Below are 57,671 nucleotides of genomic sequence, written 5' to 3' on the forward strand. Positions count from 1 at the left end.
GATTTCTGATAATCATGAAGTAATTTAAGCTTTTCAATAGTTGAATAACTTACAATGCAAAACACCCCCTAGGATTCACACTTTTATTATTTAAAGTGTCAACCCTAAGGGGTATTGTACGGATGACAAAGCAAATCGAAAAATCTTGTTTACAAATAAATGGAATATGATAAACTAGACAAGAAACCGATGATTGAGGAGTAGTAATAAGGTGTGGTTGATTAGCGATCCTGTGATGGTGGAAGTCAGGAAGCCTAACCTTACGAAAGCGTGCCTCATAGGTAAAACTTAATAAATGAGTGGAATTCTAATTCAATTAGAGTGGTACCGCGGGTAAATCTCGTCTCTAGTAAATCCTTGTTATTTACTAGAGACTTTTTGTATAGGAGGAATTAATTTATGGATGAAAAGTTACAAGTAGCGAATGCTCTAGCTGTTGCATTGCCAGATTTAGAGTTAAACAAAATTGAAGAAAAGATTGAACGGCCAAAAGATTCAAGCAATGGTGATTACGCCTTTCCAACATTCTTCTTAGCTAAGAGCCTACATAAAGCTCCACAAATGATTGCTAGTGAATTAATTGAAATGATTGACCAAACTGGTTTTGATAAGGTTGTTGTAGCTGGTCCATACATTAACTTTTTCCTTGATAAAGCCAATGTTGGTGCTGGCGTGTTAGAGACCATTTTAAATGATCCAGAACACTATGGTGAAAGTGATCTTGGTCACAAAGCTAATGTAACAATCGATTATTCATCACCTAATATTGCTAAGCCAATGGGGATGGGGCACCTTCGTTCGACTATGATCGGTGAAGCAATTGCCCGGATTCTTGAAAAGGTTAACTACAACTTAATTCGGATTGACTACCTTGGTGATTGGGGAACTCAATTCGGTAAGATGATGGCTGCCTACAAAATGTGGGGCGATAGTCAAGAAGTTCAAGACGGCCTGAAGAGTGATCCGATTAATACGCTGCTTCAACTTTACGTTCGGATTAACACTGAAGCAGATGAACATCCAGAATATACTGATGCAGGTCGGGAATGGTTTGCTAAGCTAGAACACGGTGATGAAGAAGCTTGGCGTCTCTGGCACTGGTTCCGGGAAATCTCTTTGGAACGGTTCCAACGGGTTTACGACATGTTAGATGTCAAGTTTGATTCATTTAATGGTGAAGCATTCTCAGCACAAAAGATGGAAGAACCAATTCAACTCCTTCGTGATAAGGGATTGTTAAAGAAGAGCCGTGGTGCCGAGATTGTTGATCTTGAACAATTCAACTTGCCACCATTGCTGATTATTAAGAGTAACGGAACTACCACCTACATTACCCGTGATTTAGCCACTGCTTTATTCCGGAAGCGGATGTATGGTCATGCTAAGTCCCTTTACGTTGTCGGTGCTGAACAAGAAGTTTACTTTAAGCAATTGCGGATGGCATTAAAGGAACTTGGCTTTAACTGGTGGGATCAAATTGAACATATTTCCTTTGGCTTAATGAACTTAAATGGTCAAAAGATGTCAACGCGGAAGGGAAATGTTGTTTCTCTTGAAGATGTTCTTAACGATTCCGTTGATCTTGCCCGGAAGCAAATCGCAGAAAAGAACCCTGATCTAAAGAATGCTGACGAGGTTGCAAAGCAAGTTGGTATCGGGGCCGTAATTTTCCACGATTTGAAGAATTACCGGCGAAATGCAGTTAACTTTAAGCTTGAAGATGTTGTTAAGTTTGAAGGAGAAACTGGTCCTTACGTTCAATACGCACGGGCACGGGCTGAGAGTATTTTGCGGAAGGGCGGCATTCGTGACTTTAGCGATGTTGACTTAACTCAAGTTGGTGATGGTGCTTGGGAATTAATTAGCTTCTTGGGTCAATATGGTGAGGCTGTCAAGCGGGCCGCACTTAACTATGATCCATCAGTAGTTGCAAAGTATGCATTGGAACTTGCTAAGAAGTTTAATCAATACTATGCTCATAATCGGATCCTGAATGATGATCCACAACAACCAGCACGGTTAGCGTTGACTCAAGCTGTTAGTCATGTTTTAAAGTCCGCATTGGCTCTTCTTGATGTTAAGGCTCCAGACGAAATGTAAGAGAAAAATTTCTAACTAAAAGGAAATCGAGAATATCTCGGCTTCCTTTTATTATTTTAAATTTTAGTTATGCTGATCGAAAATTGACTATGGAAAAATTCTCCTATGGTAAAATGATTGAGACTTAATGTTACTAAATATGGGGATTAATAAATGAGAAGAGAACCAGAAAGAAAGCCACCTTTTCGGGAACGGATGCTTGCCTGGCTAAAACAGCTTTGGCAACGGGTAAAAGAGGTTGTTAATGAACTTTGGCAACAGTTTACTCGTTGGTTAAAGCAGTTTTGGCATCGGTATCAACTGACACGATGGCTAATTGCAATTTTTTTAGGATTATTTTTGGTAACTAGTACTTACCTGACATTTGTTGCCAAGACAGCAGATGTTAAGAACTTGGAACATCGTTTACAGCGGCCAACAATGATCTATGATCATGATAATCAGTCTGCTGGAAGTTTATATTCGCAAAAAGGGACATATGTACCACTTAGTAAGATTTCAGCAAATGTTCCGGCAGCGGTAATTTCGACTGAAGACCGGAACTTCTACCATGAACACGGCTTTTCAGTTAAGGGGCTTGGACGTGCCGGCTTTTTGCTGGTTAAGAATAAGTTGCTACACCGTGACTATATTTCTGGCGGGGGAAGTACCTTGACTCAACAGTTAGTTAAGAATGCCTTTTTAACCCAACAGCAAACATTTTCACGGAAGGCACGAGAAATTTTTATCGCGGTAGAAGTTGAAAATCAATACAGTAAAAAGCAAATTCTGACAATGTATCTCAATAACGCCTATTTTGGTAATGGGGTCTGGGGAGTTCAGGATGCTGCCAAAAGGTATTTTGATTGTAAGGCAGCTGAATTAACTGTTCCTCAGGCTGCAACGTTGGCAGGAATGTTAACATCACCAGGAATTTATGATCCGGTTACTCATCCAGACGCAACTAGGCAACGTCGTAACTTAGTCCTCCAGCTAATGGTTGAAAATCATCAATTAAGTCAAACTGCCGCTGATCAATATAAAAAGGTGCCGTTAGAAGTTACTAACGGGTATGTTGCACCGGATACTTATCGTTATCCATACTATTTTGATGCCGTAATTTCTGAGGCAATTAATAAATACCACCTTTCGGAAAAGGAAATCATGAATAATGGTTATAAAATTTACACGACCTTGGATCAGGATCAGCAACGCTCAATGCAGCAAACTTACGAAGACGATGATAACTTCCCTAGTAATTCAGTTGATGGGACTAAGGTGCAGTCAGCTTCAGTTGCGATGAATCCGAAAACGGGTGGTGTTACCGCAATTGTTGGTGGTCGGGGGAAACATGTTTTCCGGGGCTTTAATCGGGGAACGCAGATGCGTCGGCAACCAGGCTCAACGATTAAACCACTGGTTGTTTATGCTCCAGCCTTAGAACATGGTTATTTCTATGACTCCACGCTACAGGATAAGAAACAATCGTATGGGACCAACGACTATACACCAAAAAACTATGATGATACTTATGCTGGAAGTGTTCCGATGTATAAGGCAGTCTATGAAAGTCTAAATGCACCAGCAGTATGGTTATTGAATAAGATTGGGGTTAATACTGGGTATAAGATGGCCCAGAAATTTGGCTTGCCAGTGGAAAAGGGAGATAAGAATCTTGCCCTTGCTTTAGGTGGAATGACTAAGGGCGTTTCTCCTGAACAGATTGCTCGTGCTTATGCTACCTTTGCTAATGAAGGAAAGATGCCTGATACCCACTACATTACAAAGATTAAGGATGCTTCTGGAAAGACGATTGTTACCGCCAAGACGGCTAAACCTAAACGAGTCGTCACTGCCAATACTGCTAAAAATATGACGAGTATGCTGATCGGTGTCTTTGAACACGGTACTGGTCAATCTGCTCGGCCTGCTGGTTACACGTTAGCCGGAAAAACAGGAACAACGGAATCAGCGGTTAAAAGCGATAATGCTGATGATCGTGATAAGTGGATTGTTGGTTATACTCCTGATGTGGTGGTTGCTACTTGGGAAGGTTACGATGATACTAATTCATCCCATGCCTTGCAGGATATTTCAATGAAAAATGTTAATAGCCTTTATAAAGCTGAGATGAGCGGAATCTTGAAGAATACGCCAAATACGAAATTTAACGTTCAAGATGCCCAAACCCGAGCAACCGCAAATAGCGGGAAGAGTAATAAGGGCTGGGGCTCATTGCTGAAAAATGGTGGTGACCTGATGAACCGGTTTAATCAATCGGTAAATGACTTTGGTAATCGTGCTGGTCAGTTATGGAATAATGTTCGCTCTTTATTCTGAAAGAATGATGATTAACTGATAGTATGATACAATCGAATTGTTGAATAAATGAAAAGAGGTTACAAAAAATGGTTAATATTTACGACACCGCTAATGAACTTAGTAATCAATTAAAAGAAACCCAAGAATATCAAGGATTAAAGAAGGCTTTTGATAGTTTGAAGGCCCAAAAGGATACTTTTGAAACTTTTAAGAAGTTCCAACAAATGCAGGCTGATGCTCAACAAAAGCAAATGACTGGTCAGAAGCTTACTCAAGACGAAATTAATGCAATTCAGACCGTTGCTAAGGAAATGAGCTCAAAGCCCGAAGTACAAACCTTAATGAACCAAGAACGTGCCGTTGATAACATGCTTCAACAACTTAACCGGACAATTACTAGTCCTATTCAAGATATCTACAAGGATGTTATGCCACAAGGTCCACAACCAACTGACAAGTAACTGTTAATTTAGTTATAAAGATGATGACGGGAAGAAGAATGATGACAGTCGTGTCTGAGTGCTCTTCCCGTTTTTCCATTCAAAGGGTGAAAAAATGAAGTTTATTCATACTGCAGATTTACATTTAGATAGCCCGTTTCGGGGATTAGATGAGATGCCAACACAAATTTGGCAACGGGTTCACCAATCAACATTTACGGCATTTGAACGAATTGTTGATGCTGCAATTAATCAGCAAGTTGATTTTGTCTTAATTGTTGGGGATATTTATGATCGTGACCATCATAGTGCTGAAGCGGAAGATTTCTTTATCCGTCAATGTCAACGGTTAGCAAAACAACAGATTCCTGTTTATCTGAGTTATGGTAATCACGACTATCAGCCAGTAACGGAACAATTAGATTCATTGCCGAACAATGTTCATGTATTTGGTAACCAGGTTGAAACAAAAACATTAACGCTTGCCGATGACCAGACAGTAGCAATTACAGGATTTAGTTACGGTAAACGTTGGTTAGTTGAAGATCAGGTTAGAGAATTTCCTGAAAAAGGGACAGTTGATTGGCAGATCGGAATGCTTCATGGCGCCATCTCACAAAATAACCCCGATCAAGATCACTACGCGCCCTTCACACTTCCTGAACTGCTACAGAAAAAATATGATTATTGGGCGTTAGGACATATTCATAAGCACCAGGTTCTGAACGAGAAACCGCTAGTTGTTTATCCGGGTAATCCGCAGGGACGCCATAAAAACGAGGATGGTCACCATGGCTATTATCTTGTTCAAAGTGATTCTGATAAGTTAACGGCAGAGTTTAAGCCAGTTGCACCAATTGAGTGGTGTGAAATTGATGTTCAATTAAAAAACGATCAAACGATTGATTCATTAATTGAAATGCTTCTTCGTAAAGGAGAGGCAGAAGATGGGTTTAAGATGATTGCGTTTAATGTCCATTTGACTGATCAGGACAATGTTTTAACCAAAAAATTGCTAGCTAATGGGACAATTTTGGAGCGACTTCAGGAAAATTTAAGTGAAAAGGGCAATTATCAATGGTGGCCATATCAGCTTAATCTCTTAAAAGATGCTACCTTACCGAAAATGACCGATTTAGACCAGGAATATTGGGACCAGTCTGCTAAGGATGTCTTTAGCCAAGCTGTCGTTATTGATTTAGCTGAAAAGTTGGCTAAGTATGGTTTTATTGCGGATCAACTTGCCGATCCTTCCCTGGTTGAACAATTACGTTATGAGGCAAGTCAGAAATTAGGTGAGGGGGATCACGATGAAAATTAAACAGGTTCACATTGACGGCTTTGGAAAATGGCATGATCAGGATTTTAGCTTTTCTAATAATCCGGTACTAATTTATGGGGCCAATGAAGCTGGAAAGACCACTTTGGCTGCGTTTATTCTGAGCATTCTTTTTGGATTTGCGGATGGTCGAGGAAAAAATAAATACCAGCAATATATCCCTAAAGATGGTTCGGGTTATGGTGGCTCCCTAACAGTAATTGCTGATCAACACCAGTATGTTATTAAGCGTGTAAAAGGAAAAAATGGTGGGAAGGTCACAATTACCAATGAAAAGGGGAAAAGGGAAAAGCAGGATTTCCTTACTAAATTGCTTGGCCCCTTAGATCGTGAACTTTATCAAACCATCTACAGCTTTAACCAAAATAATATTCTAAATGATGAATTGGATCGGAAACAATTAGAACAGCATTTACAGCGATTAGGAGCGGTTGGCAGTCAGGAATGGCTCCAACAAATTGCTCACTTAGAAAAAGCAGCAGATTCCCTATATAAACCTCGTGGGCGGAAGTTAAGTTTAAATCGTCATTTGAAGGAATATGATGAACTTCGTGAACGGGTTAATCAAGCCCAATCGCAGAGTAGTGATTACCACCGTTTAGTTGAGGAACAAGTTGAAAAACAATCCGAGTTAGAACAGCTAAAGCAGGAACAGCCAAAACTCAAACATCAGGTTGAAAAAGAAGAACGACTGCAACGATTATGGCCAATTTACGAACAGTGGCAAAAACATCAAAGGGAACCCCTTACAGAGCGGTTAACGGATGATGAGATTATTAAGATTCAAGAACTGCAAAGTAGGGAACGGGAACTTAATACTCAATTAAAGTCATTTAACCAACAGCAGCTTGAACAACAAGCAATCGTCAAAAAACTGAGTGATCCTGAAGTAAATGATTATCGATTACGCAAAGCACATTATCAGCAATTAAAAGATCAGTTGTTGGCCTTACAAATTCAGAAAAATAGTCAAACAGTTAATCAGCAGGAACAATGGCATACCGAACTTAAGCAGCTAGCAGAACGTTACGGAAGTGTTAATTTACCAGAGCCACTTTCTGAACGAGCAGTGAGCGAACTGGAGGGACTGCTTAGGGCTAGCTCTCAAACTAACAATAGCCAAAATCTATTTATTCCTGGAATTGGAATTGTCCTTTTCATATTGGGATTGATTCTTCGCCAGCCCCTGGTTTGGATTTGTGGAATTATTGCTCTTGGTGGTGCAGGGGTATTATGGTTTAAACAGCAACAACGCGAAAAACAGTTGACTGAGGAACAAAACTCCGCGCTTCAATCATTTGGGAAGCAACATAATTTAACGGCTTTTCCAACAAGTAAATGGTTAATGATGCAGGGGGATCTTCATCGTTATCATGATTTAAGAGCTCAATTAGAGCAAGCAGATAAGCGCAAAACTAGTTTTGAACACCAGCTAGAATTAATTAAGCAACAATTACCGGTTAGCTTAACAGCTGATTCTCTCAATGAATTAATTAATAGTTATCAGCGATGGCTTGTTGAGATGCAGGATCAGGTACAACAATTGGATAGTGTAGAGCAGGAGTTAACCCGAATTCAAAGACGGAATGATCAATTAACGCAACGGTTGACCGAGTATCGTCAAGCTAAGGAGACCGAATATAAGTCGCTTGGAATTAAAAATGATAATGAGTTCAAACAACTTCTGGCACAAAAAGTAGCTGACCAAACTAGGAAGGTCACGGTTTCAGCTTATGGTCAGCAACTAACGACTAGTGATCGTCAACAGTTAGCTCACTACGATAGCAAGCATTCACTTGATGCTAAGGTTTCCCTTGTCCATCAGAACTTAGCAGCTAATGAACAAAAACAAACGGAGCTTGAAACGGTATTGGCCCAAATCAATGTCCAAATTAATGTCTTAGTACAGGATGGCTCATTTAGTGAATTAAACCAGAAATTAACAAATCTGCAGACAGTAATTTGGAATGAAACTAAGCAATGGCTAAGTAGTCAACTTGCTATTCGGTGGATTAATGGGGCGTTAAAATTAGCATCTCAAGATCGTTACCCCAAGATCCTTCAACAAGCAGAAAAATTCTTTGCAATTTTAACTGCTGATCATTATCAGAAAATTATCGTCGATGATAGCGGAATTAGTGTATTAAATCATGAACAGCAAATTTTCCAGGTTGCTGAATTATCGCTTGGAACAGCAGAACAATTATTTATCTCTCTCCGCTTGGGATTTATTACCGTAATTAGTGATCAAATTAAGTTGCCGGTTATGGTGGATGATGGTTTTGTTAATTTTGATAATGTTCGTCGGGGACGGATGTTAAAATTATTGAACCAGCTGGCTGAAGAAAATCAGGTGATTTACTTTACTGCTAACGATCAAATCAAGAAGCTGGGGTTACCAGTTGTCGATCTTGATCAGCTAAATAAGAATAAAGTTTGAAAATCGTTTAAACATTCTGGATCAAGGCGTGGGATCACTTTTTGAGTGTGGTATATTAGATTGGTAAGTTTTTGTGAAAATTAAATTTAATTGAGGAAGTGTTTTTGTGAAATCTAAGAAGTTAATTGCTATGATTGCCTGTGCAACGCTGGCCTTGCCATTAGCAGCTTGTGGGAGTAAGGCCGTTGCAACTACTAGTGGAGGAAAGATTACTCAAGAAGAGTACTATAATGAAATGAAAACCACCACTAACGGGAAGCAAGTTCTTCAACAAATGATCTTGGATAAGGTCTTGGAGAAGGAGTACGGGAAGCAAGTTTCTGATAAGCAGGTTAATGCTCAATACAACACGTACAAGAATCAATATGGTTCACAATTTAGTGCGGTGTTGCAACAGCAAGGATTAACTGAGAAAAAGTTAAAGCAACAAATTCGTTCTAATCTTTGCTTGGAAGCTGCGGTACGGAGTTATACTCATATTACCAATGCACAAATTGATAAGCAGTGGAAGAAGTACGAGCCAAAGGTACAAACTGCTGAAATTCTTGTTGGAAGTAAGGACGATGCTCAAGGGATCATTGATCAGTTAAATAACTCAGATCATCCTTACAAGACCTTTAAGAAGTTAGTTAAGTCAAAGTCAACTGACGCATCAACCAAGAATACTGGTGGTAAGGTAGCAGCATTTGATAATACTTCCACTTCGGTTGACTCAGCTTATAAGAAGGCTGCATTTAAGTTGAAGACTGGTGAATATACTACTGAGCCGGTTAAGACAGATGACGGCTATGTTGTGATCTACATGATTGAACACCCGGCAAAGGGAAAGAAGAGTCAACACATTAATGACTTGAAGACACAAATCGTTCAAGAGAAGATGAATGATTCTAAGTTCTTACATAAGGTTGTTTCAAATGTCCTTAAGAAGGGAAACGTTTCAATTAAGGATAACGATCTAAAGAATATTATGGATGACTACTTGAATAGTAATGCAAGCACCACTAAATCAAACAGTGGCTCATCCCTCGCTAATAACTAAAATTATTTTGGCTAAAGTAAAAGGAAGCTCTTGGCATCCGGTTAATCCGAATACGATGAGCTTCCTTTGCTATTCTTTTAGTTTATCAGTAATTTGCTGAATCTTTTCAAGGTGGGGCTGACTCTCAAATTGCCACTGCTTATGAAGACGGTCAACCTCATCAGCGTACTTTTCAAGCCCTTTAGCAGCATCTTTTAATTTTTTGGTACTTGTGGATAGTTGTTTAAGTGAGCGGAGAAGAAACTTAATATTCGTTAAGTCTTCTTGAAAATGATTAGTTATTGGTGTTATCAAATTGTCGCTTAATTGATTCTTGAATTTCTTTGTATTTAGCGTCATTGTATTCACCTGAATTATCCTTAAAAATCATCTTAAAATCGTCTTGATTGGAGTAACGAGGAATTAAGTGAATGTGTGAGTGGAAAACAGATTGGTAGGCAACTTTACCGTTATTATTCAAGACATTTAGGCCCTTAATTTTCGGGTTTGATGCCTTAACTGCTCGTGCAATTTTCGGCAGGCGAGAGAATACAGCAGCAGCTAATTCTTCGTCATATGCGAAGAGATCTGGGACATGCTTCTTGGGAATGACCAAGGTATGCCCAGGTGTTCCTTGAGAAATATCAAGGAACGCTTTTACTACGTCATCTTCGTATACCGTATAACTAGGGATTTCACCCTTTACTATTTTACAGAAAATACAGTCATCCATTGGTGATCGCTCCTTTGAAAAAATTTATTGTTATTATAAGTATACCAAAAGTGTTCTGAAAAAGAGCTGTCAATAAGTGACCTATGATATAATCAACGCTAGATAAGTCAATAAAAAGAGGGAAAATAATGGCACTTGAAATAAAAAATTTGATTGGGGGATATTCCCGAATCCCGGTATTAAAAGGAATTAGTTTTCAGGTTAAGTCTGGCGAGTTGGTCGGTTTAATTGGCCTTAATGGTGCCGGTAAATCAACGACAATTAATCATGTCATTGGATTACTAAGACCATTTTCAGGCGAAATTGCCTTAAACGGGGTTAATATTCAACGGGATCCCGTCGACTATAAAAAACAAATTGCCTATGTCCCAGAAACGCCAATCTTGTACGATGAACTAACTCTTCGGGAGCATATTGAGCTAACGATTAAGGCATACTCTTTGAATAGCGAAGAGGCATGGACGCGGGCTCGGAAATTATTAAAAACATTCCGGTTGGATAATAAGCTTGACTGGTTCCCAGCAAATTTTTCAAAAGGGATGAAGCAAAAAGTTATGATTTGCTGTGCCCTAATGACTAATGCTAAATTATTAATTGTCGATGAGCCTTTCTATGGCCTTGATCCATTAGCGGTTCATGATTTATTGGAATTGATTGAAGAACGGAAGAAGGCCGGCACTGCAGTTTTGATGTCAACCCACGTTCTCGATACTGCCCAACGCTACTGTGATCGTTTTGTCCTATTAGCTAACGGTAAGGTTCGCGCTCGGGGAACATTAGACGAATTACGGCAAAAAGCGGATAAGCCTGATGAATCACTTGATGATATTTATCTCAGCCTAGCAAGGGATGATCAAAATGAATAATTTATTTAGTCAACGTCGGCAAAGGCATTTTATGGAGTTACTAAAGTATTGGCGGTTGGTATTTAATGATCACTTTGTCATTGCTTTATTCTTCCTCTTTGGTGCACTGGCCTATGGTTATTCCCAGTGGTTGCCACAATTAAATGATCATCTCTGGTGGTCGCGGTGGTTGTTAGTTCTTTGGTTTGTGTTAATTACTCAAGTTGGGCGGCTAGCAACACTGCTTAAACGCCCTGATCCTATCTTTCTTCTTCCCCAGGTAAGATCCATTAGTCGTTATCTAAAACAAGCAACTATTTATAGTATGATTTTGGGCGTGCTCATGGTGCTTACCCTCTCGGTAATTGCACTACCGTTTGCTTTAACGACAGAACGCTTAACAACGTTTGACATTAGTCTAATCTTAATCACCGCGTTGATTACTAAGGTGACGTGGCTTTGGACGGCCAGAAAAGCGATCAGTATTCGCTGGGGAGCACAACGTAGTAGAACGATTGCTGAATATTGGATAAACCCATTAATCGTTTGGCTAGTGACGTGGTTTGTGGGACCTATTTGGGGCCTGCTAGTATCGGCAATCTTGTTAGTTGCAATGACTACTTATTACAGAAACGTTGCGATTGATTGGCGACTGGCCGTTCGCGCAGAACAAGATCGGATGTTTAGTATTTACCGGTTCTTTAACCTCTTTACTGATGTTCCAAGTGTTCAGGGAAGTGTTAAACGACGGAAATGGGCAACTGGTTTAATTAAATTGCTAGAAAATGATAATCATGCTTGGGCATACTTATATGCGCATGGTTTTGTGCGAAATACTGAGGTAAGTGGGTTAGTAACGCGGTTAACGATTGTTGGGATGCTAGTTGTCTTCTTTATCCCGGTCAATTGGCTGAATACCGTTATTGCTCTGCTATTTATCTATCTTGTTGCTACCCAGCTAATGCCATTTTACGAGCAGTACCAGAATAATGTTTTTACTCATATTTATCCGATTGACCATGAAGTTCGGGTTAAGGACTTTCAGCGGTTATTGAATAGGGTAATTATCATTGAAATGCTACTAATAGTGATCGCAAGTATTGGTAGAGATCTTAACTGGCAACGGTTAGGGTTGAACTTGGTTTTAGGGATTGCAGAAAGTTATCTTTTAACTAAATTTTATTTTCAACGTCGAATTAAAAAAATGACAAAGTGAGGAATATTATGCGTGTAAAACATAAGAAGTGGGCGGACCCATTAATGGCGGAACACCCTGAGTTATTGGTTGACGATGCAGCAAAGTTTAAGGGAAAGTGGCAATCGCGCTTTTCGAAGAAACAGCCTCTTCATCTTGAAGTGGGAATGGGGAAAGGGCAATTTATTATTGGAATGGCAAAAGCACATCCGGAGATAAACTTTATTGGTTTGGAAATTCAGCGGACTGTTGCCGCAATTGCTTTAAAAAAGGCCCTTCCTGAAAACTTACCTAACCTGCAGTTGATTTGTGGTGAAGGTGAGGAGTTAACTGAATATTTTGAACCTGGTGAAGTTGAGAAACTTTACCTGAATTTCTCAGATCCATGGCCGAAGAAACGACATGCAAAACGGCGATTAACTTATCATACTTTTTTGAGTGAGTATCAACTCATTTTGCAGTCACAAGGACAAGTTGAACTGAAAACTGATAATATGGGATTCTTTGAATTTTCCGTTGTTAGTATGAATAATTTTGGAATGAAGTTTGCTGGGCTTTGGCTTGATCTTCATAATAGTGATGAGAATGAGCATAATGTTGAAACTGAATATGAGCATAAGTTTGCTTCAAAGGGCCAGCCAATTTATAAGCTAACCGCAACAATGCCGAAAAAGGATAGCCTATAGGGATGATTAAATGAAATTAATTATTACAGATAGCGCCAATAAATGGTTTCAGGATAATTATGGCCTCAAATCTGGGGATGGAGTCAGAATTTACGGCAAAACCGTTCAACCACGGGATGTTCATCATGGTCCTTGGCAAGGATTTGCTCCAGAAAATGATTTATCAAATGCAACGATAGTCGAGAAAAAAGATGGAATTAACTATCATATTAATTTTAACGATAGCTGGTTCTTTTCGGGACTAGTAACGTTAATCAACTATCAGAATAATGATCAGTATCCAGCCTTCTTCTTTCAACGAGAAGAAAATGGGCAAACAGTAACTGCAGATAATTTTATTGGCGAAAATGTTGACGCTACTACCGGAGCTTCAAGTAAATTTGAAGATTACTGGGAATGATAAAGAGTATAAATATAGGGTCCCAACGCTCGGTAATGCCGAACTCTGGAACCCTATATTTTTCTATTCTAAAGTAGTTTTTAGTTATTTAATGATCGCTCAACCCGCTTCAATGAAAGAAGACTCCCTGTTTTTGCGTCAGCAATAAATTGATAATCAACTGGCTGGTCATCTTCTAAACGGGTAACACCGCCTTCGTAGGCTTCAGTTTTAACTGCGAAACGTTGATAGGGGATCCGGTGTTGGTTAATCCAACTACCAGTAACCTCTCCTTCGCGTTTGAAATCGTCGCGAATCATTTTGAGAATTTGGTCAGCTGAAATTCGTCGTTGACCAAACAACTTTCCAGCAAGGAACCCAACTACCCCAGATGCACCGAGTGTCACTGGTAATAACCAAGGATTGAGTGAATTATTAGAATCATTCATTTGATTAATTGCTTCCTTTGTCAGTTAGTATCAAAATTAATAATGTTAATTTTAACATTAACGGATAGAAAAAGCTAATTAAGAGCTAATGTGATAGCATAATGATATAATTACTTCAAATTTATCATGGAGGTAAGAAAATGGAAAAATTACCGCAAATGCAAGAGGATCAACTATTAGAAAAGATTAGTAAAGGAAAATACGTATTGTTCTTTGATGCTGGGTGGTGTCCCGATTGTCACTTTATTAAGCCAGCAATGCCAGAAATTGAACAAGATTTTCCAGAATACACCTTCATTGAGGTAGATCGCGATGAAAACATTGACCTTGCTGCTGAATTAAATATTTTTGGTATTCCAAGCTTTGTTGTTTACAGTGATGGCAAAGAAATTGGTCGCTTTGTAAACAAAGATCGAAAAACTAAGCAACAAGTAGAAGATTTTTTAAATGATTTGAAGTAAAATGGTAAACGGTAAAAAGAATGAAGGGGTCGGCGTATTGTTAATCACGATTCCCTTCATTGTTATTTTGATGGAGAAAGGAAAATCTGATGTTAATTTCTAGTTATAACCCTCAAGAGATGGGTGATGTTTTAGTTGTTATTACTGGTCCAGATACAACTGACCAAACTGTAAGCTCCAAGAAAAACGTTACACAAATTACTGCTGCTAAAGATGGACGCCTCCTTGGTTACAACTTCTTTAATGCCAGTGAAATTTTGCCGGAGTTAAAGGCCGAACGGGGACAAGTATTCTTAAGTGATGAGCAAGTTGCTAAATTGAATAAGGCTTTGAAAGAAGCTGGCTTTACTGACGAATTAATTGCTGATCATACTCCTAAATTCGTTGTCGGTTATGTTGAAAAAATTGAAGATCATCCTAAGTCAGATCACCTTAAAGTTACGCAAACACGAGTAGAAGATGGCAAGACAGTTCAAATTGTGTGTGGCTCTCCAAATGTTAAGGAACATATTAAAGTAGTTGCAGCGCGTCCTGGTGCAATGATGCCGAGCGGTAAGATTATCTGGCCTGGTGAATTGATGGGAGTTGAAAGTGAAGGAATGCTATGTGGCTTCCGTGAACTTCGCTTGAAAAATGCTCCTGACAAGAAGGGACTATGGATCATCCCTGACGATTGGCAAGAAACTGGCGAGGCGGTTGACTTTGAACGGGCCAATACTTACTTCCCTGCCGAAAACTAAACTGTTAATTTAACGATTGTTTGTGAAAGGAACCAGACTAATGGATAAGAAAACTTATTATTTTATTGGGATTAAAGGAACAGGGATGGCATCACTTGCGCGAATTCTTCACGACAAGGGAAATGAAGTCTTGGGATCAGACATTGAAAAGGAAACCTTTACGCAAGAACCATTACTAAAAAATGGGATTAAGATCTTGCCATTTGATCCTGCTAACTTAAAGCCAGGAATGATTGTTATTCAGGGAAATGCCTTTGGTGATGATCATCCAGAAGTAAAGAAGGCCCACGAACTTGGACTAACAGTCATGAGTTACCCTGAAGCAGTTGAGCATGAAGTGACTAGTCATACTAGTATCGGGATCGCCGGAGCGCACGGTAAGACTAGTACGACTGCCCTCCTAGCTCATGTTCTTGATGGCGTTGAACCTACTAGCTACTTGATTGGTGATGGTGTTGGTAAGGGAAATGCCAAGGACCGCTTCTTTGTATTTGAGGCAGATGAGTACCGTGATCACTTCTTAGCATATCACCCAGACTATGCTATTATGACAAACATTGATTTTGATCACCCTGACTTTTTTAAGGATATTGATGATGTTCGCAGTTCCTTTGAAACATACGGAAAGCAAGTTAAGAAGGCGATCTTTGCTTGGGGTGATGATGATAATCTGCGGAAACTCGATGTTGATGTTCCTGTATACTACTATGGAACAAATGAAAAGGACGATTTCCGTGCAGAAAATATCCAACGAACACCAGCTGGTTCGACCTATGATGCCTACTTTAAGGACCAAAAGTTAGGAACATTTACCATTCATCTTTATGGTGAGCACAGTGTTCTTAACAGCTTAGCGGTAATTGCCGTTGCTTACATGGAACATGTTGATATGGCAGATATTAAACGTGAGTTGGCAAACTTTACTGGAGTTAAGCGGCGATTTAGCGAGACCGATATTGCCGATGAAACACTGATTGATGATTATGCTCACCACCCAAGCGAAATTAAGGCAACCATTGATGCGGCTCGGCAAAAGTACCCGGATCGTCAAGTGATCGCCGTTTTCCAACCACATACTTATTCGCGATTAGCAGCTTATATTGATGGCTTTGCAGAATCATTAAGGAAAGCAGATAAGGTTTTTGTTACGCCAATCTTTGGTTCTATTCGTGAACAAGCTGGTCATGTTTCAAGTGAAGATCTTGAAGCAAAGATTCCTGACAGTGAAGGGATTGATATGGATACGATGACGAAGCTTCTCCACTATCATGATGCTGTGGTTGTCTTCATGGGTGCTGGGGATATTGAAAAATATGAAGATAAGTACAAAGAACTATTGAATAAATAGTTGGCAGGTTGAAGACTGCTATTAGATTTGTTATTATTTTGGAAAGGTCAGAGAAAGTCAAATTAAAAGGAATGATATAAATGAATAACTTTTCTGAACAACCGGAACGTCGGGTTGTTACCGATTCTGCAGGACTAAATCGGTTTTTGACTCGGATGTACGGTAACATGGTGGTTGCGATTTTAGTTTCTGCATTCTCTGCTTATTTAACGATGAATACATTTCGTCGTGAAGTTTTCGGTTACTTTGGTGCCCATCCAGCAATGATCTGGCTTGTCTTACTATTGCCAATTGCCTTATCAATGGGGATTAGTTTTAGTGCTACCAGAAATCCTGTTGGCGCCTTTTTAATGTTAATGCTGATATCAATCATTTATGGAGTTGAGTTTGCATTGATTGCTGGTGTTTATACTGGCGCAAGTATTGCTTCAGCTTTTGTTTCATCATCAGTGATCTTTATTGTAATGGCGATTTACGGGACCGTAACCAAACGGGACCTAACTAAGTTTGGATCACATGCAATGGCAGCATTAATTGCTTTGATTATTGCCTACATTATTAATATGTTCCTGCAAAGTCCAGCGATTGCTTACATTTTCTCTTTCATCGCAGTAATTATTTTTACTGTGCTGACTGGCTGGGATGCACAGAAAATGAAGCAGATTTATGTTAATTATGGTGATCAAGTTTCAGTAACTGGATTAGCGGTTTTGGGTGCACTTCAATTGTACTTAGACTTTGTTAACCTCTTTATTTCACTCCTTCAAATTTTTGGGATGAGTGAGCGAAACTAATTAAAAAGAAGAAGGTGAGAAAAATGTTTAGTTTTTCTCACCTTCTTCTTTTTCAATGGCTATTTTAATTAGGTTCATGGACTTTTTGATAATAATAAAATATATCAGTTAAGAAGATAATGGCAACTGCAACCCAAATCGTTTTCATCCGGAAGAAGGGCTGAATGATTGCTGATGAAATTGCGCCAAGGGTAAATGCTAAAACGACGATGAAGTAGTTAATAGCGATTTTTAAATCTTGTTGGCGATGGTGGTAGAGATATTCTGTGCCAAAAACCACTGACTTTTTAATGTTACCTGTAGTAAAAACACTGCTGTAACCGAGCCCCTCAATCTTACTGAAGGCAGTATTTAGTAACGCAAGGCCAAAGGAAACCAGACCAACTGAGAGATATGTAGGGAAGTCCTCAGGCATAGAACCCACGAATCCGCCAATAATTAGGATTGGGAAAAGACAAAAAATTCGCCAGTATTTGATATTTGCTTGAAAGGTAATGGCAACGATGATACCGATAATGTAGAGGATAATTGCACCACACCGGTCGATAATTCCAATAACATTATGATTAACCAACGCTGCAGCAAGAAAAACGATGTTCCCAGTTTGTGCTGCAGCAAGCGTATGACCACATTGAATATAGGTAAATGCATCAAGAAAGCCACCACAAAAAGTCATGATGATGGCAAACAGACGTGCCTCTTCAACGTGATGAGTATTAAGTAATTTGTTCAAAAGATCCCTTCTTTAATAAATGATAAAACCTTAACGATCTCATTAAATTCGTGAACAGGAAACTAACGGAGCCTTTCAATCTTTGGTACAATTATTAAGAATAAGAGAAGGAGCGGTATTAAATGGCAAAGCAACTATTATTAATTGATGGTAACAGCATTGTTTTTCGGGCATTTTTTGCGATGCACAACCAGATTGATAAATTTACTAACAAGGACGGTCTGCACACGGCAGCTATTTATGGCTTCAAATTAATGCTTGATCATGTTTTAGCAAATTTTCATCCAGATGCAGCATTAGTCGCTTTTGATGCTGGTAAGGTTACTTTTCGAACCAAAATGTATGGCGACTATAAGGGTGGCCGGAGTAAGACTCCCGAAGAATTAACCGAGCAACTTCCGTATGTCCGTGAACTAGTAAAAGATTCTGGATTACATAGTTATGAATTAAAGGGCTATGAGGCTGATGATATTATCGGAACCCTCGCTAAGGAAGGCGATGATGCCGGTTATGAGACGTTAATCGTTACAGGTGACCGTGACTTAACCCAACTCGCCAGTGAACATACTACGGTAGCAGTTACCCATAAGGGAGTTACTGATACTGAACATTATACGCCAGAACATGTTCAAGAAAAACTTGGGATCACACCGGCTCAGATTATCGATATGAAAGCTTTAATGGGTGATACTTCTGATAATTATCCTGGAGTTACCAAAATTGGGGAAAAGACCGCAATTAAGCTTGTAAAACAGTTTGGTTCTGTCGAAGGTATTTATGAAAATATTGATAAATTGAAAAAGAGCAAGATGAAAGAACACCTAATTGAAGAGGAAAAGGTTGCTCGACAGTGTAAGACGTTAGCCACAATTTTGCGTGACGCACCGGTTGAAATTAAGCTAACAGATCTTGAATATAAGGGCCCGCAAACAGAAAAACTAATTGATTTCTACCAGAAGATGGATTTTCAGTCATTCTTGAAGAAAATGGCTGTTTCACCAGATGATCAGGACACTGAAACTGCACCGATTGAGTATACAGAACTAACCGCTGATAACCTGGATCTAGTTGCTAAATTAGGTGATCGGGGAAGCTTTTACTTAGAGATGCCGGATCCAAACTATCATACTTCACCATTTGCCGGCTTTGCGCTGGGCAACGATAAACAGTGGTTAGTAAGTCGTGATCCTGAATTGCTGAAGATTCCTGAACTCAAAAACTGGTTAACGGATTCTAAGATCAAGAAGGACGTTTTTAATGCAAAAGCACAGATTGTTGGCTTGAACCGATTAGGAATTGCTCTTGATGGAATTGATTTTGATCTTCTTCTGGCATCCTATCTTTTGAATACTAATGACAATAGCAATGATCTGGGAAAATTAGCTCATGAGCATGGATATGATGATGTGCAAACGGATGAAGAGGTTTATGGAAAGGGAGCTAAGAGGGCAATCCCTGATGATGATCAGCTGTTCTTTCAGCACCTTGCCAATAAGGCACGGGCAATTGAACAATTGCGCCCTCAATTATTTGAACAGTTAAAGAAAAACGAACAGTTACCTCTTTATACTGATATTGAATTGCCACTAACCCAGGTCTTAGCCAAAATGGAAATTACTGGGGTTCATGTTGACGCGCAAACGTTAAAGAATATGGGGAGCAAGTTAACTGAACGACTCACGGAGATTGAAGAACAGATTTATCAAGAAGCTGGCGAAGAATTTAACATTAACTCTACTAAACAGCTTGGTAAAATTCTCTTTGAAAAGTTAAAGCTACCTGTTATTAAGAAAACTAAGACAGGGTATTCAACAGCTGTTGACGTTCTCGAAAAGTTAGCTCCCCAGGCACCAATTGTGGAAAATATTCTTCAATATCGTCAGATCTCAAAGCTTCAATCAACGTATATTAAGGGACTGCTAAAAGTTATTCATTCGAGCGATCAAAAGATCCATACCCGTTATTTACAAACATTAACCCAAACTGGACGCTTATCGTCGGTTGATCCTAATCTACAGAACATCCCAGTACGATTACCAGAAGGGCGGCTTATTCGTCAAGCATTTGTCCCGAGTCATGAAGGGTGGCAGATATTCTCTTCTGATTATTCACAGGTTGAATTACGAGTTCTCGCTCATATTACAGGTGATCATAATCTTCAGGAAGACTTTAAGAACGGTGAGGATATCCATGCCAGTACAGCTCGCCGGATTTTTCATTTAAAGCCGGATCAAGAGATTGACCGTAATATGCGTCGGCGGGCAAAGGAAGTTAACTTTGGAATTGTTTATGGGATTAGTGATTATGGGTTAGCCCAACGAATTCACGTTAGCCGCAGTCAAGCTCACGAATTCATCCAAAATTACTTTAAAGAATTCCCAAAGGTTAAGGATTATATTCATAACACGATTGAATTTGCACGGCAAAATGGGTATGTTGAAACGATTACTCATCGTCGCCGTTACTTACCAGACATTAATGCCAAGAGCTTCAGTCGGCGTTCATTTGCTGAACGAACCGCAATGAATACGCCAATTCAGGGAAGCGCTGCGGATATCATTAAAATTGCAATGATTAAGATGCAAGATGAATTAGAAAAGCGTCAGTTAAAGGCTAAGATGCTTCTCCAAATCCATGACGAATTGGTTTTCGAAGCGCCAAAAGAAGAGATTCCAGTATTGAGTAAACTGGTTCCTGATGTAATGGATTCAGCGGTTAAACTTTCTGTTCCGTTAAAGGTCGATAGTAAATATGGTGACACGTGGTATGATCTAAAGAAATAATTTGAGGAGGAAGGATAGATGCCGGAATTACCAGAAGTTGAAACGGTCCGTCGGGGATTATTAAAGATTGCTGCAGGGCGAAAAATCAATGGGATTGATGTTCATTATGGTAAGACAATTACTAATGATGTTGAACAGTTTAGGCAGTCGCTGATTGGACAAACAATCGAAACTGTTGACCGTCGTGGCAAATACCTTCTTTTTCGCTTTAGTAATCACCTAACAATGGTTTCTCACTTACGTATGGAGGGCAGTTACTATACACAGCCGGCAGGAGCTTCGGTTGATAAGCATACTCACGTTGTTTTTAAATTTACGGATGGAACAGAACTTTGCTACCGTGATACTCGGAAATTTGGCCGAATGACACTAGTAAAAACTGGCGATGAGATGACAGTTGGCGGGTTAAAAACAATTGGTCCAGAGCCCACTGCTACTGACTTTAAGGTTGACTACTTTAAACGAATCTTGCGACGAAGCCGTGGAAAAATAAAACCGTTTTTGCTTAATCAACGACATGTTGCTGGATTAGGAAATATCTATGTTGATGAAGTCCTTTGGATGAGCGGGATCAATCCTGAACAGCCCGCTAACACTCTTACTGATAAGCAGATCCAGGTCCTACATGATAACATTATTCAAGAGTTATCCAGGGCAATTGAGTATAAAGGGACAACTGTTCATACGTTTAAAAATGCGTTTGGCGATGCTGGTGCATTTCAGGAGCAGTTAAATGCATATGGTCATGGTGGAGATAACTGTCCGCGGTGTGGTACAAAAATGGTGAAAATAAAAGTTAACCAGCGCGGAACTACATTTTGTCCACATTGTCAACCGTTATTGGAGATGAAAAATGACTAAGCTGATTGGATTAACTGGTGGAATTGCAACTGGTAAATCAACTGTTAGTAATTTGTTAAGGTTAAGTGTGTGTCCGGTAATTGACGCGGATCAGGTGGTTCGTCAGCTCCAAACCGCACATTCAAAGGGGCTAGAACGGTTAACAGCAGTATTCGGGAGTGGGATCTTGAATGCTGACCAAACGTTAAATCGGCAGGCGTTGGGTTCCCTTGTATTCAGTGATCAAACTAAATTAGCTAAGTTGAATATGATAATGCAGCCATTGATTCGTGAAGAGATCTGGCAACAGGTAAAGAATTACCAAAAACAACAAATTCCGTATGTAATTTTAGATGCTCCGCTCCTATTTGAGGAAAACTATACTGATGAATGTGACCTGGTCGTGGTTGTTACTACCGATCATCAAATCCAGGTCCAACGATTAATGAAGCGGAATGGGTATTCGCAAACTGAAGCAGAGCAGAGGATTGACTCTCAGATACCATTAGCAAAGAAGAAACGATTGGCTGATATTGTAATTGATAATAACGGAAGTAAGGAAGAATTAAAACGACAAGTTGCTGGATTAATTGATCAGATGCATAATAATAAGTTATGATAAAATGAAAACTATTTAATAGTAAGCAAGGAGGAAGGCCAGATGCGTTGTCCACACTGTCATAAAAACGGTTCGCGTGTTGTTGATAGTCGGCCAAGTGAAGATGGCACTTTTATTAGACGACGTCGAGAATGCATTCACTGTGGTTTCCGTTTTACCACTTTTGAACGGTATGAAGAGACCCCATTATTAGTGATAAAAAAAGATGGAACACGGCAAGAATTTAGTCGTCAAAAGATTTTAAACGGAATTGTTAGATCCGCGGAAAAACGTCCTGTTAGCATGGAGCGCCTAACAAAAGTAACTGATAAGATTGAAAAAGAAGTTCGCAGCCTTGGTGAAAATGAGGTCTCCAGTCAGGTGATCGGTAAATTTGTCATGCAAGAATTGAAAGACATTGACGAAATTGCCTACATTCGTTTTGCAAGTGTTTACCGTCAGTTCAAGGATGTTGATGCGTTCATGAATGAGTTGGAATCTATGCTGAAAAATAGCGATAAGAAGTAAAGGGGAACGAGGCCATAATGACTAAAAGCAAATCAATATTTGATCCAGGGGCTGGATATATTGTTACTGCTAGCCACCAATGGTCGAATTTTAATGAAAATGTTTTTGAACTTTTTTATCAGCCAATATTAGGGACAGCTGCATTTGCAATGTTTCATGCCTTAAGAACACAGTTAACCGAAAAACCAGCAATTAGTGATCGGCATCTCCAATCTCAATTACTAGTTCAGCTTAACGCAGGGCTGCAGACAGCTGAAGAAGGCATTCAACGCCTGGAAGCAACCGGGATGCTGCGGACTTTTGCTCAAACTGATCAGCTTGGCGATTTATTCGTTTATGAGCTTCAGTCAACACTTACGCCAGCTGAGTTTATTAATGATAACCTTCTTAGTATTCTGCTGTTAGAGGCCGTTGGCGAGGCGCGTTTTAAGGAGTTGGGTGAATTTGCTAACCGTTTTACCTTAGAAAATCATCAAGCAACATTAAAAGAAATTACCCATAACTTCTTTGATGCTTTTCATGTTGATGATCAGCGGATTACACATTTACCGACAGAGATCGCTGCTACTCGCGAAAAAATAGTTAGTGAAAAGAAACCAGAGAAAGAGGTAGCTACCGTTGATTTTGACTGGTCGACCCTAGTGCAATTGTTAAAAAGTCAGCCCATAACCGAAAAGGATCTAAGTAGTAACCGTGATTTAATAGAAGTTGAGCACCAACTCTATGGAATTGATGGGCCGACAATGGCCCGACTGATTACCAAATCAACTGATTTGACAACAAGCAAAATTCGTCCGCAGCGACTTAAACAAATTATAGCTGGGGAATACCGGGTCGATGCTAAGCAGCCGGACAAAGAAAAAGTTAGTGAAGAAAAGAGAACAACTGCATTTTCGCAGGAAGAACAACAGTTAATTGAAACATGTAAATACTATGCACCGGTGACATTTCTTCAACAGCTAAAGCAACAGATGGGTGGCTTTGTGACTTCAGGAGAACGGGCGATTATTCGGAACTTAATTCAGGAACAACAATTAGATGCAGGCGTTGTTAATATTCTTTCATGGTATGTAATTGCATCGCTTAAACGCTCAACACTTCAAGCGAATTATGTAAATGCGATTGCTAATAACTGGATGCGTGCTGGAGTGGCGACCGCTGAAGAAGCGCTTGCTCATATCCATGAGTTTAACGATCAAAAGGCGCAGAAACGTACTAGTCGTCAAACAAACTATTATCGCCAGCGAACCACTACTGTTCGCGAAAAGATGCCAGCATGGGCTAATGAAGATGAACAGCAAATTAAGAAGTCAACACCAGAACAATTAGATCGACTTCGTCAGCGGTTAGCAAAGCGAAAAAAGTCGGGTGGTTCTGAAGGGGATGAGAGTAAATGAAATCGTTGAGTAAAACAATGAAAGAAATTATGAAGAGCCAGAATTTCGGTCCTGCTTACGAGCAAATGATTAGTCAGGTTCTGAATGATCCAGAAGTTGCCGCCTTCCTGAAGAATAATTCTCAAAAACTTTCACCACAAGCAGTTGAGCGAGGCGAGGCCAAGCTTTACGAATACTTTCACGAAAAACAATTGATTAATAAGGGAACGGCCACGGTAGCGCCGGGCTATTCCCCGCAATTGATTGTTAATGCGGGACAAATTGACGTAACTTATGTGCCTACCAAAAAACTGCTTGAGCAACAACGGCAAGCTCATATTAAGCAACTGGTTTCTTCAATTAATATGCCTAAGTTTATTCATGGTGCCTCCTTTGACCATTTCTATACTGAGGAACCATACCAAACAGAAACACGGAACATTGCTTTAAATGCAGCCCTTGATTTTGTTGATCAATATTCTCCAAATGAATTTCATCCCGGATTATATCTTTACGGTCGGTTTGGTGTTGGGAAGACTTATCTTTTGGGAGCAATTGCCAACGAGCTTGCCCAACAAAAGGGTGTTGCAACAACGATGATGCATTTTCCGAGTTTTGTTGTTGAGATGCGTAATTCAATTAAGACAAATAATTTGGGCTCAAAACTTGATGCGGTAAAAAAGGCTCCAGTATTAGTGCTTGATGATATTGGTGCTGATGCAATGACCACTTGGGCCAGAGACGATATTCTTGGTGTTATCTTAGAATACCGAATGCAAGAAGAACTTCCAACATTCTTTAGTTCAAACTTTTCAATGGATGAGCTTCAAGACCACTTGACGGTGAATGTAAAGGGAGAAGAAGAGCCGGTTAAGGCAAGTCGGATTATGGAACGGATCAAGTTCCTTTCTCGTCAATATGAAATGGCTGGGGCCAATCTTCGTGATAAAGGATAAAAATATTTAATGCTATCCCTTGACATTGAATGATCGCTTTAGTATTCTAGATAACGTTGAAAGAAAAAGCAGGAGCACCCGCTTCTCGCCTAGGTGATAAGGATCGCCGGGCTGACGAGTTAAATAAGAACAATAATAGTGTTGTTTATTATTAGCGGGGTGTAGAATGCACTCCGCTTTTTGCTTGATCTTTCGCTAATAAAATTGGAGGTGCGTTGCCATAGCTCAAGATATGATTGTCAATAACGGTATTCGTGCTCGTGAAGTACGGCTAATTGGTCAGGATGGCGAACAGTTAGGAATTAAGTCAAAACGCGAGGCGTTACAATTAGCTGAAGATGCTAACCTTGATTTGGTTTTGGTAGCCCCAAAGGCGCGGCCAGCTGTTGCCCGGATCATGGATTACGGAAAGTACCGTTACGAAATGCAAAAGAAAGAGCGTGAAGCTCGAAAGAAGCAAAAGACTGTAACGGTTAAGGAAATTCGGTTGAGTCCTTCAATCGATACGAATGACTTTAATGTCAAATTGAAGCGAGTTCGTAAGTTTATTGAAAAGGGCGATAAAGTTCGTGTTTCCTTACGATTCCGTGGTCGTGCTATCACCCATAAGGATATCGGTCGTGACATGATTGAAAGAATGGCCAAAGAAACTGAGGACATTGCAACAGTTGTACAACGACCAAAGATGGAAGGGCGGAGTATTTTCTTAACTCTTGCCCCAGCTGCTGATAAAGCAAAAAACTAATTTAAGAAAGTAGGGAATTTTTCTTATGCCAAAGATGAAGACTAACCGTGCCGCTGCAAAGCGTTTTAAGCGTACTGCTAATGGTGGATTCAAGAGTGGTAATTCATTCACCAGTCACCGTTTCCACGGTAAGACCAAGAAGCAACGTCGTCAATTACGTGGCTTGAGCATGATGGACAAGTCCAACGTAAAACGTTACAAGAAGTTACTCCCATTTAAGTAAACTTCGTTCGAAATAAGAAAAACACGTAGGAGGAATTCAACATGCGAGTTAAAGGTGGAACTGTTACGCGCGCACGTCGTAAGCGCATTATGAAATTAGCAAAGGGTTACCGTGGTTCAAAGCACCGTCTTTTTAAGACTGCTAAGGATCAAGTAATGAAGAGCTACACTTATGCTTTCCGTGACCGGAAGGTTAATAAGCGTAAGTTCCGTGAACTTTGGATTGCCCGGATTAACGCTGCTGCACGCATGAACGATATTAGCTACAGCAAGTTAATGCATGGCTTGAAGTTAGCTAACATTGACATTAACCGGAAGATGTTAGCTGATTTGGCTGTTAACGATGCTGAAGCATTCAAGGCTATCGTTGACGAAGCAAAGAAGGCTCTTAACTAAGAGTTCTTAAAATGAAGCAACGGTCATTGGTGAGTAGCCAGTGGATCGTTGCTTTTTTATTTTCCCAGATTAATTAGGCCGTTAAGAGTAGCGGTTGGAAGAAACAATCGTTATAATTAGAATAATAGTAATTATTTGAGAGGTATGACTTTGTTAGAAGAGTTTAAACCAACATGGATGGTAGAGAGTATTTATTCAGTTTCTCCTGAACAATTAAAGGCTCATGGTATTCGTGCTGTTTTTAGTGATTTAGACAATACTTTGATCGCTTGGAATAATCCGGAGGGAACACCGGAATTACATCAGTGGATGGCAGAACTAAAGGAAGCGGGGATCCCGTTAATTGTTATTTCAAATAATAACAAGAAGCGAGTTGCCAAAGCTGTTGCTAATTTAAAACTACCATTCATGTCACGTTCCTTAAAACCGTTAAGCTTTGGGATTACCCGAGCTCGTAAAAAACTAGGCTTAGCTAAGAATGAGGTAGTAATGGTTGGCGATCAGCTAATGACGGATATGCTGGCTGCTCATCAAGCTGGAGTTCGGAGTATTTTGGTTAAGCCAATCGTCCAAACTGATAAGTGGACTACCAGAATGAATCGGTTGATAGAAAAGTATGTCTGGCGTGAATTGCGCCGGCATTATCCGAATTTAAAATGGCAGGAGGATTTGAATGACTGAAGAAAAACAAAATCGTGATGATTTAAGATGTATTGGTTGTGGAGCAAAGATTCAGACAACTGATCCCAAAGAACCCGGCTATACTCCTCAATCAGCGCTCGAAAAAGGATTGAAGAACAACGAACTATATTGCCAACGGTGCTTTAGACTCCGGCATTATAATGAAATTGCCCCAGTTTCTTTGAGTGATGATGACTTTCTTCGTCTTCTTAGTCAAATTCGGAATGATAATGCGCTAATTGTTTATGTTGTTGATATTTTTGATTTTAACGGTAGTATAATTCCGGGATTGCATCGTTTTGTTGGTTCAAATCCAGTTTTACTTGTCGGCAATAAGGAAGACTTGTTACCTCGTTCGTTAAGACGTTCGAAGCTTCGTGATTGGTTACGTCAGCAAGCTAATTTAGCAGGATTACGGCCAATTGATACGGTTCTTGTATCTGCCAAAAAGAATCATCAAATTGATTACTTGTTAGAAGAGATTGATAAATATCGGCAAGAACGGGATGTCTATTTTGTTGGGGTAACTAACGTTGGTAAATCAACACTGGTTAACCAAATAATTAAACAACAAACAGGGATTAAAGAACTAATTACAACGTCTAAATTTCCGGGAACAACCTTAGATAAAATTGAAATTCCGCTTGATGATGGTCATCAGTTAATCGATACTCCAGGAATTATTCACCAGCATCAAATGGCTCATGTTTTATCAGCTAAGGATTTAAAGTATGTTTCACCACAGAAGGAAATTAAGCCACGGACTTATCAATTGGATCCGGAACAGACTATTTTTATTGGTGGAGTAGCTCGTTTTGATTACTTAACAGGTCATCATGCGGGGATAATTGCTTACTTTGATAATAACCTTCCCCTTCATCGGACAAAGCTGGGCAATGCTGATCGCTTTTATGAAAAGCATCTTGGCGAATTATTAACACCACCAACGAAAGACGAATTAAAAGAATTTCCACCATTAGAACGTCAAGAGTTTCACTTATCCGAGAAGAATGATGTTGTGTTTGAAGGCTTGGGCTGGATCACTGTTCCAGCAGGGACAACCGTTGCTGCCTGGGTCCCAAGGGGTGTTTCAAGTTTAGTACGGCGAGCAATGATTTAAAAAAGAGGTATAGAATGGAATTAAGAGGAAAACAAAAACGTTTTTTAAGGGCACAAGCTAACCATCTTCAACCAATTTTTGCGGTTGGTAAGGAAGGATTAACTCAAAACTGGGTTGATCAATTAGATGGGGCATTAGATCATCGAGAATTAATTAAGGTTAATATTCTCCAAAATTCTGATGTGACGCCTAAAGATGTTCAACACTTTATCGAGAGTCAAACGGAAATTCAGGTTGTCCAAATCATCGGTCGGGTACTAGTTCTTTTTAAGGTATCTGCAAACAAGGATGCTCGGGAATTATCATCACGGGTAAAGAAGATCTAGTTGAGGTGAAGCTTTTTGCAACAGTGTGGAGTTTTAACAAGTACAAAAACAGTTACTAAGTCACAACCCCAACTTGCTCCTAATCAGCAGCGCCAGCGGATCGGCCTATATGGCGGAACATTTAATCCAGTTCATAATGCTCATTTACTTGTGGCGGATCAGGTTCTATCCTTATTGTGTTTAAATCGGGTTGATTTTATGCCGGATTTTATTCCTCCGCATATTGATCATAAAAGTGCTATTGATGCTCAAGAACGGGTTGACATGTTAAAGTTAGCAATTAGTGGTAATAGTCGTTTTGGAATTGAAATGGCAGAGCTGAAACGTGGTGGGGTCAGTTATACCTATGACACAATGAAGCAATTGCTGGAACAAAACCCGTTAACGGAATATTACTTTATCATTGGTGGTGATATGGTAGATTACTTGCCGAAATGGCACCAAATTAATGACCTAGTAAAGCTACCCCGTTTTCATTTTGTGGGAGTTCGTCGGCAAGGCGCGAAGAACGAAACCAACTATCCGGTAATTTGGGTTGACATTCCGTTAGTTGCTTTTAGTTCAACTGATATTCGTCATCGAATCTCAACGGGGCAGTCGATTAGGTACATGGTTCCAGAAAAGGTTGCACAATACATAAAGGAGCACCGACTTTATCATGAGTGAAGAGCAAATTAAATATCAAAAACACTATATTCCATTAACTCGGGACGAATTGATAGAACGTCTGCACTTAGCATTACGTCCGAAACGCTTTAATCATGTACTTCGAGTTGAGAAAACAGCAATTAAATTGGCAAAGACTAATGGAGTTGATCCCGAAAAGGCTAGTATCGCTGGTCTTTGTCATGATTATGCAAAGCAACGTCCAGATGATGTTTTTATCCAAGTAATTAAGGATAAAAAAATGTCACCAGAATTGTTAAACTACGGGAATGCCATTTGGCACGGTGTTGTTGGTGCTGAGTTGTTAAAAGATGAGCTCGGCATTTGGGATGAGGATATTCTAAATGCGGTTCGGCATCATACAACTGGGGCTGCAATAATGAGTAAGCTAGAACAAGTAATTTATATGGCAGACTATATTGAACCAGCACGGGATTTTGATGGAGTTCAAACAGCACGAAAAATTACGGCTGATGATCTTGGTGCTGGGGTTGCATATCAGACTAAACATACTCTTCAATATTTGATTGCAAATAATAAACCCGTTTACCCAAAGACAATTGAAACCTATAATGCTTGGGTACCAAAATATGAAAGGAAGATAAACTAGATGGATAGTAAACAACTATTAGAAATGGCAGTTAAAGCCGGTGACGGTCGTCGGGCTGAGGATATTGTTGCTTTAAAGGTCGACCAAATTAGTCCAATGGCAGATTACTTTGTGATTATGACTGGTGGCTCTGACCGTCAAGTACAAGCAATTGCCAATGCGATTATCGAAAAAGCGCATGAAGAAAAAGTTAATATTGGAAGCGTCGAAGGGAAAAATCATGCCCAATGGGTACTAATTGATCTTGGCGATGTTGTTGTTCACGTTTTCCGTGAAGAAACGCGGGCCTTTTATAACCTTGAAAAGTTATGGTCAGATGCACCAATGGTTAATATTAGTGAATGGGTTAATGATTAATGATTTACCAGAGCTTTGCCCAACTATACGACCAATTATTTGACCAGCAGCTGTATAATCGTTGGCTTGATTTTACCTTGAATTACGGACAAGTTATTGTGGAGAGTAAAGTCTTAGAGCTTGCTGGAGGTGCTGGTCGTCTTGCTGTAATGTTAGCTCAACGCCACTATGATGTTACGGTTGCCGATTTTTCTTCTGAAATGTTAAGCCTTGCAAGTCAACATGCTGATGAAGCAGGAGTTAATTTGAAAATTATTGAGGCCGACATGCGGAACCTTACTAATTTACCTCAATATAATTTAGTGACCTGCTATGCTGATTCGCTAAACTACCTAGATGACATAGATGCCGTGCGGATGACTTTTCGTCAGGTTTATGAGCATTTGACCACTGATGGTATCTTTTTATTTGATATGATAAGTCCCTATAAAACTGATGTTGTCTATCCAGGCTATATGTATAACTATGAAGACGAGGATCACCGCCATGCATTTATGTGGCGAAGTTTTATGGATGATGAGGTTAAGCATGGGGTAATCCATGAGTTAGCTTTTTTCAATCAGTTAAGCAATGGTGAGTATCAGCGGGTTGGCGAAACTCATTTTGAGCGAGCCTATCAGTTGGTAGAACTGCAAACAGCGTTAAATCAAGTTGGCTTCAAACGGATTGAGGTCTACAGTAACTTTGGGCAAAATAAGGTAACTGATAAAGATGAGCGGTGGTTCTTTAAATGTCAGAAATAGGAGCTAGGATGCATGCAGTTGGGTTAGTTACCGAATATAACCCGTTTCATAATGGGCACATTTATCATATTGAGCAGGCAAAAAAGATTACGAATGCTGATGTAGTAATTGCGGTAATGAGTGGTAATTTTACGCAACGTGGAGAACCGACAATTCTTGATAAATGGCAGCGAACACGAGCAGCACTGGCAAACGGCGTTGATCTAGTAGTAGAATTACCTGTTTTTATGGCTGTTCAGCCTTCCCATCGCTTTGCAGCGGGAGCATTACAATTACTAAACGATTTACAGGTAAATGATGTGGTTTTTGGTGCAGAACACCCATCGTGGGATTTCCCAAAGCTTGTAACGGCAGAAAGGCATTTTAATGAGAAATCTTTTGAACAATTTAATGCAACCTATGCAACGCAATTTAACCAACAATTAAACGAATTAACTGGTCATCAGTTAACAGATCCAAACGATATTTTGGCTTTTGCGTACTATAAAGCAATCATTGACAATCAGTATCCAATTGCTCTTCACCCAATTAATCGCTTGGGAAGTCAGTATCATGATCAAACGGTTACCGGTACAATTGCTAGTGCAAGCGCAATTCGCAGGGCAGTTGAGCTTCACGAGGCAATTGACCGAGTAACGCCCGCAGAGACTGTAACTGCACTAGCTAAATTAAAAAAATTACCAAAGTGGGAACAACTATACCCGTTATTAAGGAATTTTCTAATTCAAACTCCAGTAGAAGAGCTTCACCAGATTTACCAAATGGCTGAAGGATTAGAGTATCGTTATCGTGAGGCTGCAGAATGCGAATTAACGTTTCAAGGCTTTATTCATCGCGTGAAAACAAAACGGTATACCTATTCACGCTTACTCCGTGTGTGCTTGTATGCCGTAATGGAAATTACAAACTCTCAAATAGCTCAGGCCGGTGCTCATCCATACTTGCATGTTCTTGGATTTACAGAACGGGGACAAGGGTATTTGCACCAGGTTAAAAAGAAGGTGGAATATCCTTTGTTAACCAAGATTGGTCAGGATGAACATGATGGCTTAGTTAATTTAGATTATCGGGCAGGAAAGTTATATCAAATGTTTACTGACGTGGAACAAGACGTTAAACATGCACCAATTATTGTTCGTAAAGGGAATTAAAAGTGTCAAGGATAAAACATTGACAAGCAAATTTGTGACTAGTATAATTGTGCTTGTTGCATTAGGAGGTTAATACGATGAAATGGTCAATAGCAGAGTTGCATCGTTATTCAGATGAACCGCTACACATTCAGACAACCCTCGATTTAAACCAGATTTTAACAACATCATTTCCGGACACCATCTTGGCTGTTCAACCAGTTAAGGTTGATGGATATGTTAGTTATGATCAGGGGGATGTTACCATTAGTACTCATGTACAGACAACGGTAACTGTGCCTTCTAGTCGATCATTAACACCCGTAGCATTGCCACTCGATTTTTCGTTTACAGAGACATATGTAGATGATCCTGCACACCTTTCTCGTTATGAAAATGACGAGGATAATGATGCGATTGTCTTTGTCTTAAAGCACGGTGAAAAGATTGATTTTGATGAAGCCGTGGCCGAAAACATTGTTGAGCAAATTCCGCTACGAGTTCTTTCTGATGATGAACGTGATGGTAAGTCATTACCAAACGGGAAAGGCTGGGAAGTTATCACTGAAGATGACTATAAAGCTAATCAGCAGAATGCTAAAAAAGTTGATCCACGTCTCGCTAAGTTGAAAAAACTATTTCCTGATCAGGATGAAAAAAAGTAGCGGACGGTTAACAACCATTTGTGGATAATTAATTTCTTAGGAGGTGTCAAACATGGCTGTTCCAGCACGGAAGACTTCAAAGACTAAGAAGCGTATGCGTCGGGGTCACATCAAGTTGAGTGTACCTGGTCTTGCACCTTGCCCAAACTGTGGTGAACTTCGCAAGTCACACATGGTATGTCCAAATTGTGGCTACTACGATGGCAAGCAAGTTGTTGATACTAACAACTAATATCAATATTAAGAAAGATCCTTTTCTAGGCGCCGGACCTGAAAGGGTCTTTTTATTTTTAAAATTTAATTTATTACGTGGACATTACTTCAAACATCACCATATTAAGGCTGGGGTTTATTAGAAAATTGTGATAAAATTATTGTGTTTTATTAATGTGCGAAATAAGAATTAATTGTGTAGGTGAAAGCAATGAGTCGAATTTTAATTATTGAGGATGAAGAAAATTTAGCAAAGTTTGTTGAGATGGAGCTTAAGCATGAGGGTTATGAGACCGATGTTGAATTAGATGGTCGTGCAGGACTGCAAGCAGCTCTTAACCAGGACTTTGATCTCATTTTACTTGATTTAATGTTACCAGAACTAAACGGGATTGAAGTCGCTCGACGGGTTCGTGAATTAAAAAATACACCAATTATTATCATGACTGCTCGGGACTCTGTGATCGATCGAGTATCTGGCTTTGATCATGGTGCAGATGATTATATTGTAAAGCCGTTTGCAATTGAAGAGCTTTTAGCTCGTGTTCGTGCTTTGTTACGGCGAATCAATATTGAAGATAGCAGCAATAAGGAACATCAGACGACTGTCCAATATAAGGACTTAACAATTGAAAAAGAGAATCGGGTTGTTCGTCGTGGCGATGAGGTAATCAACCTTACTAAGCGAGAATATGAACTTCTTCTGATCCTAATGGAAAACATTAATGTTGTAATGTCACGGAAAGAACTACTGAGTAAAGTTTGGGGCTACGATTCTAAGGTTGAAACTAACGTGGTTGATGTTTACATTCGTTACTTACGGAATAAAATTGACCGACCTGGTGAGAAGAGCTACATCCAAACAGTTCGGGGTACAGGATACGTTATTCGTTCCTAGGATTGACTGATGGAAAAATCACAAAAACAAAAGAAATTTTTCTCGTTAAAATTAAAATGGGCGTTAGGAACTTCTATTGGTTCTTTCTTGATCTTTTGCATGGTCGCGATGTCGCTGTTCAGTGCTTTTACGCAGAATCTCTTAAGTTCTGAGCGTGAGCTGCTTAATTCAGGAATGAACGTAATCAGTCAGCAGCTAGGACGCAGTAACACAGTCTTAAGCAAGACCGGGATTAATAATATTATTATTCCTGAGCATGAACGGGATGATTTTGTTAATGGCCAACGTTATCGGCGACCAATTATTCAAGAATTAAGTGATTCGCACCTGATTGTTAACATTTATACTCCTAACAAGCAGAATATCTTTAGTACTGGTAAGCCGCTAAGTCATTTCCAATTCTCACAGGACAAACGAATTAAAGAGGTTCCTGGTCCCAAGCATAATGTTCTTGCTGGAACGCAAGCAATTTATTCTAATAGGAATCACCAGTTGATTGGTTACCTAAAAGTAGAAAATAGTCTAAATGCTTACTATAAGAGTTACAATCAATTCAAATTAGTTTGTTTCTTTGCTATGTTACTAGTGATTCTAACAAGCGGATTACTGGGCTACTTCTTATCGTACTTCCTTCTTCAACCATTAAGCGATATTCATGATACGGTAAAAGAAATTAGTGAGGACCCGACAAAGAATATTCGGGTTCCTGTAACGGGAAGAAATGATGAGTTAGCAGAGTTAACTGCAATGTTTAACGAAATGTTGGACCGAATGCAACGGTATATCGATCAGCAATCGCAATTTGTTGGTGATGTGAGTCATGAATTACGAACACCGGTCGCAATTATTCAGGGACATTTGGAAATGCTTCAGCGCTGGGGAAAGGATGATCCTCAAGTATTAGCGGAGTCACTAAATGCTTCTCTTGCCGAAACAAAAAGAATGAAGAACCTGGTTCAAGAGATGCTCGATTTGAGTCGTGCGGAACAGGTCGAAATTAACTTCCGTAATCAACAAACAGTAGTTAATGATGTGGTTCATCAAGTATTTAATAATTTTAAAATGCTTTATCCAGAGTTTACTTTTACTTTAGATGATGATCTTCATTCACCGGTTATTAGTAATATCTACCGTGATCATCTAGAACAGGTATTGGTAATTTTATGTGATAATGCGATTAAATACTCACAGGAGCGGAAAGAGATTCATATCTCGCTTTCTCGTGGGATGAATACTGTTGAGATTGGTGTTCAGGATTTCGGTGAAGGAATTGCTCCTGAAGATGTTAAGAAGGTCTTTGACCGCTTTTACCGAGTTGATAAGGCGCGTAGTCGGAAAAAAGGTGGCAATGGGTTAGGACTTTCTATTGCCAAACGATTAATTGAAGGCTATCATGGTTCGATTACCCTTGAAAGTTCATTAGGTGGTGGCTCAATTTTTCGGATAATTTTACCGATCGTTGAAGAAGATAACCTAGATACAGATACTAAATGAGAAATTGTTTTAATATCTTTGAAGTAAAGTGAATTACTAAGTTAATTGTGACTTTATTTTACTCTCAGTGATGGGGAGTATTTTGATAAATATGAATAAGGATTCTGGTTCATTGTCAATCATTATTGATTGATGGTGAACCATTTTTTATTAATTGAAATACCTCAAGCACCGACAGATGGAAAATTATTTATCAATACTGAATATTTGTAGAACCGGAATTTCAAAGTGCGAGATTTTCGTACTCTGAGCGCTTATTTTGTTCTATCCTAGCTGACTAGTATTATAACGAGGTAACAAAAAATAATTTGGTACCAAAATATATTGACAAAAATAATTACTAGTAATATATTATAGACATCGGTACCGAAGCATATAATATATTAAGTAGGAGAAATGATATGATTATCCATCAACTGATTGGCTTAATAGTGATGATAGGGATCTTAATCCTTATTTTATCTAGTAACACGTTATCAACTGCTGACGTGAAGAAAAATTAGTTAAACTAGCAAAAAATTGGTAAAGAAAGGGAGAGTTAATAATGACTGAAATTAGTAATATGGAATTAATTAAAAAAATGTTGAAGAGCTTAGTGATTCTCAGGGAAAATTCATTTGCAAATGCTCATCAGCCATTCCAAGGTTCAATGCCTGGTTTTGGCTTGGGAAGAGACGGTCAAGAATTTCCAGGTAGGGGAATCGGACCCAACGGAATGTTTAACGATCATCAATTTTCACCAAGAAGTAGGCGAACAATGTCGGGAGATCGGCCAATGAATGGCGCCTTTTCAATGATGAACGGTCGGCAACCAGACTTTTCAGGGCGTCAAGGATTAGTTCGGGAAAATCTGCTAACGATTATTGCCGCTGCTCCTGAGGGAATTCGTGCAAAGCAAATTGCTGCTCAAGCTGGTATTAACCAATCATCTGTTTCGGAATCGCTTGGGAAGCTAGAAGATGATGGTTATATTAGGCGAACAACCGATCCTACTGATAAACGAGCTACCCTAATCTTCTTAACTGACCTAGGAAAGGCACGTGCAAGCGAAGTTGAGGATCAACAAAAGGAAATGTTTGGTCATTTATTTGACTGTTTAACAGCAAATGAAAAAGCAGAATTAGCACGGTTACTAGACAAGATTATTGCTGGTAATAAAAAATAGCTAATCAAAATAATAAGTGGAGATGAGAGAATATGAACGAACGACATGGCGGACTTCGAGTAGAAAAGGGGCATGGCCGCTTTAATTTTCGAAGCTTCTTTAAATTAATTAACCAGGTTCATCCTAAATATTGGCAGTTCATTTTGGGGATTATAATTGGACTGGTTGCTACTGGAATCAATTTATGGGTTCCTAAGATGGCCCAAAAGCTAATCAATAGTTATAATGGTCACTTAGATAAAGAATTAGTCGTAATCACAATTGGCTTATTTATTGCTGGAACAATTATTAGTGCCTTTTCTGGTTTAATTCTTGGTGTATTTGGTGAGAATGTTGTGGCTAACCTCCGGCGTGAGTTATGGGAAAAATTATTAAAGCTACCTGTTCGCTACTTTGATCGGACTAAAACCGGTGAAATTGCTTCGCGTTTATCTAACGATACTTCTCAAGTGAAGAACCTCTTAGCAAATACCGTTCCCAATGCGTTGACATCCTTACTGCAGTTCGTCGGTGCGTTAGTGATCATGATTGCAATGGACTGGAAAATGACGGCGATTATTTTTATCACGGTCCCAATTGTTTTTGTCGCTGTAATGCCGGTAATGAAGATTGCTGGACGGATTGGCTGGAAGCGACAAGATGAATTGGCAAATTTTGCCGGAGACTCAACTAATATTCTTAGTGAAATTCGCTTAGTAAAATCTTCAAATTCGGAGAAAAAAGAATTAGTTACCGGAAAACAACGAATTAATAACCTATACAATATTGGTGTTAAGGAAGCAAAAATTAACTCGTTAACGACCCCATTAACAAATATGATGATGATGGTGCTCTTCATCGGTGTTTTAAGCTATGGTGCGGTCCGTGTAATGAACCATTCATTATCAATGGGGACGCTAATTTCCTTCTTAATGTATCTTTTCCAAATGATGGGTCCCGTTATGATGGTTAGTCAATTATTTAACGAGTTAGCCAAGACTAGTGGCTCAACTGAACGGATCCAAGAAATGCTCAATGAAGATGAAGAAAAGGCTAAAGCAGAAAAAGAGATTACGGTAATTGATCAGCCATTGAAACTAGAACATGTTGACTTTGCGTACGAAGAAGGAAAGCAAATTTTACATGATATTAATGTGGTTGCTAAACCAAATACAGTGGTTGCATTTGCTGGTCCGTCTGGTGGTGGAAAGACGACGATCTTCTCGCTGATTGAACGTTTCTACCAGCCAACTGCTGGAACAATTAAAATCGGTAATGAAAACATTGATAATATCAGTCTTAGTTACTGGCGAAAACAAATTGGCTTAGTTGGTCAAAATTCAGCGGTAATGCCAGGAACGATTCGCGAAAATCTGATCTATGGCTTGGACCGTGAAGTGAATGATGATGAACTATGGCGGGTATTGGAAATGGCGTATGCAGATAAGTTCGTTCGGAAATTAGATAACCAACTTGATACTGAAATTGGTGAACGTGGTGTTAAAATTTCTGGTGGTCAACGACAACGAATCGCAATTGCTCGGGCATTCCTGCGTAATCCAAAGATCTTAATGCTTGATGAAGCAACCGCTAGTCTCGATTCTGAATCAGAATCAATGGTTCAAAAAGCATTAGCAACCCTGATGAAGGGACGAACTACCTTAATAATTGCGCATCGTTTAAGTACCATTGTAGATGCTGATCAAATTTACTTTATTGATCATGGAACAGTTTCAGGATCCGGTACTCATAAGGAATTAATTAAGAGTACACCGCTTTATGCTGAATATGTTCACAATCAATTTAAGGCAAGTAATGGAGAAAATTAAACAGAATATTGGATAAAGGATGGGAGCGTAAAAACGAAGTCATTTATGACCTCGTTTTTACGCTCCTGTTTGTGTACTGGACTGTTCATACTTTATCTAAGCAATAGGGCTTATGTCACGGCTTCATAATTATATGTAGAGAGCAATGAATTGTGATCGTTTGTACAAATTTTGTTGATTTAGGCTTATAATGTAAGCGGATAACTTAATATTGTTAAGGAATTGGAATAAGGAGTTGAAGATCCGTGGCGACGGAAAAGAAAAAGTTAATTACGACACCAACGCTGGTCTTGATGATCATTTCGACCATTTATGGATTCGGAAATGTTTCGATTGCCTATGCTCAGATGTCATATGCTGGAATGTTTTGGTATATTATTGGGGGAATCTGTTTTTTCTTCCCATGTTGTTTAATGATGGCCGAGTATGGTTCAGCATTTAACGAAGCAAAAGGGGGAATCTACTCTTGGCTAGCGGGTTCAATTGGCGAAAAGCTTGCATTCATTGGAACGTTTATCTGGCTTGCTAGTTGGGTCCTGTGGATTGTTTCGAGTGCTTCACGACTTTGGATTACGTTATCAGCATTGCTTTTTGGGCGCGATACTACGCAAAGTTGGCATATTGGTGCTTTAGATTCGACGCAGTTGATCGGGATTTTGGCAATTATTTTTGTAATCGTTGTTACCTGGTTAAGCTCGCGGGGGATTAATGGTATTACAAAAATTAGTTCCTTTGGTGGTGCCTTCATGATCATAATGAACTTTATCTTTATTTTTGCTAGTTTAATTACGATTATTGCAAATCATGGTGTTCCGGCACAGCCAATTGACGGAATTAAGACATTTTTTGTATCGCCTAATCCATCATTTCAAACACCAATTGCAATTATTTCATTTGTTGTTTATGCGATCTTTGCATATGCAGGAATGGAAAATCTTGGTGGGGTTACTGATAGTATGAAAAATCCTTCAAGAACTTTTCCTAAGGGGTTAACAATTGGGGCTATCTTGACCATTGGTAGTTATGTATTAATGATTGTAATGACTGGATTTAGTGTAAATTATAATCAAGTAATTGCTAAATCAAGTGTTAATCTGGGGAATGTAACATATGTTGTTTTCCATCGTTTAGGTTACATGATGGGCGTTTCTCTAGGGTTAAGTCATGGAGTAAATCTATTCTTGGGAGATTTATTTACCCGGTTGATTGCCCTTGCCGGGTTAATGGGGATGCTTGGTGCAATGTTTATCCTTGTGTATACGCCAATTAAGTCTTTTATTATGGGATCAAACCCTGATTTATGGCCAGCACGTGTTACCAAGTTGAATCAACATGGAATGCCCGCTTTTGCAATGTGGATTCAAGCAATCATTGTTTCAGTAATTATCTTGCTAGTAGCCTTTGGTGGTTCTGCGGCAGCTAGTTTTTATCAGATCCTAACTGATATGGGGAATGTTTCCACTTGTGCGCCATATATTTTCTTGGTTGGAGCATTTCCAGCATTTCAGCGGAAAGATATTCCACGTGAATTTGTGGCATTTAAGAATCGCTTTTGGACTAAGGTTCTGGTATGGTTTGTCGAAATTATTGTTTGTTTGGGAATCATCTTTACTTGTATCCAGCCGATTTTGGATCATGATTATCAAACAGCCTTTTGGACAGCAATTGGACCGGTCTTCTTTGGAATCGTTGCGTGGGTGCTTTATGATTATGCATCTAAGCATGCCCGAGCATAACTAAAAACAACCTAAGATTATTTTCGTTCTGAACTAATCTTAGGTTGTTTTAATTTTAAATATCATTGTATTGAATAATCCGTTGATGAATTAAGACGATTCCAATTCCCGTGACAATTAGTTCAGTTAACGGAACTGCTGCCCAAACGCCCTTAAGGCCAAAGAAAAACGGCAGAATAAATATTAATGGTAGGAGAACCAGGTAACCGCGGAGCAGCGATAGAGCAAACGAAGCACGAGCTGAATTAGTCGCTGTTAAGAACAAAATAAAGAGGTAATTTAAGGCACTGAAGAAGGCGCTCGTGAAGTAAATTGGTAGTCCTACAGCGGCATAATGAACGAGCTGAAGTGAATTTTGAGTATTAAAAAGACCGATGATTGGGTACTTAAATGTAGTTAAGATGATAAATTCAGTAAGTGCTAACGCAAGTGTAATGATGATCCCAACCCTTAATGCGTGCGATACGTTGCTGAAATGGTGTTCACCGTATTCGCGACTAGCAACTGGTTGAACTCCGAGGGCAACCCCGTTAGCAATTGCTAGAACCACGATTGCAATGTTTGAAATAACATCATAAGCCGCAACGGCATAGTTGTTTGCTAGCATTAAAAGAACATGGTTAAAGAAGAAGACGCTAACACCGGTGCTTAATTCATTTAGTGCTGCCGCAGAACCTAGTCGTGCTGATTCAATGAGTGGCTTAAAGGAAGGACGAACAAAGTGAAAGTGAAGTCGACGATTTTTAAATTTCCGGTGAAATGATAAAACTACTAGACTAATTGCGGGTGAAAAGATTACTGCTAAAGCGGCTCCCTCCATTTTTAAACCGAGGCCAAAGATGAAGAACCAGTCAATGATAATTACTGATGATGTTTCGATAACAGTCGCCAACATGGTTAAGGTTGGGTTGCCATCATTACGAATAAAGTTGATACTAACATAGTTGCACATTACAAATGGGCCACACCATGCCACTATTCGTACATAGGTAATAGCGAGTTCTCTTGTAGCATTATTGGCACCGAGAAAGTCAACAATTCCGACTGAAAAAATGTCAATTAGAATTGCAAGTGCTATTCCCAGAATTGCCGCGGAGATCATTAGTGAGCTGTATAATGATTCAATCCGCTTAGGGTGGAGAATTTTATTTAGCGAAAAAATTGTTGCACCACCAACACCGAGTAATAAACCAAGGGCGTTAAAGAGATTAAAGATGGGCAGAGCAAGGTTAAGCGCAGTTAATCCTAATGCGCCCGCAGCAATTGAAATAAAAAGGGTGTCAATCAAAACATAAATTGATGTTCCAAGCATGGCAATAATGTTTCGACTAACATAATGAAAAACTTCTTTAGTGATTGGCAAAATAAAAACCTCCAGATTAGCTTCCCATCCTCCAGAAATTTGGACGCCTGTTTGGAAAGTAAAATAATTTATAAACAAAACCCGGCGATTTTGTGGCTCTTATTTCATTAACTTTATCTTAGCAAATCGAGTGTAGCGGTAAAAGAGGTGGACCTTAGATTAGGATCCCATTAAGGTGATCAATCTCGTGTTGGACGATCTCTGCAGCTATATCTGAGAGCTGTAAGGTTTGTAAACGCCAAGCTTGATCACGGAAGGTAACCTTAATTTGACGATAACGCGTAACAGCTCTTTTCCCGGGAAGTGAAAGGCAGCCTTCAGTTGCCTGATATGGCTCTTGTTTTTGAGTTATCTGTGGATTGTACATTACCATGTTAATTGGACCAAGGCGTGCAATGATAATTGCCTTATTGATGCCAATCATATTTGCCGCCATCCCAATGCATTCTGCTTGGTGTGCATTTAAAGTATCTTTGAGATCGATACCAACATTGAGATCTTGCTTTGTTGCGGGGATAGCACGTTGTTGTAAAAGTATTTGATCGTGGTTAATTGGTTTAATCATTATCTTGTCTCCTAAAATAAAAGGGCTATAGTAATTGCCATAGTCCTTAGTTTTTTAATTATTGTTTTTATGATGGTGTTGCTTACCAGCATTTCGTTGACGATTGCTTGGCTTTGGTGTGGCTGAAGAAGCCGGTGCAGCAGATTTCTTTAATTGATCAATCGTTGCAGAAACGTTATCAGTTGCGTTCGCTGCTGAATCATTTGTTGTTAGAGCATCAGGAACCTTAATTGGGTTGTTCTTATTTTCTTCTGCAATTTGTTTGCGAATTCGTGGGCGATATGCGTTGATCATTAAGGTTTGAAGAATTGCAAATAACCCACCAATAAAGAAGTAAAGGCCTAATCCAGCCGATGAAGTTAACGAGATGAAGAAGGTCATGAATGGACTCATCCAGATTGCCATCTTCATTTGCTTCTTTTGCTCTTCAGGAACGCCAACTAATCCAAGGTAGCTTTGTGCTGCGTATGCGATGAAGGAAAGGATTGCAAAAAGAATGCTTGGCTTCCCGAGGGCGATTCCCATAAAGGTTGCATGATAAAGGTCAGGGGAATAGCGGATTGCAGCATAGAGGGCAGCAAAGACTGGAAACTGGATTAGAAGTGGTAAACAGCCAATTCCCCCAGTTAAACTGACATTGTTTTCCCGGTAAACAGCCATCATTTGTGCACCAACAGCAGCTTGTTCTTCTGGGGTTTTAGCTTCCCGTTGCTTCTTTTGGAGCTCTTTAAGTAGTGGCTGGATCTTGGCCATTTTTTCTTGCATGATGGTTGATTTTTTCATCTGTGAGAACATCACTGGTAGCAGGATTGTCCGAACAACAACAACAATCACAATAATTGCCCAACCATAATTATTACCTAAGTGACTAGCAAGCCATTCCATTAAGTGTTGCATTGGCTTTGCAAGATACGTATACGTCAGTCCATATGGCTTTCCTGACTTTGTTGTTCGCACACAGCCAGTCAGAAATAGTAGGGTAACGGTTAATAGTCCCGCAACTGAAAGTCGTTTTCGTTTCATTAATATTCTCCCTTAGTGTATTTAAGTATAGTGTTAAATAGTATAAAACAGTACATATATTAACATTAATTCTATTAGCAATTCTACTGATTTAACGCTATTTAATCATAAAAAGCTGATAATGCTGGGGTGGTAGTTCCTCAATCTGCAAGTTGGTAACGTGGGCAAATGGGGTTGGTCCAGCTTTAATTAGGTGAATAAATTCTTTCAAGTTTGGGTGGTTACCTTCAGCAATGATTCTGACAGTTCCGTCTGATAAGTTCTGGACGGTTCCCGTAATGGCGAGGCGGTTAGCAATTTGTAATGTTCCGTAGCGAAAACCAACCCCTTGAACCTGACCATGGGCAATTATTTTTAAACAGTGAAGTTCCATTTAGACTCCTCCTCCCCCTTAATAAAATCATAGAAATTATTAACATCATTGTACGCTATAACCATGGTATAATTAATCAAAAGAGGAGTCGATAATTAAATGGAAAAACTTACGTCGATTCATAATCAACACGTAAAAAATTGGAAAAAGCTTCAAACAAAGAAATACCGTCGGCAAACGGGGACATACTTGCTTGACGGATGGCATTTGGTAAGTGAGGCGGTTCAATCTGGCACTCAAGTCTTACAGTTAATTGGAACAAGTGAACAGCTTGCTGCTCATCCTGACTTAACTTCACTTACTGATGAAGTATATGAAGTTACTGAAGAGGTAATGCAGCATATTACTGACACGGTTACCCCGCAAGGAATTGCTGCAGTGGTTCCGTTACCAGATGCACACAAGATTCCAGACATGGAAAATCTTCATGGTGGCTGGCTATTTCTTGATCGTGTTCAGGATCCAGGTAACGTTGGTACAATGGTACGAACCGCTGATGCTGCTGGATTTACGGGTGTAGTGGTCAGTCATCGTTCGGCAGATATTTTTAGCCCGAAAGTGATTCGTTCGATGCAAGGATCTCAATTTCATTTGAATTTATATGAAGGGGATCTAGCAAAGTGGGTTGAAGATTTTAAGACGCTTAATGCACCAGTTTACGGGACTCAGCTTAACCCGCAAGCAAAAAGTTTTCGTGATGTTGAACCTGGTAAGACCTTTGCTTTAATTATGGGAAATGAGGGGCAAGGGATGAGCGAACAGCTTCTTAGTCAAACGACGACTAACCTTTACATTCCAATGCAAGGACAGGCAGAGTCACTAAATGTTGCTGTTTCTGCTGGCATTCTTATGTTTCAGTTAAATAAAAATTTATAATGCTTAATGATTTATTTGTTAAGATAGATCTTGTAAAATATCTTTAAGAATTGAAAAGGGGGATTATATGAAGTCAATTAATGAATGGCGAACCGATTCGGAGTATGTTTCTATTGTTAGTGATTTATTAGCTCAGCCAGCTGTTCAGAAGTTAGCTCAGTATACACAGCATCATCACTCAAACCGTCTCCAACATTCGATTGCGGTCTCATTCGATAGTTACAGGATTGCTAAACGAATGCATCTTGATTATCGGAGTGTTGCTCGCGCTGGCTTACTACACGATCTCTTTTATTATGACTGGCGAACTACTAAATTTGACTTGGGGACACATGCGTTTATTCATCCGCGAGTAGCTTTGCGAAATGCTGAAAAATTAACAAAATTAAATGCTAAGGAGAAAGATATTATCCTTAAGCACATGTTTGGTGCAACATTAGCGTTGCCAAAGTATCGTGAGAGCTGGATTGTTTCCCTTGTGGATGACTTTGAAGCTGAGCATGAATTCTTTAGTCCGCTTCGGGCTAAGTTGGCACGGAAGATCCGTAAGCGTCGCATGAAGTCTGTATGGTAGTTTGTGGAAGGGAGTTGTTACTATGCAACAATTAGCTGAGAAGTCGGCTAATGCTGGTGGTTGTAAACTTTGTCCGAAATTCACCCATACCTTTTCGATCCTTGGCAAGAAATGGAATGGCTTAATCATTGAAGCCCTTTTGGTTAAGGATCCAATGCGTTTTAAGGATCTTTCAGCAAGTATTAATGGTTGTAGTGATCGGGTTTTATGTGAACGTCTTAAAGAACTGGAAGATGAACACATTGTTGTCCGGAACACTTATAAGGGGGAAAATCGGATTGATTACTCATTAACAGAACGGGGGCAAGAACTTCGCGAAGTGATGAGCACCGTCCACCGGTGGAGTGATAAGTGGAATTAATTTTTCCTTGACCTGCTAAGGGTGCTTAGCTACAATAGTCTGTGATATTAAAAGTGTCGATGGAAACTAGTACCTGGATTATTATTGTCAGAGAGCTGTTATAATTCTGTAATTAACGGTCAGTAATATCAAGGGAATTTCATTTCCGGAGCCGATATTTAATGATATTCCGGTTGATCACCGTTATCGATTTTGAGTGTGCATTTTTTTTTTGCAAACTAGGGTGGTACCGCGAAGCCTCGTCCCTAATCGGACGGGGCTTTTTTTGTTTATTAAAAGGAGTGAAATTATGGGATTAAAAGAACGACTTGCTGAACTTCGTGAAGAAGGTTTGCAAGAAATCAGGGAATCTGAAGACCTGAAAAAAATTAATCAAGTTCGGGTAAAAATGCTCGGAAAGAAGGGGCCAATTACTAACGTCCTTCGTGGGATGCGTGACTTAAGTGCTGAAGAACGGCCAAAGGTTGGTCAATTTGCAAACAAGTTTCGTGATGAGCTTACTGTTGCAATTGAAAGTAAAAAGGCAGAACTAGAGCAAGCTGCGATGAATGCAGAATTAGAGGCAGAAACCGTTGATGTTACTTTACCCGGAACACCAGTGGCTCAGGGAGAACCACACGTTATCCAACAAATTATTGACCAAGTGGTTGACCTATTTGTTTCAATGGGATATGAGGTTGCTGTTGGTGACGAAGTAGAACAAGAAGTTTATAACTTTGAAAAATTAAACTTGCCAAAGGATCACCCAGCACGAGATATGCAAGATACTTTCTATGTTACTCCGTCTGTCTTAATGCGGACCCAAACTTCCCCGATGCAGGCACGGATGTTGGAGAAACATGACTTTAGCCAGGGACCATTAAAAATGATTTCACCGGGAAAAGTTTATCGGCGTGACACGGATGACGCTACCCATAGTCATCAATTTAACCAAATTGAAGGGATGGTTGTTGGTGAACATATCACAATGGCTGATTTAAAAGGAACTTTGAAGGTTGTTGCTCAATCGCTTTTTGGTGATAAGCTAGATGTTCGTTTGCGGCCAAGTTACTTCCCATTTACTGAACCATCAGTAGAAGCTGATATTACATGCTTTAATTGTATGGGGAAAGGATGCTCCATTTGTAAGCATACCGGCTGGATTGAAGTCCTTGGTGCCGGAATGGTTCATCCAAATGTTTTACGGATGTCCGGTGTTGATCCAGAGAAGTTTGGTGGCTTTGCATTTGGATTAGGACCCGACCGATTTGCAATGTTGAAGTACGGGGTTACCGACATTCGGAACTTCTACCAAAATGATGTTCGTTTCTTAACTCAATTTGATCGGAAAGGATAACGGCAATGAAAGTTTCATACGATTGGTTAAATGAATATTTGGACCTTGACGTTAAACCACGCGATCTTGCCGAAAAGATTGCGCGGACGTCTGTTGATATTAATGATGTTTATTCATTAAGTGATGGCTTGAAAAAGTTAGTGGTGGGGAAAGTCGAGACTTGTGAACCTCATCCCGATTCGGATCATTTACATGTGTGTTCCGTAAATGTTGGTGAAGAGGAACCGCTTCAAATTGTTTGTGGAGCACCTAATGTTGCGGCCGGACAAAAAGTAATTGTTGCCTTAAACGGTGCCCGCATTGCGAATAACCAAAAAATAAAGCGTGGTAAAATCCGCGGAATTGAATCAAACGGGATGCTTTGCGCCTTACAAGAGATTGGCTTTAGTGACCGCATTGCTCCCAAAGCTTATGAAGCCGGAATTTACATTTTGCCTGATGATGCTAAACCAGGAGAATCAGTATTCAGTTACCTGGGGATGGATGATACGATAATTGATACCGATGTTACTCCTAACCGTGGTGATATGTTGAGCATCTATGGTAATGTTAATGATATTGCTGCATTTTATAATTTAAAGCCGCACTTTAAGGAAGTTGCAGTTGAAGAAAATGATGACCAGGCAACTGCTGACCTCATTAATGCTGAAATTAGTGATAACAAGATTGCACCAACATATAAGTTACGGGTAATTAAGGGCGTTCAGATTCAGGATAGTCCATTATGGCTGCAAATTCGCCTATGGAATTCTGGCATTCGGCCAATTAATAATGTTGTGGACGTTACTAACTATGTTCTGCTTAAGTATGGTCAACCACTACACAGTTATGATTATGATAAGTTGCCAAATCATGATATTAGTGTCCGTCACGCTCAAGCAGGCGAAAAGTTCGTTACTCTTGATGATGAGGAACAAACATTAAACGAAAATGATATTGTTGTCGTCAGTGGTGATCAACCAGTTGCACTTGCCGGAACAATGGGTGGTCAAGCAACTGCTGTGTCAGGAGATACTACAACTGTGGCACTTGAAGCAGCGATCTTTGATTCGGTAATGGTACGGAAACAAGCTCGTCGTCTTGATCTTCACAGTGAATCCTCAATGCGCTTTGAGCGGGGAATTAATCCAGCAACCGTTGAAACTGCTCTTAATGAAGCTGCCCAACTGATTGCTCAATTAGCTGGCGGAACTGTTACTAAGGGAATTGTTACCGGTAGTGAAAAGCCAGCTGAGGATAAGAACATTGAGTTGTCATTAGCAAAGATCAACCATGTTTTGGGAACTGACCTAAAGATGGAGGATGTTACCAGCGTTTTTGATCGGTTAGCCTTTCCTAATAAGTTAACTAGTAATGATACGGTTCTAGTTACAGTTCCTGCTCGCCGTTGGGATATTAGTTTGCCAGCCGACCTTTATGAGGAAGTTGCCCGGATCTATGGCTATGATAATTTACCCGAAAGTTTACCGGTAATGACCCGTAATCATGGCGGATTATCTCCTCGGCAACGGTTTATTCGCGCTACCCGTCATGATTTTGAAGGAATGGGGTTAAACCAAGCCATCAGTTATTCATTGACCACTATTGACAAGGCCAAGCAATTCCAAATTGATCCGGTAGCTGAACCAATGAAACTTGACTTCCCAATGAGTTCTGATCACGTTGCAACCCGGATGAGCATTATTAGTGGTTTATTAATTGATATTGCTTATAATGTTGCTCGTAACGTTAACAATGTCGCCCTTTATGAAGAAGGTCGAGTATTTATTCCGCGTGGTGGAGAACGGCCAGAAGAACAAGAACATGTTGCAGGAGCGATTACTGGTCAACTATTGAATAATAGCTGGCATGTTGCTGATCAGCCGGTTGATTTCTTCCAAGTAAAGGGAATGTTGGAACGTTACCTTCACAACATGGGAATCGCAGGAAAGGTTGAGTACGTTGCCGATCGCTCTCGTGAAGAAATGCACCCTGGACGGACAGCTAATATCTTAATTGATGGGGAACTAGTTGGTTTTGTTGGCCAGGTTCATCCACAAACAGCAAAAGAATATAAGGTTCCCGAAACCTACGTTTTTGAATTAAATCTTGAACAGTTAATGAAATCCAAGAAGATTGAAAATGAATATACGCCAATTAGCAAGTTCCCAACAATCACGCGTGATATTGCTTTATTAGTTGATACCAACGTTACCAATGAAGAGATTGTTGATTTAATTAAGCAATACGGTGGTGCCTTCTTGAAAGATGTTCACTTGTTTGATGTTTATAGTGGAGCCCACCTTTCTTCTGGAAAGAAGTCATTGGCATACACATTAACTTACCAGGATACCAATGCAACCTTGACGGAGGACCAGGTTAACCAGGCATTTGCCAAGGTAACAAACCGCCTTCAAGAACAATTAAATGCTGAGATTCGTTAATAATGACTAACGAGAAATTACATCGCCAAAATCGGGTTGTCCTGATTATTCTCATTCTTTTAATTTGTTGTGGCTTAGGGATTCATCAATATTTTAACTATGCTTTAAGACCAGTCGATCCTTCAGCAAATCAGATGCTGAGTGTTAAAATCCCCCAGGGTGCGACTGATCATCAGGTAGGCGTGATTTTAAAAAAGAAACGATTAGTGCGGAGTAGTTTTGTCTGTGATTACTATTTGCAAACTCATAAGGAATCAGGAGTAAAAGCTGGAACATTTAAGTTGAAGGCTTCGTACTCGACACCGCAGATTGTTAGCCTTTTGCAGGAATCCCGTGAAAGTCATTAAAAATATTTTTAGGATAATTATTTACATTTATCTAAACAAATGGTAATTTACCAATGGATATAAGATAGGAGTGTGTAATTAAATGGCTGAAGAAAAAACTTTTCCAATGACGCTGGAAGGAAAACAAAAACTCGAAGAAGAACTTGAAGATCTTAAAATGAAGCGGCGCCCAGAAGTTATCAAGCGAATTAAAATTGCGCGAAGCTATGGTGACCTTTCTGAAAATTCTGAATATGAATCTGCAAAGGATGAACAAGCCTTTGTTGAAGGACGAATTTCACAGATTGAAAATATGCTTCAGTATGCTGAAATCATTGATAATGAAGATGTCGACAAGGATGAAGTATCAATGGGACGGAAAGTAACAATCAAGGAACTTCCCGACGAAGAACCAGAAAGTTACCAAATTGTTGGGGAATCAGAATCTGACCCATTTAACGGTAAGATTTCTAATGAGTCACCAATGGCTAAGGGACTTCTTGGCCATAAAGTTGGTGAAGAAGTCGAAATTGAAATTCCTAATGGCACGATGAAGGTTAAAATTTTGAGTGTAGAATAATCAAATTAGCCTTAATATATTAAAGGTCCAAATTCCGCAAGGGGAGTTTGGACCTTTTATGATCAGTTGTCTAACCTATTAAGTTTTAACTTTATTAACCGAAAATGATATCTTTCTTCCTAATGAAAGTGCTATCATAAGGTATGGTAATCGAAGGGATGTGAAGTTAATGAAAATGATTATAACCGATGCTGCAGATAATTGGTTTAGAACTAACTTAAGCTTGGAAAATGGTGGTGGGGTAAAGTTCTACGGGAAAACTTATGGTTCAACTGAAGTCCACCACGGCTTTTCACAGGGCTTTACACGTGAAGATGTTCCTGTTTCACCAATTCTGGAAGTAAAGAAGGGCAACGTTAATTATCATATTGATAACCTTGATGAGTGGTTTTTCAAGGGATTAATAATGACGGTTGATTATGATGAAAAATCTGATGGTCCAATTTTCCATTTTAAGCATGAAGATGGTGATTCGACACCTGATGTTGCTGGATTAGATAAAGACTCTGATGATCATGCAGATAGTAAGGCCGATGCTTCGACCGGTGCTTCTGCACAATGGAAATAAATAATTTAAGGCGAAGAAAAAGCAGAAACGAATGCAGAAGTTAATTTAGCCTCTGCTTTACGTCTCCGCTTTTTTCTTTTATTGATGGCGAACATTAAGTTTAATCAAGAAGGACGCTGCCAATAAGCTCAGCACGCTAATAATCATTCCAGTAATTAAGAATGGTGGTCGGTAATGAAGAGTTACTTGATGGGTTCCTGGTTTAATCTTCAGTGCTAAGAATGTATTAATAACCTTTTGACATTTTACCGGATGACCATCAATTTTAGCATGCCAGCCACGATCGTAAGGGATCGTTGTCATCAGTATTCCCTGATCCTTTTTTATATTTACTTTTCCTTTAAGGGTTGTGGCACTAGCATGGCTGAGCTTTAATGGCGATCGTTGCAACACCTTGAGGTTGTGATTAAATGCTTGCTGGTTAAGCCGGTACAAGCTCACGTTTTGCATCCATAATTCCGCGTGCTTCAGATGAAAGGTAATTACGATCTTCTGTCCTTTTTGATGATGGGCAACATTCATAACGATTGTATCCCGGTAAGTTTGATACTGGCTAAAATGCTGATTATTAACCGTGATTGATGCATCATCCTTAACATTCGGTCCAACCGTTAAATAGTATGAATCATTACTATTAGGAATGAATTCTAATTTGACGGTTGCACCGGCAGATTTTTGTTCTTTTTGAAAAACGGTTCCGGTAATTTGGGTTGCACTTTGAACATTTTGAAAATCGACCTGATTAAAGTTTTGTACTTCAAAGAGTGGTTGTGGAGAGTTAGCTAAGTCTTGATAGATTTCAGACTGGTAAGCTACGGGATCATAAGTATCATGGCTTAAGTTGAGAATTCGTGAATTAGCACCAAACGCAATCGGTAATGCAGCCTTGTTTTTTCTTATTCCAATATTATTAGTTACTGCTACAGGTTCCTGAGTATTCCAATCAGGACGATAACCTGATAAGGGAAGAAATGGTGTTGAACGATTTGGATCAATAACTGCCATTGTATAGCGGAAACCTAATAACGAATCTGTTACTTGAGTACCATTATCATATGACACGAAACCATCGCCAGCCGGTTGTCCAATTGCTCCCATGAATGTGGGGAGACTAGGAACAATCGTTGAGCCAAAGTGATCACCACCGTTAAAGCCGCTTTGCATAGGATCGTCTTTAGTTCGCATAAATGTTTTAGCAACCCGGTAGAATCCATGTTCACTATTCTTAATTTTTGTAGTGGCGTTATTGAGTGCCGTGGTATACTCACCAAACTCGGATTGACTAACGTATGAGATTTGGTTGAGGGCAGTGTAGGCGCTGGTTGAAACATCACAAATTGTGATCAGTACTAGTAAAAGATTGTTTAAGCTTGGGGAAGCTGCGTGAGGGATCGCTAAAAAGATAATACTGATAATTGCGATTCCTAGTCCGATTAATTTCTGACTGTTGTTAATGTAAGAAACGGTTAGGGTTTCAACATATGCAAAGATTGCTAAGGTAGCTATCAGTAAGGCTGCGAGTTGCCATCTTTCAGGTTGAAAATCTTTTTGCAGACAGGTAGCAGCAAGAAGAATTGTCCAAAAACAGAAGATAAATGAAAACCGTGAAGGGTACCATACCGGAAATTGACCAATATGCCAAAAAAGGTCAAGAGGTTCATAACAGAACGAAAGAATGAAAAAGATCGTAATGAGGAGAGCGAGAATTCGCTGACGAAGGTTGATATTACGGTTTAAAAAGTATAATCCAAAGCTAAATATCATTAGCATTCCCACATAAATATTTGCCTGACCGCTAGGCATTTGGTTAAAATTAAACGATCCAGGAACAAGCTTAGCAAATAGTTTTAGCGGATTATATTCGAAGCGACTTCGAATATGGTTATTAGTATAAGTTCCCTTACTTTGAAGAAGGGTATAAATAGTTGGCAATAAGACGATACAGCTGATACCTGCAGCAATTAATGAAGAAATTACATAGCGACTAAATGCTCGCAAGCGATCTTGCCAATTACTAATTAATGGAAGCTGCCAGATGAAGAAGAGAATTGTAAATATGCAGATCATCCATGCCATGTAGTAGTTATCGATCATCATTACGGTGAGCCAGCAAAGATAGCAGGTAAATTTACGAGCAAAAATAACCTGATGAAGACCCCAGACAACTAGCGGCAAAATGATCATCGCATCAAGCCAGAGTAAGTTTAGCTGGTTAGCAACGATCCAACCATTAAGAGCATAAGCAGTACTGAATGCAAGAATACGAATACCGGTTTGTAGCTTAGTTTTTGTTAGTAACCAGGCGAATGAAAGACCAGAAAGACCGTATTTTAATAGAGTTAATACCAAAACACCACTGGAAAGATGGGCAGCAGGGAAGAAGATAAGAATTAGATTTAACGGGCTCCAAAGGTAATAAGCGTTTGTTCCCCACATCTCTCCACCAAGCCCCTTGCTGAATGAGTAGATAAATTCACTCGGATGATGCAGCAGGGTTCGCCGGAAGTAAGAGAAGAAATCAATGTATTGCTGCCCAAGGTCAACGGTTAGCAAACTGTTTTGCCCAAATGGCGCCATTGAGCGATAGGCGAAATAGCCCCCCATTATAATCACGGGAAGGAGAAAACTGATTAATAAAATATGTTGTTTTTTAAGTTGAGAACGAAATTGCACAAAATGTCCTCCTAAATAAAATATCCTTGTCATTATATACCGAATTAATCCCCAATGAATATGAAGGTTCTGTTAAGTTTCCTTGATTTACCGATTTACGTATTCATTTTTACAACAATAAAGTGTATGATTTCATTTTGGTAAGTCAGCTTTAACTGTCAAATGAAGTAAAATTTGCTACAATAGAATTCATCACGGTAAAAGGAGAAGTTTAATACTGTGAAGTTTTTTGATCGAATTACGAACTATTTTAGTTCAAATAAAGGTAAACATAAAAACGCTCAATCCATAATTCCATCACGGTTGAACTTATTGCTTTGGATTGTTGGAATCTTGCTACTAATGCTTGCTGGTCGTTTATTTTACTTGCAAGTCCTTAACGGATCATCCTATAAGGCGGAGGTTAAACGATCGGATACTACGATTCAAACAAATAATGTTCAGCGGGGGATGATTTACGATAGTCGCGGTAAGGTAATCGTTGGTAACCAGACTCACCAAGCAATTACTTATACTAAGAGTTCTGACGTAACCACTGATCAGCTATATAAGATTGCTAATCGCTTAGGAAAATACATTACTGTAAGTAATAGCGATACACGGTTAACGGACCGGAATGAAGAGGATTATTACTTAGCAAATAAAGATAATCTTAAACGAATTACTAAAAAGCTGAACCTCTCTAAAGATGCTAGTGATGATGATCAATATAATGCTGCATTAAAGTATTTAAAGAATCATCCGAATGAATGGCGATTATCAAATCATGAGAAGAGCAATGCCCGGATATATGCCGCGATGACTGGAGCATATTCGTTATCAACAACTTACATCAAAAAGTCTGGAGTTACTAGTAAAGAGCTTGCAGAAGTTGGTGAGCACTTAAACCAAATGCCTGGTGTAAAAATCGGAACGGCTTGGACAAGGAACTATCCACAAGGAAAGGATTTTCAATCACTAACCGGGACTGTTTCGACAACCGGACTACCGAGTGACCAAGTTAATAGTCTGCTTTCACAAGGTTATTCCAGAAGTGATAGTGTGGGTCAAAGTTACTTGGAAAAGATGTTTCAGGGAACTCTGGCTGGCTCAAAATCACAGACACAGGTGACTACTAGTGGAAATAAGGTAACTGATGAAGTGGTTAAGTACCCTGGTAAGAAGGGGGATAACCTTGTCTTAACGATTAATTCTAAGTTCCAAAAACGTGTTCAAGAAATTTTAAAGCAAAATTACTCTTCGGCAGGAATTCAATACTCATCAGGAGTTTATGCAGTAGTAATGAATCCACATACTGGTGCAATTTATGCTATGGCTGGAATTGACCGGGATATTAAGACTGGCAAGCAAACTGTTGATGAGATTGGAGCAATTAATCACCCAATTACAATGGGATCTGTTGTTAAGGGTGCTACTATTATGGGTGGTTTAATGAGTGGTGTTATTACGCCAACCAATAACACCTTAACTGATCAACCAATTAAGGTTGCGGGGACCTCAACGAAGAGTTCGTGGTTCAATAAAACCGGTTCTGCTAACATGGCTTTAAGTGCTCCAATGGCACTAGAAGTTTCATCAAACTCCTACATGATGCAATTAATCATGAAGGAGGGCGGAATGAATTATAAACCAGGTGCCCAGTTAACATTGAAACCAAGTATTTTTGCTAAGGAACGCCAATACTTTAACATGTTTGGCTTGGGGCAAAAGACAGGAATTGATCTGCCAGGAGAAACAGCTGGCTATAATGGACCGTTGACTCAGGCACATATTGGTTCAGCACTTGACTTATCATACGGGAACTATGATGGTTATACTGTTATTCAGCTGGCTCAATATATGTCAACGATCGCTAATGGTGGGAACCGGATGCGGCCGTATGTGGTTAAGGAAATTCGTGGTAGTAAGTCTAATGGTAAGCTGGGAAGAGTTGAATCCACAACCCAACCACAGGTTCAATTTACAATTCCTGCTTCAAAGGAAGACTTTGATCTAGTACGTCAGGGACTGTATCAGGTTACTCACGGGACGAGTTCTTACGTAACTGCTAAGTCTTTGGGAAGTGCTAAACCATCTATTTCAGGGAAGACGGGAACTGCTGAAACTGTCACTAATGGTCATCAGACTTCAACGATTAGTTTTGCTGGTTACTCGCCATCAAAGAACCCTCAAGTTGTTGTTGCCCTTGCAATTCCGGGGGTAACTAATGAAAATGGTGGTGCTAACTTGAACATGGCTAAGCAAATATTTAGTGCTTACTGGAAGATGGTTCAGGATTCTAAGAGTACCAGCAATGATTAGTCGTTAGATTGTCTGTCAAGTAATTTTCCTTAACAATTATCACAAAAGACTGGTCAAACTAGTTAATTAATGATATAGTTGTACGAGTTAGGGTTAATAACCACGTTAAATAATAAAAAAATAGGAGGTCATGACAATGCGTGTCAACATTATCCTTGAATGCACATCATGCCACGAACGGACTTACTTAACTAGTAAGAACCGTCGTCACAATCCCGACCGTCTTGAATTAAACAAGTACTGCCCTCGGGAACGTAAGGTTACTTTACACCGTGAAACTAAGTAATAAAAAAGCACCTTTTTAGGTGCCTTTTTTATTACTTAGTGAAAAAACGCTTGCATAAATAGTCATGAGCTGTGATAATTATAGATTGAAAACGTTTAAAAGGAGAGATTGTAGGATAATGACGTATTCAAAGAAGGAGTTGCGTCAGGCGTATATCGCACGACTGCAACAACTTGATCTTAATACGCGTTTACATGAAGAAAAAAGATTAACTTCAATGCTATTTGACCAACCCGAGTGGATGAATGCTAAGGTTATCGCAACAACGTTAAGTCAGTCCTTAGAATTGGATACTTCTCCAATTATACTTCATGCTCGTCATGAGAACCGTCAAATTGTTGTCCCACGAACCTTGCCAGATCGTCAAATGGAGTTTGTGGCGTTGAATGAAGATACCGAATTTGTGGAAACAACTTTTGGTATTTTAGAACCAAAAAATGGTCGAGTGTACCAACCCGATGAGATTGATTTGATGATTGTTCCAGGGGTTGCATTTACTCTGTCTGGTCGTCGGATTGGTTTTGGCGGGGGATACTATGATCGTTACTTAGATAAATATGATGGTGATACGGTCTCATTATCTTTTACTACCCAATTGGCAAACGAAAACGAGTGGCAAAGTGACCAATACGACCGACATGTCAATAAAGTGCTTTCTTTACCGGAGACTGATTAATGAGGGATCAAATATGGCGAAGAGCACCAGTAACCGTTGTCCTCTTGATTATTCAGATAGTTGCATTTATTATAATGACACTATTAGGCGGTTCAACGAATTCCAGTGTTCTAATAGAGTGTGGTGCGCGGGTTACGTCCTTGATCCATGAAGGTCAATGGTGGCGGTTAATAACACCGGTATTTCTCCATATCGGCATTGCCCACCTCATTATTAATAGTATTACCCTTTATTTCTTGGGAATGTATATTGAGGAATTATTTAGTCATTGGCGAATGCTGGTGATTTATTTGGTGAGTGCTTTTACTGGTAACTTGGCAAGTGCTTATTTCTTGCCTAATACAATTTCAGCTGGTGCGAGTACGGCACTTTTCGGTTTGTTTGGAGCATTCTTAATGTTAGGAGAATCTTTTCATGATAACGAATTAATTCAGGACTTAAGCCGACAATTCTTGGTTTTAGTCGGAATTAACATCGTGATGGATTTCTTCCTTCCTGGAGTGGATCTTGCCGGACATATTGGTGGCCTTCTTGGTGGATTTTTAATATCATATGTTGTTGGTGCACCATTTGTCGGGCACGTTCGTCTTTATAAACGAATGATTGGCAGTGTTGTATTGTTCTTTGGCATTATTACTATGATAATTGCAATTGGCAGGTGATTAAAGGTGACACGACCGCGAGAATATCGAACTCTATATGATGTTCAACAGTTGCTAAAAGAATTTAATGTTTATGTCTATGTTGGTAAACGGTTATATGATATTGAGTTAATTGCGATCGAGCTGGATCACTTATATCAAGCTGGGGTTGTCGATAACGCGACTTACATGAAAGCAAAAATTGTTCTTCGAAAGGAACATCGTGAAGAAGAACTGCGTGAAAAAAACGGAACAGCGATTTAAGTTGTTAATTAAGAAAGGAAATGAAAAAATGGCTAAAAAATTAATTGGTGTTGATCTTGGTGGAACTACTATTAAGTTTGCGATCTTAACTGAAAATGGTGAAATTCAACAAAAGTGGTCTTTACGGACTAATATTTTAGATGAAGGTTCACATATTGTTCCTGATATTATTGATTCAATCAACCACCACCTTGACTTATACAAGATGGATCGTGATCAATTTGTTGGTATTGGAATGGGAACTCCAGGTACAATTGACCGTGATAAGGGAACTGTTGTTGGTGCTTATAATCTTAACTGGAAGACTACACAAAAAGTTAAGGAACAAATTGAAGAAGGAACCGGCATGAAGTTCTCTCTTGACAATGATGCTAACGTGGCTGCCCTTGGTGAACGCTGGAAAGG

General features: G+C 39.5%; 61 protein-coding genes and 2 other annotated features (1 of these 63 running past the window's edge). Of the genes, 52 read left to right on the forward strand and 9 right to left on the reverse strand.

Going from position 1 to position 57,671, the window contains the following annotated elements:
* The first annotated feature begins 399 nt into the window (after window positions 1-399).
* The 6 genes from argS to HUK49_RS05180 all read left to right on the forward strand — a co-directional run bounded on the left by argS (window position 400) and on the right by HUK49_RS05180 (window position 9,659).
* Window positions 400-2,100, forward strand: a complete 1,701-nt coding sequence (argS, locus tag HUK49_RS05155) for an arginine--tRNA ligase (RefSeq protein WP_191912934.1) — start codon at window positions 400-402, stop codon at window positions 2,098-2,100.
* Between the two features lie 153 nt (window positions 2,101-2,253).
* Window positions 2,254-4,419: a PBP1A family penicillin-binding protein gene (locus tag HUK49_RS05160; protein ID WP_191912935.1), complete on the forward strand. Its 2,166-nt coding sequence runs from the start codon at window positions 2,254-2,256 to the stop codon at window positions 4,417-4,419.
* A gap of 68 nt (window positions 4,420-4,487) precedes the next feature.
* Window positions 4,488-4,862 carry a YlbF family regulator gene (locus tag HUK49_RS05165; protein WP_102169130.1) on the forward strand — a complete coding sequence of 125 codons (375 nt, stop codon included), beginning with the start codon at window positions 4,488-4,490 and terminating at the stop codon, window positions 4,860-4,862.
* A 94-nt stretch (window positions 4,863-4,956) separates the two neighbouring features.
* Window positions 4,957-6,162: a metallophosphoesterase family protein gene (locus HUK49_RS05170; protein WP_191912936.1), complete on the forward strand. Its 1,206-nt coding sequence runs from the start codon at window positions 4,957-4,959 to the stop codon at window positions 6,160-6,162.
* Window positions 6,152-8,620, forward strand: coding sequence for an ATP-binding protein (locus HUK49_RS05175; RefSeq protein WP_191912937.1), 2,469 nt, complete (start codon window positions 6,152-6,154; stop codon window positions 8,618-8,620). Before HUK49_RS05170 ends, HUK49_RS05175 begins: the two co-directional genes overlap by 11 nt.
* Before the next feature lie 106 nt (window positions 8,621-8,726).
* Window positions 8,727-9,659 (forward strand): peptidylprolyl isomerase, encoded by a 933-nt coding sequence (locus HUK49_RS05180; protein ID WP_191912938.1) that lies wholly within the window; start codon window positions 8,727-8,729, stop codon window positions 9,657-9,659.
* 69 nt (window positions 9,660-9,728) lie between these two features.
* Here HUK49_RS05180 and HUK49_RS05185 read toward each other — a convergent pair whose 3' ends face one another.
* Together HUK49_RS05185 and HUK49_RS05190 are read right to left on the reverse strand one after the other, a co-directional pair.
* Window positions 9,729-9,953: a hypothetical protein gene (locus HUK49_RS05185; RefSeq protein WP_191912939.1), complete on the reverse strand. Its 225-nt coding sequence runs from the start codon at window positions 9,951-9,953 to the stop codon at window positions 9,729-9,731.
* The gene (locus HUK49_RS05190; RefSeq protein ID WP_191912940.1) at window positions 9,934-10,371 is read right to left on the reverse strand and encodes an HIT family protein; all 438 of its coding nucleotides are present in this window, start codon (window positions 10,369-10,371) and stop codon (window positions 9,934-9,936) included. Before HUK49_RS05190 ends, HUK49_RS05185 begins: the two co-directional genes overlap by 20 nt.
* A 128-nt stretch (window positions 10,372-10,499) precedes the next feature.
* Between HUK49_RS05190 and HUK49_RS05195 the strand changes: the two genes are divergently transcribed.
* From HUK49_RS05195 to HUK49_RS05210, 4 genes are read left to right on the forward strand one after another with little or no spacing between them, the layout of a single operon-like run.
* Window positions 10,500-11,237 carry an ABC transporter ATP-binding protein gene (locus tag HUK49_RS05195; RefSeq protein WP_191912941.1) on the forward strand — a complete coding sequence of 246 codons (738 nt, stop codon included), beginning with the start codon at window positions 10,500-10,502 and terminating at the stop codon, window positions 11,235-11,237.
* Window positions 11,230-12,432 carry an ABC transporter permease gene (locus tag HUK49_RS05200; protein WP_102169137.1) on the forward strand — a complete coding sequence of 401 codons (1,203 nt, stop codon included), beginning with the start codon at window positions 11,230-11,232 and terminating at the stop codon, window positions 12,430-12,432. The genes HUK49_RS05195 and HUK49_RS05200 overlap by 8 nt, the downstream gene beginning before the upstream one ends.
* Before the next feature lie 8 nt (window positions 12,433-12,440).
* Window positions 12,441-13,097 carry a tRNA (guanosine(46)-N7)-methyltransferase TrmB gene (gene trmB / locus HUK49_RS05205; protein ID WP_102169138.1) on the forward strand — a complete coding sequence of 219 codons (657 nt, stop codon included), beginning with the start codon at window positions 12,441-12,443 and terminating at the stop codon, window positions 13,095-13,097.
* Window positions 13,098-13,107: 10 nt separating this feature from the next.
* The gene (locus tag HUK49_RS05210) at window positions 13,108-13,497 is read left to right on the forward strand and encodes a HesB/YadR/YfhF family protein (RefSeq protein WP_191912942.1); all 390 of its coding nucleotides are present in this window, start codon (window positions 13,108-13,110) and stop codon (window positions 13,495-13,497) included.
* Between the two features lie 80 nt (window positions 13,498-13,577).
* Here HUK49_RS05210 and HUK49_RS05215 read toward each other — a convergent pair whose 3' ends face one another.
* Complete coding sequence (locus tag HUK49_RS05215) at window positions 13,578-13,925, reverse strand: PepSY domain-containing protein (protein WP_191910810.1); 348 nt, start codon at window positions 13,923-13,925, stop codon at window positions 13,578-13,580.
* Between the two features lie 140 nt (window positions 13,926-14,065).
* On the opposite strand from HUK49_RS05215, the gene HUK49_RS05220 reads away from it, so the two are divergent.
* The 4 genes from HUK49_RS05220 (at window position 14,066) to HUK49_RS05235 (ending at window position 17,268) form a co-directional block, all read left to right on the forward strand.
* Window positions 14,066-14,386 (forward strand): thioredoxin family protein, encoded by a 321-nt coding sequence (locus HUK49_RS05220; RefSeq protein ID WP_191912943.1) that lies wholly within the window; start codon window positions 14,066-14,068, stop codon window positions 14,384-14,386.
* A gap of 89 nt (window positions 14,387-14,475) precedes the next feature.
* The gene (ytpR, locus tag HUK49_RS05225) at window positions 14,476-15,126 is read left to right on the forward strand and encodes a YtpR family tRNA-binding protein (protein ID WP_191912944.1); all 651 of its coding nucleotides are present in this window, start codon (window positions 14,476-14,478) and stop codon (window positions 15,124-15,126) included.
* Window positions 15,127-15,166: 40 nt separating this feature from the next.
* Window positions 15,167-16,474, forward strand: coding sequence for a UDP-N-acetylmuramate--L-alanine ligase (murC, locus tag HUK49_RS05230; protein WP_191912945.1), 1,308 nt, complete (start codon window positions 15,167-15,169; stop codon window positions 16,472-16,474).
* 80 nt (window positions 16,475-16,554) lie between these two features.
* The gene (locus HUK49_RS05235) at window positions 16,555-17,268 is read left to right on the forward strand and encodes a Bax inhibitor-1/YccA family protein (RefSeq protein WP_102169144.1); all 714 of its coding nucleotides are present in this window, start codon (window positions 16,555-16,557) and stop codon (window positions 17,266-17,268) included.
* Window positions 17,269-17,332: 64 nt separating this feature from the next.
* Here the strand turns inward: HUK49_RS05235 and HUK49_RS05240 are convergent, their stop codons facing one another.
* Entirely contained in the window at window positions 17,333-18,001 is a 669-nt protein-coding gene (locus tag HUK49_RS05240; RefSeq protein ID WP_191912946.1) for a YoaK family protein, read from the reverse strand.
* A 122-nt stretch (window positions 18,002-18,123) separates the two neighbouring features.
* Here HUK49_RS05240 and polA point away from each other — a divergent pair, with 122 nt between their 5' ends.
* The 24 genes from polA to yjeM all read left to right on the forward strand — a co-directional run bounded on the left by polA (window position 18,124) and on the right by yjeM (window position 40,057).
* A complete protein-coding gene (gene polA / locus HUK49_RS05245; RefSeq protein ID WP_191912947.1) occupies window positions 18,124-20,784 on the forward strand; it encodes a DNA polymerase I in 2,661 nt (886 codons plus the stop codon).
* Between the two features lie 18 nt (window positions 20,785-20,802).
* Window positions 20,803-21,645 (forward strand): DNA-formamidopyrimidine glycosylase, encoded by an 843-nt coding sequence (mutM, locus tag HUK49_RS05250; RefSeq protein WP_191912948.1) that lies wholly within the window; start codon window positions 20,803-20,805, stop codon window positions 21,643-21,645.
* Window positions 21,638-22,243: a dephospho-CoA kinase gene (coaE, locus tag HUK49_RS05255; RefSeq protein WP_191912949.1), complete on the forward strand. Its 606-nt coding sequence runs from the start codon at window positions 21,638-21,640 to the stop codon at window positions 22,241-22,243. Before mutM ends, coaE begins: the two co-directional genes overlap by 8 nt.
* Window positions 22,244-22,285: 42 nt before the next feature.
* Entirely contained in the window at window positions 22,286-22,750 is a 465-nt protein-coding gene (gene nrdR, locus HUK49_RS05260) for a transcriptional regulator NrdR (protein ID WP_191912950.1), read from the forward strand.
* A gap of 17 nt (window positions 22,751-22,767) precedes the next feature.
* Entirely contained in the window at window positions 22,768-24,147 is a 1,380-nt protein-coding gene (locus HUK49_RS05265; RefSeq protein ID WP_191912951.1) for a replication initiation and membrane attachment family protein, read from the forward strand.
* Window positions 24,144-25,082: a primosomal protein DnaI gene (dnaI, locus tag HUK49_RS05270; RefSeq protein WP_191912952.1), complete on the forward strand. Its 939-nt coding sequence runs from the start codon at window positions 24,144-24,146 to the stop codon at window positions 25,080-25,082. Before HUK49_RS05265 ends, dnaI begins: the two co-directional genes overlap by 4 nt.
* Window positions 25,083-25,142: 60 nt before the next feature.
* Window positions 25,143-25,273: a sequence feature (ribosomal protein L20 leader region), on the forward strand.
* Window positions 25,274-25,314: 41 nt separating this feature from the next.
* Window positions 25,315-25,827 carry a translation initiation factor IF-3 gene (gene infC, locus HUK49_RS05275; protein WP_003717273.1) on the forward strand — a complete coding sequence of 171 codons (513 nt, stop codon included), beginning with the start codon at window positions 25,315-25,317 and terminating at the stop codon, window positions 25,825-25,827.
* A 25-nt stretch (window positions 25,828-25,852) separates the two neighbouring features.
* Complete coding sequence (rpmI, locus tag HUK49_RS05280) at window positions 25,853-26,050, forward strand: 50S ribosomal protein L35 (RefSeq protein ID WP_003715352.1); 198 nt, start codon at window positions 25,853-25,855, stop codon at window positions 26,048-26,050.
* Between the two features lie 41 nt (window positions 26,051-26,091).
* Window positions 26,092-26,445 (forward strand): 50S ribosomal protein L20, encoded by a 354-nt coding sequence (gene rplT, locus HUK49_RS05285; RefSeq protein WP_003717274.1) that lies wholly within the window; start codon window positions 26,092-26,094, stop codon window positions 26,443-26,445.
* 150 nt (window positions 26,446-26,595) lie between these two features.
* A complete protein-coding gene (locus HUK49_RS05290) occupies window positions 26,596-27,126 on the forward strand; it encodes a YqeG family HAD IIIA-type phosphatase (RefSeq protein ID WP_148444568.1) in 531 nt (176 codons plus the stop codon).
* Window positions 27,119-28,246: a ribosome biogenesis GTPase YqeH gene (gene yqeH / locus HUK49_RS05295; RefSeq protein WP_191912953.1), complete on the forward strand. Its 1,128-nt coding sequence runs from the start codon at window positions 27,119-27,121 to the stop codon at window positions 28,244-28,246. Before HUK49_RS05290 ends, yqeH begins: the two co-directional genes overlap by 8 nt.
* 14 nt (window positions 28,247-28,260) lie before the next feature.
* A complete protein-coding gene (gene yhbY / locus HUK49_RS05300) occupies window positions 28,261-28,572 on the forward strand; it encodes a ribosome assembly RNA-binding protein YhbY (RefSeq protein WP_102169155.1) in 312 nt (103 codons plus the stop codon).
* 15 nt (window positions 28,573-28,587) lie between these two features.
* On the forward strand, window positions 28,588-29,238 hold the full coding sequence (locus HUK49_RS05305; protein ID WP_191912954.1) for a nicotinate-nucleotide adenylyltransferase: 651 nt from the start codon (window positions 28,588-28,590) through the stop codon (window positions 29,236-29,238).
* Window positions 29,231-29,848, forward strand: a complete 618-nt coding sequence (yqeK, locus tag HUK49_RS05310; RefSeq protein WP_191912955.1) for a bis(5'-nucleosyl)-tetraphosphatase (symmetrical) YqeK — start codon at window positions 29,231-29,233, stop codon at window positions 29,846-29,848. Before HUK49_RS05305 ends, yqeK begins: the two co-directional genes overlap by 8 nt.
* Complete coding sequence (gene rsfS / locus HUK49_RS05315) at window positions 29,849-30,205, forward strand: ribosome silencing factor (RefSeq protein ID WP_102169158.1); 357 nt, start codon at window positions 29,849-29,851, stop codon at window positions 30,203-30,205.
* Window positions 30,205-30,948, forward strand: a complete 744-nt coding sequence (locus tag HUK49_RS05320) for a class I SAM-dependent DNA methyltransferase (protein WP_191912956.1) — start codon at window positions 30,205-30,207, stop codon at window positions 30,946-30,948. Before rsfS ends, HUK49_RS05320 begins: the two co-directional genes overlap by 1 nt.
* 8 nt (window positions 30,949-30,956) lie before the next feature.
* Complete coding sequence (locus HUK49_RS05325) at window positions 30,957-32,099, forward strand: nucleotidyltransferase (RefSeq protein WP_191912974.1); 1,143 nt, start codon at window positions 30,957-30,959, stop codon at window positions 32,097-32,099.
* A 77-nt stretch (window positions 32,100-32,176) separates the two neighbouring features.
* Window positions 32,177-32,743 (forward strand): YceD family protein, encoded by a 567-nt coding sequence (locus HUK49_RS05330; protein ID WP_191912957.1) that lies wholly within the window; start codon window positions 32,177-32,179, stop codon window positions 32,741-32,743.
* Between the two features lie 52 nt (window positions 32,744-32,795).
* Window positions 32,796-32,975 (forward strand): 50S ribosomal protein L32, encoded by a 180-nt coding sequence (gene rpmF, locus HUK49_RS05335; RefSeq protein ID WP_003717284.1) that lies wholly within the window; start codon window positions 32,796-32,798, stop codon window positions 32,973-32,975.
* A gap of 192 nt (window positions 32,976-33,167) precedes the next feature.
* Complete coding sequence (locus HUK49_RS05340) at window positions 33,168-33,854, forward strand: response regulator transcription factor (protein ID WP_003717285.1); 687 nt, start codon at window positions 33,168-33,170, stop codon at window positions 33,852-33,854.
* Between the two features lie 9 nt (window positions 33,855-33,863).
* Window positions 33,864-35,348, forward strand: a complete 1,485-nt coding sequence (locus tag HUK49_RS05345) for a HAMP domain-containing sensor histidine kinase (protein WP_102169451.1) — start codon at window positions 33,864-33,866, stop codon at window positions 35,346-35,348.
* 544 nt (window positions 35,349-35,892) lie between these two features.
* Complete coding sequence (locus tag HUK49_RS05350; protein WP_191912958.1) at window positions 35,893-36,513, forward strand: MarR family winged helix-turn-helix transcriptional regulator; 621 nt, start codon at window positions 35,893-35,895, stop codon at window positions 36,511-36,513.
* A gap of 32 nt (window positions 36,514-36,545) precedes the next feature.
* On the forward strand, window positions 36,546-38,321 hold the full coding sequence (locus HUK49_RS05355) for an ABC transporter ATP-binding protein (protein WP_191912959.1): 1,776 nt from the start codon (window positions 36,546-36,548) through the stop codon (window positions 38,319-38,321).
* Between the two features lie 245 nt (window positions 38,322-38,566).
* On the forward strand, window positions 38,567-40,057 hold the full coding sequence (yjeM, locus tag HUK49_RS05360; RefSeq protein ID WP_191912960.1) for a glutamate/gamma-aminobutyrate family transporter YjeM: 1,491 nt from the start codon (window positions 38,567-38,569) through the stop codon (window positions 40,055-40,057).
* A gap of 55 nt (window positions 40,058-40,112) precedes the next feature.
* On the opposite strand, the gene HUK49_RS05365 is transcribed toward yjeM, so the two are convergent.
* From HUK49_RS05365 to HUK49_RS05380, 4 genes are all read right to left on the reverse strand, one after another.
* Entirely contained in the window at window positions 40,113-41,435 is a 1,323-nt protein-coding gene (locus HUK49_RS05365) for an MATE family efflux transporter (RefSeq protein ID WP_413230866.1), read from the reverse strand.
* Window positions 41,436-41,574: 139 nt separating this feature from the next.
* The gene (locus HUK49_RS05370; RefSeq protein WP_191912962.1) at window positions 41,575-41,985 is read right to left on the reverse strand and encodes a peptide deformylase; all 411 of its coding nucleotides are present in this window, start codon (window positions 41,983-41,985) and stop codon (window positions 41,575-41,577) included.
* 54 nt (window positions 41,986-42,039) lie between these two features.
* A complete protein-coding gene (gene yidC, locus HUK49_RS05375; RefSeq protein WP_191912963.1) occupies window positions 42,040-43,008 on the reverse strand; it encodes a membrane protein insertase YidC in 969 nt (322 codons plus the stop codon).
* A 97-nt stretch (window positions 43,009-43,105) separates the two neighbouring features.
* The gene (locus HUK49_RS05380) at window positions 43,106-43,381 is read right to left on the reverse strand and encodes an acylphosphatase (protein ID WP_191912964.1); all 276 of its coding nucleotides are present in this window, start codon (window positions 43,379-43,381) and stop codon (window positions 43,106-43,108) included.
* 99 nt (window positions 43,382-43,480) lie between these two features.
* On the opposite strand from HUK49_RS05380, the gene HUK49_RS05385 reads away from it, so the two are divergent.
* The 8 genes from HUK49_RS05385 to HUK49_RS05420 all read left to right on the forward strand — a co-directional run bounded on the left by HUK49_RS05385 (window position 43,481) and on the right by HUK49_RS05420 (window position 50,425).
* Window positions 43,481-44,257: a TrmH family RNA methyltransferase gene (locus HUK49_RS05385; protein WP_191912965.1), complete on the forward strand. Its 777-nt coding sequence runs from the start codon at window positions 43,481-43,483 to the stop codon at window positions 44,255-44,257.
* 67 nt (window positions 44,258-44,324) lie between these two features.
* Entirely contained in the window at window positions 44,325-44,831 is a 507-nt protein-coding gene (locus tag HUK49_RS05390; RefSeq protein ID WP_102169460.1) for an HD domain-containing protein, read from the forward strand.
* A gap of 22 nt (window positions 44,832-44,853) precedes the next feature.
* A complete protein-coding gene (locus HUK49_RS05395) occupies window positions 44,854-45,192 on the forward strand; it encodes a winged helix-turn-helix transcriptional regulator (protein ID WP_191912966.1) in 339 nt (112 codons plus the stop codon).
* A 47-nt stretch (window positions 45,193-45,239) separates the two neighbouring features.
* Window positions 45,240-45,442, forward strand: a binding site (T-box leader).
* Between the two features lie 39 nt (window positions 45,443-45,481).
* Entirely contained in the window at window positions 45,482-46,528 is a 1,047-nt protein-coding gene (locus tag HUK49_RS05400; RefSeq protein ID WP_191912967.1) for a phenylalanine--tRNA ligase subunit alpha, read from the forward strand.
* Window positions 46,529-46,533: 5 nt separating this feature from the next.
* Window positions 46,534-48,951, forward strand: a complete 2,418-nt coding sequence (gene pheT / locus HUK49_RS05405) for a phenylalanine--tRNA ligase subunit beta (protein ID WP_191912968.1) — start codon at window positions 46,534-46,536, stop codon at window positions 48,949-48,951.
* 2 nt (window positions 48,952-48,953) lie between these two features.
* Complete coding sequence (locus HUK49_RS05410; RefSeq protein WP_191912969.1) at window positions 48,954-49,298, forward strand: endolytic transglycosylase MltG; 345 nt, start codon at window positions 48,954-48,956, stop codon at window positions 49,296-49,298.
* Between the two features lie 82 nt (window positions 49,299-49,380).
* Window positions 49,381-49,857, forward strand: a complete 477-nt coding sequence (gene greA / locus HUK49_RS05415) for a transcription elongation factor GreA (RefSeq protein ID WP_102169465.1) — start codon at window positions 49,381-49,383, stop codon at window positions 49,855-49,857.
* A 169-nt stretch (window positions 49,858-50,026) separates the two neighbouring features.
* Window positions 50,027-50,425 carry a HesB/YadR/YfhF family protein gene (locus HUK49_RS05420; RefSeq protein WP_102169466.1) on the forward strand — a complete coding sequence of 133 codons (399 nt, stop codon included), beginning with the start codon at window positions 50,027-50,029 and terminating at the stop codon, window positions 50,423-50,425.
* Window positions 50,426-50,503: 78 nt separating this feature from the next.
* Here HUK49_RS05420 and HUK49_RS05425 read toward each other — a convergent pair whose 3' ends face one another.
* Entirely contained in the window at window positions 50,504-53,131 is a 2,628-nt protein-coding gene (locus HUK49_RS05425) for a YfhO family protein (RefSeq protein ID WP_191912970.1), read from the reverse strand.
* 186 nt (window positions 53,132-53,317) lie between these two features.
* Here HUK49_RS05425 and HUK49_RS05430 point away from each other — a divergent pair, with 186 nt between their 5' ends.
* The 6 genes from HUK49_RS05430 to HUK49_RS05455 all read left to right on the forward strand — a co-directional run.
* Entirely contained in the window at window positions 53,318-55,399 is a 2,082-nt protein-coding gene (locus HUK49_RS05430; RefSeq protein ID WP_191912971.1) for a peptidoglycan D,D-transpeptidase FtsI family protein, read from the forward strand.
* A gap of 136 nt (window positions 55,400-55,535) precedes the next feature.
* On the forward strand, window positions 55,536-55,685 hold the full coding sequence (gene rpmG, locus HUK49_RS05435; RefSeq protein ID WP_003717302.1) for a 50S ribosomal protein L33: 150 nt from the start codon (window positions 55,536-55,538) through the stop codon (window positions 55,683-55,685).
* Window positions 55,686-55,803: 118 nt separating this feature from the next.
* Window positions 55,804-56,361, forward strand: a complete 558-nt coding sequence (locus tag HUK49_RS05440; protein WP_102169469.1) for a 5-formyltetrahydrofolate cyclo-ligase — start codon at window positions 55,804-55,806, stop codon at window positions 56,359-56,361.
* On the forward strand, window positions 56,361-57,023 hold the full coding sequence (locus tag HUK49_RS05445) for a rhomboid family intramembrane serine protease (RefSeq protein ID WP_102169470.1): 663 nt from the start codon (window positions 56,361-56,363) through the stop codon (window positions 57,021-57,023). Before HUK49_RS05440 ends, HUK49_RS05445 begins: the two co-directional genes overlap by 1 nt.
* Window positions 57,024-57,029: 6 nt before the next feature.
* Window positions 57,030-57,266, forward strand: a complete 237-nt coding sequence (locus HUK49_RS05450) for a YqgQ family protein (protein ID WP_003717305.1) — start codon at window positions 57,030-57,032, stop codon at window positions 57,264-57,266.
* 28 nt (window positions 57,267-57,294) lie between these two features.
* Window positions 57,295-57,671, forward strand: partial view of an ROK family glucokinase gene (locus tag HUK49_RS05455; protein WP_191912972.1) — the 5' portion only. 586 nt of this gene lie beyond the right edge of the window; 377 of the gene's 963 nt are visible here — the first part of the coding sequence; it begins with the start codon at window positions 57,295-57,297; its stop codon lies off the right edge, out of view.

The organism is Limosilactobacillus portuensis (assembly GCF_014838735.1).
GTDB lineage: Bacteria > Bacillota > Bacilli > Lactobacillales > Lactobacillaceae > Limosilactobacillus > Limosilactobacillus portuensis.

Coding starts and splice junctions, on each gene's coding strand:
- argS (WP_191912934.1), top strand. CDS start 400: ATGGATGAAAAGTTACAAGTAGCGAATGCTCTAGCTGTTGCATTGCCA.
- HUK49_RS05160 (WP_191912935.1), top strand. CDS start 2,254: ATGAGAAGAGAACCAGAAAGAAAGCCACCTTTTCGGGAACGGATGCTT.
- HUK49_RS05165 (WP_102169130.1), top strand. CDS start 4,488: ATGGTTAATATTTACGACACCGCTAATGAACTTAGTAATCAATTAAAA.
- HUK49_RS05170 (WP_191912936.1), top strand. CDS start 4,957: ATGAAGTTTATTCATACTGCAGATTTACATTTAGATAGCCCGTTTCGG.
- HUK49_RS05175 (WP_191912937.1), top strand. CDS start 6,152: ATGAAAATTAAACAGGTTCACATTGACGGCTTTGGAAAATGGCATGAT.
- HUK49_RS05190 (WP_191912940.1), bottom strand. CDS start 10,371: ATGGATGACTGTATTTTCTGTAAAATAGTAAAGGGTGAAATCCCTAGT.
- HUK49_RS05195 (WP_191912941.1), top strand. CDS start 10,500: ATGGCACTTGAAATAAAAAATTTGATTGGGGGATATTCCCGAATCCCG.
- HUK49_RS05200 (WP_102169137.1), top strand. CDS start 11,230: ATGAATAATTTATTTAGTCAACGTCGGCAAAGGCATTTTATGGAGTTA.
- trmB (WP_102169138.1), top strand. CDS start 12,441: ATGCGTGTAAAACATAAGAAGTGGGCGGACCCATTAATGGCGGAACAC.
- HUK49_RS05210 (WP_191912942.1), top strand. CDS start 13,108: ATGAAATTAATTATTACAGATAGCGCCAATAAATGGTTTCAGGATAAT.
- HUK49_RS05215 (WP_191910810.1), bottom strand. CDS start 13,925: ATGAATGATTCTAATAATTCACTCAATCCTTGGTTATTACCAGTGACA.
- HUK49_RS05220 (WP_191912943.1), top strand. CDS start 14,066: ATGGAAAAATTACCGCAAATGCAAGAGGATCAACTATTAGAAAAGATT.
- ytpR (WP_191912944.1), top strand. CDS start 14,476: ATGTTAATTTCTAGTTATAACCCTCAAGAGATGGGTGATGTTTTAGTT.
- murC (WP_191912945.1), top strand. CDS start 15,167: ATGGATAAGAAAACTTATTATTTTATTGGGATTAAAGGAACAGGGATG.
- HUK49_RS05235 (WP_102169144.1), top strand. CDS start 16,555: ATGAATAACTTTTCTGAACAACCGGAACGTCGGGTTGTTACCGATTCT.
- polA (WP_191912947.1), top strand. CDS start 18,124: ATGGCAAAGCAACTATTATTAATTGATGGTAACAGCATTGTTTTTCGG.
- mutM (WP_191912948.1), top strand. CDS start 20,803: ATGCCGGAATTACCAGAAGTTGAAACGGTCCGTCGGGGATTATTAAAG.
- coaE (WP_191912949.1), top strand. CDS start 21,638: ATGACTAAGCTGATTGGATTAACTGGTGGAATTGCAACTGGTAAATCA.
- nrdR (WP_191912950.1), top strand. CDS start 22,286: ATGCGTTGTCCACACTGTCATAAAAACGGTTCGCGTGTTGTTGATAGT.
- HUK49_RS05265 (WP_191912951.1), top strand. CDS start 22,768: ATGACTAAAAGCAAATCAATATTTGATCCAGGGGCTGGATATATTGTT.
- dnaI (WP_191912952.1), top strand. CDS start 24,144: ATGAAATCGTTGAGTAAAACAATGAAAGAAATTATGAAGAGCCAGAAT.
- infC (WP_003717273.1), top strand. CDS start 25,315: ATGATTGTCAATAACGGTATTCGTGCTCGTGAAGTACGGCTAATTGGT.
- rpmI (WP_003715352.1), top strand. CDS start 25,853: ATGCCAAAGATGAAGACTAACCGTGCCGCTGCAAAGCGTTTTAAGCGT.
- rplT (WP_003717274.1), top strand. CDS start 26,092: ATGCGAGTTAAAGGTGGAACTGTTACGCGCGCACGTCGTAAGCGCATT.
- yqeH (WP_191912953.1), top strand. CDS start 27,119: ATGACTGAAGAAAAACAAAATCGTGATGATTTAAGATGTATTGGTTGT.
- yhbY (WP_102169155.1), top strand. CDS start 28,261: ATGGAATTAAGAGGAAAACAAAAACGTTTTTTAAGGGCACAAGCTAAC.
- yqeK (WP_191912955.1), top strand. CDS start 29,231: ATGAGTGAAGAGCAAATTAAATATCAAAAACACTATATTCCATTAACT.
- rsfS (WP_102169158.1), top strand. CDS start 29,849: ATGGATAGTAAACAACTATTAGAAATGGCAGTTAAAGCCGGTGACGGT.
- HUK49_RS05320 (WP_191912956.1), top strand. CDS start 30,205: ATGATTTACCAGAGCTTTGCCCAACTATACGACCAATTATTTGACCAG.
- HUK49_RS05325 (WP_191912974.1), top strand. CDS start 30,957: ATGCATGCAGTTGGGTTAGTTACCGAATATAACCCGTTTCATAATGGG.
- HUK49_RS05330 (WP_191912957.1), top strand. CDS start 32,177: ATGAAATGGTCAATAGCAGAGTTGCATCGTTATTCAGATGAACCGCTA.
- rpmF (WP_003717284.1), top strand. CDS start 32,796: ATGGCTGTTCCAGCACGGAAGACTTCAAAGACTAAGAAGCGTATGCGT.
- HUK49_RS05340 (WP_003717285.1), top strand. CDS start 33,168: ATGAGTCGAATTTTAATTATTGAGGATGAAGAAAATTTAGCAAAGTTT.
- HUK49_RS05345 (WP_102169451.1), top strand. CDS start 33,864: ATGGAAAAATCACAAAAACAAAAGAAATTTTTCTCGTTAAAATTAAAA.
- HUK49_RS05350 (WP_191912958.1), top strand. CDS start 35,893: ATGACTGAAATTAGTAATATGGAATTAATTAAAAAAATGTTGAAGAGC.
- HUK49_RS05355 (WP_191912959.1), top strand. CDS start 36,546: ATGAACGAACGACATGGCGGACTTCGAGTAGAAAAGGGGCATGGCCGC.
- HUK49_RS05370 (WP_191912962.1), bottom strand. CDS start 41,985: ATGATTAAACCAATTAACCACGATCAAATACTTTTACAACAACGTGCT.
- yidC (WP_191912963.1), bottom strand. CDS start 43,008: ATGAAACGAAAACGACTTTCAGTTGCGGGACTATTAACCGTTACCCTA.
- HUK49_RS05380 (WP_191912964.1), bottom strand. CDS start 43,381: ATGGAACTTCACTGTTTAAAAATAATTGCCCATGGTCAGGTTCAAGGG.
- HUK49_RS05385 (WP_191912965.1), top strand. CDS start 43,481: ATGGAAAAACTTACGTCGATTCATAATCAACACGTAAAAAATTGGAAA.
- HUK49_RS05390 (WP_102169460.1), top strand. CDS start 44,325: ATGAAGTCAATTAATGAATGGCGAACCGATTCGGAGTATGTTTCTATT.
- HUK49_RS05395 (WP_191912966.1), top strand. CDS start 44,854: ATGCAACAATTAGCTGAGAAGTCGGCTAATGCTGGTGGTTGTAAACTT.
- HUK49_RS05400 (WP_191912967.1), top strand. CDS start 45,482: ATGGGATTAAAAGAACGACTTGCTGAACTTCGTGAAGAAGGTTTGCAA.
- pheT (WP_191912968.1), top strand. CDS start 46,534: ATGAAAGTTTCATACGATTGGTTAAATGAATATTTGGACCTTGACGTT.
- HUK49_RS05410 (WP_191912969.1), top strand. CDS start 48,954: ATGACTAACGAGAAATTACATCGCCAAAATCGGGTTGTCCTGATTATT.
- greA (WP_102169465.1), top strand. CDS start 49,381: ATGGCTGAAGAAAAAACTTTTCCAATGACGCTGGAAGGAAAACAAAAA.
- HUK49_RS05420 (WP_102169466.1), top strand. CDS start 50,027: ATGAAAATGATTATAACCGATGCTGCAGATAATTGGTTTAGAACTAAC.
- HUK49_RS05425 (WP_191912970.1), bottom strand. CDS start 53,131: ATGACAAGGATATTTTATTTAGGAGGACATTTTGTGCAATTTCGTTCT.
- rpmG (WP_003717302.1), top strand. CDS start 55,536: ATGCGTGTCAACATTATCCTTGAATGCACATCATGCCACGAACGGACT.
- HUK49_RS05440 (WP_102169469.1), top strand. CDS start 55,804: ATGACGTATTCAAAGAAGGAGTTGCGTCAGGCGTATATCGCACGACTG.
- HUK49_RS05445 (WP_102169470.1), top strand. CDS start 56,361: ATGAGGGATCAAATATGGCGAAGAGCACCAGTAACCGTTGTCCTCTTG.